Below are 55557 nucleotides of genomic sequence, written 5' to 3'. Positions count from 1 at the left end.
CCGGCCGCGAGGTCGACCTCCTTCTCGCCGTACTTGTTGGTGCGCTGCGCGGGGATCGCCCGGAGCTGCTCAAGGTGCTGGCTGAGGGATTCCGCGCGCTCCGCGACCTGCTCGACGTCCTGGCGGGGCAGGACGAGCACCGTGCACGCGGTGGCGGCACGGACCGTGTACTCCCAGATGGCGTCGGAGTCGAGCAGCGCCTGGTCGCCGAGGTAGGCGCCGTCGGCGAGGACGCCGAGGGACTCGTCCTCCCCGTAGGGACCGGTGCCGAGCTTCTCCACCCTGCCGTGCGCCAGCAGGAAGACCTCGTCGGTCTGGCTGCCGAACGAGGCGATCACGGACCCCGCCGTGAACTCCCGCTGCTGGCAGCGCTGAGCGAGCTCGGCGAGCACGTCCTCGTCCTCGTACGACCGCAAGGCCGGCAGTTCGCGCAGTTCGGCCGGGATGACCTCGACGCGGTCCCCGGTCTTCACGAACGTGACACGGCCGTCGCCGACGGCGTAGGTCAGACGGCGGTTCACCCGGTACGTGCCGCCCTGCACGTTCACCCATGGCAGCATGCGCAGCAGCCAGCGGGAGCTGATCTCCTGCATCTGGGGTGCGGACTTGGTCGTGGTGGCCAGGTTCCGCGCGGCCGCCGTGCCCAGACTCTGCTGCGGCTTGCCCTGCTCAGTGCGGACCTCTTCGCCTACCGACATAAGGAATTGCCCTCCCGGTCGTGCACCGGCGCCTGTCCGGCGCCCCGCATCGCGATCTCCGCGACCGAGCCTTCCATCACTGAGGGTGCCGGTGCTATTACCCGAAAGAGCGGGAATGGATCACGGCCCACTGGGCAAATAGAGGGACCTTGTCCAAGGTTGCCGTCGCTGTGGTTGGCCAAAACGACTCGTACGCCGTGCGATTCGAGGAGTCGCTTGGGGCTGTTTTCGGTAAAGCACCGATACGAGACGGCCGCGGTGGGCGGTCGGCGCACGGCGCGAAGGGGGCGGTCATGGCCTCACCCATGTCCGCGAGCAGATTCCTGGAGAGACTTCGGGCGGAGGGTGCGACCGTCGTCGAGGTCGGCGACTGGGAGCACCACAACCGCAACCACGTGGGGCCGTGGGGTCCCGTCCACGGCGTGATGATCCACCACACGGTGACCAAGGGCAGCGCGCACACCGTGGAGCTCTGCCGCAAGGGCTACGAGGGGCTGCCCGGGCCGCTGTGCCACGGCGTCATCACGAAGGACGGGCGGGTGCATCTGGTCGGCTACGGCCGTGCCAACCACGCCGGGCTCGGTGACGACGACGTCCTCCGCGCGGTCATCGCCGAAAGCGCGCTGCCGGCCGACAACGAGGCCAACACCGACGGCAACCGGCACTTCTACGGCTTCGAGTGCGAGAACCTGGGTGACGGACAGGACCCCTGGCCGGCGGCTCAGCTGGAGGCGATCGAGCGCGTGTCGGCGGCTGTGTGCCGTCATCACGGGTGGACGGAGCGGTCGGTGATCGGGCATCTGGAGTGGCAGCCCGGGAAGGTGGATCCCCGGGGGTTCACCATGGCTTCCATGCGGGCGCGGATCCGGGAGCGGTTGTCCTAGGGCGGGATTCCTGCGGCGGCCCGTCGCTGCCCCCGGCGGCCGGCCGGGCGACAATGGCCTGGTGAACCACCTCGACTTCGTGACCGATCTGCGGCCCCGGCTTCCCTCGCCGGTGCAGGAGGTCGTGGACGCGCGGTTCGGGCGGGGCGGTGTACGGCTGGTCCTGAAGCGGGACGATCTGATCCATCCGGAGTTGGTCGGCAACAAGTGGCGCAAGCTTGTGCCGAATCTGACGGCGGCGGGCGGGCGCACGGTGGTGACCTTCGGTGGCGCCTACTCCAACCATTTGCGTGCCACCGCCGCCGCGGGGCGGCTGCTGGGGCTGAGCACGGTTGGTGTGGTGCGGGGCCAGGAACTCGGTGAGCGGCGCCTCAATCCGTCGTTGGAGCGGTGTGTGGCCGACGGTATGCGGCTGCATTTCATCGACAGAGCGACTTATCGCCGCAAGGCCGAGCCGGAGACGTTGTCGGGCATTCTGCGCGCGGCGGGTGCGGAGGGGGCGTACGTCGTGCCGGAGGGCGGGAGCAATGCCCTTGCCGTACGGGGGTGCCGGGCGCTCGGGGAGGAGTTGCGGGGGCAGGCCGACGTGGTCGGCATCGCCTGTGGGACGGGCGGGACGCTGGCGGGGCTGGCCGCAGGGCTGGGGCCCGGGCAGCGCGCTCTGGGTGTGCCCGTGCTCAAGGGTGGCTTTCTGGGTGATGAGGTACGGGGGCTGCAGACGGAGGCGTTCGGAGGGCCGCGGGGTGATTGGCGGCTTGACGAGCGGTTCCACTTCGGGGGGTTTGCCCGTACGACTGCTGAGCTCGACGCCTTCGCCGAGGATTTCGAGGAGCGGCATGGGATGGCTGTCGAGCGTCTCTATGTCGCCAAGTTGCTGTATGGGCTTGTGGTGTTGGTGGAGGAGGGGGCCTTCGCCCGTGGGGCGACGGTGGCCGCCGTTGTCACCGGGGCTCCGTTCGGCGCTCAGCCTGCCTCGCGATAGGCCGCCGCCTCCTCCAGGTCCAGCCTGCGCAGCATGGTCCGCAGCATCTCGTCGTCGATGAAGCGGCCGTCCCGCAGTTTCACGAACACCTCTCGTTCGGTGCCGATCACCTCGCGGGACAGGCGGCGGTAGGTGTCGTCGACGGACTCGCCGGTGATGGGGTTGGCCTGGCCGAGGCGTTCCCAGACGGAGTTGCGGCGGCGTTCCAGGACGGCCCGCAGACGGTCTGCGAGGGCCTCGGGGAGGGCGTTGCGGTCGTCGGAGAGGAGTTCCTCCAGCCGTCGTTCGGCGGCGCGGGAGGCCTGCGCCTGGGCGTTGGCCTCCGCGAGAGTCTCGGCCTGGATGTCACGGCCGGGGAGTTTCAGCAGGCGGATCAGCGGCGGCAGGGTCACGCCCTGGACGACCAGCGTGCCGATGACCGTGGTGAAGGTCAGGAAGAGGATGAGGTTGCGCTCGGGGAACGGCTCGCCGCCGTGCATCGTGAGCGGGATCGAGAAGGCGATGGCCAGCGACACCACGCCTCGCATGCCGGCCCAGGAGACGACGAACGCGCCCTTCCAGGTCGGGTTCTCCTCGCGTTTCCGGATCCGCGCCGACAGTATGCGCGGAAGGAAGGTCGCCGGGTAGACCCACACGAAGCGCGAGGCGACGACCACCGCGAAGACGGCGAACGCGTACCAGGCGGCGCGGCTGCCCTCGTACTCGCCAAGGCCCTTGAGCACCACCGGCAGTTGCAGTCCGATCAGGGCGAACACCGCCGACTCCAGTACGAACGCGACCATCCTCCACACGGCCTCCTCCTGGAGCCGGGTGGCGAAGTCGACCTCCCACGCGCGGTGTCCCAGGTACAGGGCCACGACCACGACCGCCAGCACTCCGGAGGCGTGCACCTGCTCGGCCGCCGCGTACGCGACGAACGGGATCAGGAGCGAGAGGGTGTTCTGCAGCAGCGCCTCCTTCACGTGGGTGCGCAGCCAGTGGATCGGCACCATCAGCACCAGGCCCATGCCGATGCCGCCGAACGCCGCGAGCAGGAACTCGCCGATGCCGCCGGCCCAGGTGGCACCCTCACCGACGGCCGCAGCGAGCGCCACGCGATAGGCGGTGATCGCGGTGGCGTCGTTCACCAGGGACTCGCCCTGCAGGATCGTGGTGATCCGGGACGGCAGCCCCACCCGGCGCGCGACCGCCGTCGCGGCGACCGCGTCCGGCGGCGCCACCACCGCGCCCAGCACCAGCGCCGCGGTCAGCGGAAGACCCGGCACGACGAGATACGCGATCCAGCCGACGGCGAAGGTCGCGAACAGCACGTACCCGACCGACAGCAGCATCACGGGTCGCAACTGAGCCCGCAGATCGAGATACGAACTGTCCGTCGCCGCGCTGTGCAGCAGCGGGGGCAGCACCAGCGGCAGGACGACGTGCGGGTCGAGGGTGTACTCGGGGACGCCGGGCAGGTACGACACGAGGAGGCCGACGGCGACCAGCAGCAGCGGCGCCGGCACGGGCGCCCGCCGAGCGGCCGCGGCAACGGCGGCACTCCCGGCCACCAGCAACAGCAGTGGCATCACGTCCATACGCCTCGCCCACCCTCGCCCTCGTGCATCGTCGTCGCGGCCCGCCCTCGATTTTCCGCGCCGTCGTGCGCGCGGCCGTCGTAACCTGGCAATCATGAAACAGTGCACGCACGCCGACGCGCTGCCGCACCCGGAACCCGGCCCGCTCAACGAGACATGTCCCGAGTGTCTGGCAGAGGGCTGGCACCCGGTTCAGCTGCGGCTCTGCCTCACCTGCGGTCACGTCGGCTGCTGCGACTCGTCGCCGGGACGGCACGCCACGGAGCACCACAAGGAGTCCGGCCACCCGATCATGCGGACGTTCGAGCCCGGCGAACTCTGGCGCTGGTGCTTCGTCGACCACGTACTCGTGTGACGGGGACGTACGCTGGACAACCGAGGATCCGGACGGTTCGACCGTCTGACGCCTGGGTACGTCAAACCGGCGCGCGCTCTTCCCAATTGGGCCCGCAGACCCCCTAGCCACGGAGCGTATCCGTGTGTTTACTATGAGTGACAGCAAGGGGTTGGGGTCCTGGGGACAGGAAAGTTCAGAGCGCGATAGCGTCACCGCTGAACCACACATCGCGTTACCCCGGGGGGCGACCCTCGGCCCCGAGAAGCTTGTACCACCTTGGAGGTGAGGGTGTCCCAGATCGCAGGCGAGCCCGCGACCCAGGACTTCGTGGAAGTCCGGCTGCCGGCTGCGGGTGCCTACCTGTCGGTGCTGCGTACGGCGACTGCCGGCCTCGCGGCCCGTTTGGACTTCACCCTCGACGAGATCGAGGACCTGCGCATCGCGGTGGACGAGGCCTGCGCGATCCTGCTCCAGCAGGCCGTGCCCGGCTCGGTGCTCAGCTGTGTCTTCCGACTCGTCGACGACTCGCTCGAGGTCACCGTCTCGGCCCCGACCACGGACGGCCACGCCCCCTCCAGGGACACCTTCGCCTGGACCGTGCTCTCGGCCCTCGCGGGCAAGGTCTCCTCTGCCGTGGACGAGGACAAAACCGTTTCGATCAGCCTCTACAAACAGCGCGGCGCGGGACCCGGGCCGGCGTGAGGAACGGGGACGGGCCGGTGCGGGACGAAGAGCGCGGCACACGGGAGCTGCCGGACGGCGCTGCCCCCTGCTCGGACGGAGCCGAGAACCCGGGAGTGGGCCCGAGCGGTCAGAGCGGTTCCCGCCGCATGGCGGACGGCATCGACGGCATCCCCGAGCAGGCCCGGCCGCACCCGGAGGACAACTCCGCGGAGGCCGGCTTCCTGGCCGACGGACGGGATGACGAAGGCGCCGTGCAGGGCGCGCCTCCGGGCGGGCGGGCCGGGGTCTCCCCGGTCCGCGCGGGGGCGAGGGCTCGGGAGAGGGCAACGGGCGGGACGATGAGCGAGCACCAGCGAAACGCCGAGGACGAGGCGATGAGCGCGCACAGCGTGCAGGCCACGCAGCACCACCCTCAGGACCGCAGCGGAGCGCGCGCCATGTTCGTCGAGCTGCGCAAGCTGCAGGACGGCAGCCCGGAGTACGCGGACCTGCGCAACAAGCTGGTCCGTATGCACCTGCCGCTCGTCGAGCACCTCGCGCGCCGCTTCCGCAACCGCGGCGAGCCGCTCGACGACCTCACCCAGGTCGCCACCATCGGTCTGATCAAGTCGGTCGACCGGTTCGACCCGGAGCGTGGCGTCGAGTTCTCGACGTACGCGACCCCGACGGTCGTCGGCGAGATCAAGCGGCACTTCCGCGACAAGGGCTGGGCGGTGCGGGTGCCGCGGCGTCTCCAGGAGCTGCGCCTCGCCCTGACGACGGCCACGGCCGAGCTGTCCCAGCAGCACGGGCGCTCCCCGACCGTCCACGAACTCGCCGAGAAGCTGGCAATCTCGGAGGAGGAGGTCCTGGAGGGCCTGGAGTCCGCCAACGCGTACTCCACGCTGTCCCTGGACGTCCCCGACACGGACGACGAGTCCCCTGCGGTCGCGGACACCCTCGGCGCGGAGGACGAGGCACTGGAGGGCGTCGAGTACCGCGAGTCGCTGAAGCCGCTGCTCGAAGATCTCCCGCCCCGCGAGAAGCGGATCCTGCTGCTGCGCTTCTTCGGCAACATGACCCAGTCGCAGATCGCGCAGGAGGTCGGCATCTCCCAGATGCACGTGTCCCGCCTGCTGGCCCGCACGCTGGCGCAGCTGCGGGAGAAGCTGCTGGTGGAGGAGTAACGGCTCCCTGAGAGCCGTCGGCTACTTCTGATCCGGTGCGCTGCCGGGCCCCCGGATACCGAGGGCCTGGGTGGTCGCCGGGTTGATCAGGAACACGAGCGTGGCGATCGCGACCGCAGCGATCGCGATGCCCGCCGGGATCGCAATGCTGTCGGCCTGCAGCAGGCTGTAGGCCACCGGCAGCGCCATGATCTGTGTGATGACGGACGGCCCCCGGCTCCAGCTGCGCTGAGCGAACAGCCCTCGCGCGGCGAGCAGCGGCAGCAGGGCGAGGACGACCAGCGTCACGCCCAGGGTGACGGCCTGCTGCCGATCGTCCGGATCCCCGGTGAGTCCCAGCACCAGCACCCAGACACCCCCGACGGTCAGCGCCAGCCCTTCCAGCGCGGTCAGTACCGCGGCATACGTCAGCCGCCGCGGACGCGGACCGGCGGTTTCCGGGGTGGTGGGGGTCTGCTCCTTGGTCACCCTTGAAGGGTAGCCCTCCGCGATATCGCGTTCGGAGAGGGAGGCTCTTGCCCGGCGCCGGTCGGCATCAACCAGCCCATCAACCAGCCCGTCCGGCGTTTGAGGACGAGGCCCCTCAAGGGCTGAAGCGGGGGCCCGGGGGCGGCAGCCCACAGCGGGCCCCACAGCAACGCCGCCGCCAAAGAACCCGACGGCACCCAAACCCACGGCCAAGCCGATGGCAGTCCCCCGTGTCGAGACTCACGCCTCATCTCTTACTAGATCCCAACCTCGACCTGTGCCCGGTACCCCCCAGTAGGTACGCTGCCAGTCATGCGTGCACTTCTCGTGGTCAATCCGGCAGCAACCACCACAAGCGCACGTACGCGCGACGTCCTGATCCACGCGCTCGCCAGCGAGATGAAGCTGGAGGCCGTCACCACCGAGTACCGCGGCCACGCGCGTGACCTGGGCCGGCAGGCGGCGGAGAGCGACGACGTCGACCTGGTCGTCGCCCTCGGCGGCGACGGCACCGTGAACGAGGTCGTCAACGGACTGTTGCACAACGGCCCCGACCCGGACCGTCTCCCCCGCCTCGCCGTTGTCCCCGGCGGCTCCACCAACGTCTTCGCCCGTGCCCTCGGCCTGCCCAACGACGCCGTGGAGGCGACCGGCGCCCTGCTCGACGCCCTGCGCGAAGGCAGCGAACGTACGGTCGGAATGGGCATAGCGGCCGGCACCCCGGGCACGGAGGACGAAGCCGTACCCGACAGATGGTTCACCTTCTGTGCGGGCCTCGGCTTCGACGCCGGCGTCGTCGGCCGGGTCGAGCAGCAGCGCGAGCGCGGCAAAAGGTCCACGCACGCCCTTTATCTGCGCCAGGTGGTACGCCAGTTCCTGCACGAGCCCAACCGCCGGCACGGCACTATCACACTGGAGCGGCCGGGGCAGGATCCGGTGACCGATTTGGTGCTGTCCATAATCTGCAACACCGCTCCGTGGACGTATCTGGGCAATCGCCCGGTGTACGCGGCACCTAAGGCCTCGTTCGATACCGGCCTCGACGTGCTCGGTCTCAGCCGTATGTCCACGGTCGCGGTTGCCCGGTATGCAACCCAGTTGCTCACTTCGTCCCCCGAGCGCGGAGCCCATGGCAGGCATGCGGTCACGCTCCACGACCTGGACCAGTTCACCTTGCATTCGAAGGTCCCTTTGCCCCTTCAGATGGACGGCGACCACCTGGGGCTGCGTACGAGCGTGACGTTCACAGGCGTACGCCGTGCACTGCGTGTGATTGTGTGAGCGGAACGGGCTAAAGTCCTTTCACTCGAACGTTTAGGCCAGGATCCACCCCATGGAAGTACGGCTGTGACCTAGTCGACACCGAGGAATCAAAAAAAACTTTCCGGAAGGGGTTGTATCCGTCGCTGAGGTTTGCGAGTCTCTACGTGGCGATCGGGACGGCCCGCAAGACCGGCCTCCACTGATCACCGGAACCCCTCTTCAAATCACAGGACCTCGCCAGGGAACCTGGCGTTCGGCCCTTCACTTGTTGAGGGATTCGTGAAAGCGTTCACATTCACAAGCAAATCAGCACGTAATACCAAGGAGAGGTAGCAGCCATGGACTGGCGTCACAACGCCGTTTGCCGCGAGGAAGACCCCGAGCTCTTCTTCCCCATCGGCAACACCGGTCCTGCGCTGCTGCAGATCGAGGAAGCCAAGGCCGTCTGCCGTCGCTGCCCCGTTATGGATCAGTGTCTGCAGTGGGCGCTCGAGTCCGGCCAGGACTCCGGCGTCTGGGGTGGTCTCAGCGAGGACGAGCGTCGCGCCATGAAGCGCCGTGCCGCCCGCAACCGGGCCCGTCAGGCCTCCGCCTGACAACACCCGCCCCGCAAACAGCCTGAGCTTGGCGGCGCGTACAGCGAGTACGCATCTCCCGCCCCCGAGCCGCAGCGCGCAGTACCCCCGATGCGCTTAGCAACACAGAGCAGCAACGAGCACTGGCCCTGGACCGGATGGTCCAGGGCTCTTTGCTGTCCACCCCTACTCGCGCGGCCTACTTGTGCGCCTTACTTGCGCGGCCTACTTGTGCGCCCGAACCGGGATGTCCAGGATCACCCTGGTCCCCCGCTCCGGTGCCTGGACCATGTCGAACGTGCCGCCCAACTCGCCCTCCACCAGCGTCCGTACGATCTGCAGGCCGAGGTTGCCGGCGGTGTGCGGGTCGAAGCCCTCGGGGAGGCCCACGCCGTCGTCCTGGACCGTGACCAGAAGGCGGACCTGCTTCGTCGTACCGCCGCGGACGGCCGAGACCTCGACCGTGCCGGTGTCGCCCTCGCGGAAGCCGTGCTCCAGCGCGTTCTGGAGGATCTCGGTCAGGACCATCGACAGCGGGGTGGCGACCTCCGCGTCCAGGATGCCGAAGCGGCCGGTGCGCCGGCCGGCGACCTTGCCGGGTGAGATCTCGGCGACCATCGCCAGCACCCGGTCGGCGATGTCGTCGAACTCCACGCGCTCGTCGAGGTTCTGGGAGAGCGTCTCGTGCACGATCGCGATCGACCCGACCCGCCGTACCGCCTCTTCGAGGGCCTCGCGGCCGCGGTCGGACTCGATGCGGCGGGCCTGGAGGCGCAGCAGGGCCGCCACCGTCTGGAGGTTGTTCTTGACGCGGTGGTGGATCTCCCGGATGGTCGCGTCCTTGGTGATCAACTCGCGCTCGCGGCGGCGCAGTTCGGTGACGTCCCGGAGCAGCACCAGCGAACCGATGCGCGTGCCCTTGGGTTTGAGCGGGATCGAACGGAACTGGATCACACCGTCACCGGACTCGATCTCGAACTCGCGCGGTGCCCAGCCGCTGGCGACCTTGGCCAGCGCCTCGTCCACCGGTCCCTGCGTCGGGGCGAGTTCGGCGGTGGTCTTGCCGAGGTGATGGCCGACGAGGTCGGCGGCGAGGCCGAGGCGGTGGTAGGCCGACAGTGCGTTCGGGGAGGCGTACTGGACGATGCCGTCGGCGTCGACGCGGATCAGACCGTCGCCGACGCGGGGCGAGGCGTCCATGTCGACCTGCTGGTTGGCGAACGGGAACGATCCGGCCGCGATCATCTGCGCGAGATCCGAGGCACTCTGGAGGTACGTCAGCTCAAGGCGGCTCGGGGTGCGCACGGTCAGCAGGTTGGTGTTGCGCGCGATGACGCCGAGGACGCGCCCGTCACGTCGTACGGGAATCGACTCGACGCGGACCGGGACCTCCTCGCGCCACTCGGGGTCGCCCTCCCGCACGATCCGGCCCTCGTCGAGCGCGGCGTCCAGCATCGGACGGCGGCCGCGCGGGACGAGGTGGCCGACCATGTCGTCCTGGTACGAGGTCGGGCCGGTGTTGGGCCGCATCTGCGCCACGGAGACATAGCGGGTGCCGTCGCGGGTGGGGACCCACAGGACGAGGTCGGCGAAGGAGAGGTCGGAGAGCAGCTGCCACTCCGAGACCAGCAGGTGGAGCCACTCGAGGTCGGAGTCGTCGAGGGCCGTGTGCTGGCGTACGAGTTCGTTCATGGAGGGCACGTGGCCGAGCGTACCTGGCGGTACGGACATGGCTGGAAACCAGCCACTACGGGAGGCGATACGGCCCTGAAAACACCCGCGGGCCGCGGCGCCTGAGAGGGACCCTCAGCCCTCCCGGCACCGCAGCCCGGAGCAACATCGGCCGTGGGGTGTGCGGTCCCGGTCGGCCGAAGGATGAGGAGCCGGGGCAGTCAGGGCAGAGAGCTCCGGTTCCTCGGTCCGCCTTCCTGTGCGGGGAAGACGGAAGTCGGTGCGTTCTAGTACTACGCACTCCTTCGCATTGTGGACTAGACCACTCTGGTGTGTCCATGCGTTGGAGGGTGTTTGCTGTTGGCGCTTCTTCGCGGGCTCCGAACCAACTGGAGGACCAGCGGGACGCCCTACCATCCACCACGCAGCCTAACCCGTGTGGGTTCATGTGCGAGGCCAGTTGGCCATGGCAATTTCCGCAAGTGCCTCCAGTTCCTCCCGGCTCGCCCCGTCGCGCGCCTGTTGTGACATGCCCTGGATCATTGCGCCGGCGTGCCGGGCGAGGGCGGGGGCGTTGACGCCGGCGGGGAGGGCGCCGGTGGCGATGTCTGCTTCGATACGGCTGCGGATGGCACCGATAGTGGCGTTGCGCCGGTCGCGCAGCGAGTCGGCCACCTCCGGGGTCGTGCAGTTGATGGCCGCGTGGGCGATGAGGCAGCCCTGCGGATGGCCGGGATCCGTGTAGACGCCGGCGGCCTCTCGCAGGGTCCGCTCGACGGCCGCCCGGGAGGTGGGCTCCTCGGCGAGGGCGCGGTCCGCGAACGAGGCGTAGCGCGAGGTGTAGACGCGGACGACCTCATCGAAGAGCGAGCGCTTGTCGCCGAAGGCCGCGTACAGACTCGGGGCGCCGATGTCCATGGCGCGGGTGAGATCCGAGACGGACGTCGCCTCGTAACCGCGCTCCCAGAAGGCCAGGATCGCCTTCTCCAGGGCGGTTTCCCGGTCGAAGGAACGGGGCCGTCCGCGCGTCTTCGCCGTAGGCCGCGCCTCCGCCCCGGTCCCCGTCGTCGCCTCGCTGCTCACCATGGAGTGCATTTTATAGCGAGCACTAGAGAAACGGCGGCGGGCTGTTGTACGTTCTTTCTGTAGCGACCGCTAGGGAATTGCGAGGGGGGGCGTCGGCATGGGCGTGCTTGCGGGCAGGACGGCACTGGTCACGGGGGCGAGCAGGGGGATCGGACGAGCGATCGCCGAACGACTGGCACACGACGGGGCACGGGTCGCCGTGCACTACGGCAGTAACGAGGCGGCGGCGAAGGAGACGGTCGCTTCGATCGAGACGGCGGGCGGCAGCGCGTTCGCGGTTCGCGCCGAACTGGGCGTGCCCGGTGACGCCGAGACTCTCTGGGAGGCCTTCGACAGGCATGCGCTGGGCGTGGACATCCTGGTGAACAACGCGGGCATGGCCGTCTTCGCGACCATCGGGGAGACGGACGAGGAGGCGTACGACCGTACGCAGGCGGTCAACGCGAAGGCACCGTTCTTCATCGTCAAGCACGGTCTCGGACGCCTGCGCGACCACGGCCGGATCATCAATGTCACGGCCGCCACGGACTACGCCATCGCCCCCATAGCCGCCACCCACATGGCCAAGGGCGCGGTCACCACCCTGACCCGCTCACTCGCTGCCGAGTTGGCACCGCGCGGTATCACCGCCAACTCCGTCGGGCCCGGCTTCATCGACACGGACCTGACGAGCGCCGCACTCGCCGACCCCGGCATACGCGGGCACGCCGAGGCCGTCTCGGTCTTCAAACGCGTAGGTACGTCGTCCGACGTGGCCGACGTGGTGGCCTTCCTGGCGTCGGCCGACTCACGCTGGGTCACGGGGCAGCACATCGACGCGACCGGGGGCTCGCTGCTGAGCCTGCACTAGTCAGCGCGTCTCCGTCACCTTCGCCAGTGCCCGCGGCGCGTCCGGGTCCTGGCCTCGGGCGATGGTGACCTCGTAGGCCAGGAGCTGGAGCGGGAGGATCTCCAGGATCGGCTGGAGTTCCTCGGCGACGCCCTCGGTGGGCAGGACGAAACCGGCCGAGGCCTGCTCGACCTGGTGCCGGGCGCCGATGACGACCAGGTCGGCGCCACGGCCGCGGAGCCGGTCGAGGACGGGCTGGAGCACCTCGCCGCCCTTGCCGTCGGTGACGACCGCGATGACCGGCGAGACGTTGTCGACCATGGCGAGCGGGCCGTGCAGCAGGTCGGCGCCTGAGTAGGCGAGGGCCGGGATGTAGCTGGTCTCCATGAGCTTGAGGGCGGCTTCCTTGGCCGTGGGGTAGCCGTAGCCGCGGGAGGTGATCACCATGCGTTCGGCGAAGCGGTAGCGGGCGGCGAGGGTGCGCACCTCGTCCTGCCGGGCGAGCAGTTGCTCGGCGAGATCCGGCAGCGCCATGGCGGGGGTGCCGTCACCGCCGCGCAGACCTTCGACGAAGAGGTACAGGGCGAGAAGGGAGGCCGTATAGGTCTTGGTCGCGGGCAGGGCCCTCTCCGGTCCGGCCATGACGTCGAGGTGGTACTCGGAGACGGCGGCCAGCGGGGAGTCGGGGTTGTTGGTCACCGCGAGCGTGATCGCGCCGGCCTCGCGGGCGGCCCGGGTCGAGGCGACGAGGTCCGGGGAGCCGCCGGACTGGCTCACGGCGATGACCAGGACGTCGGTGAGGTCGGGACGTGCGCCGTAGGCGGTGGTGGTCGACATGGAGGTCAGGCCGCAGGGCAGGCCAAGGCGGATCTCCAGGAGGTACTTGGCGTAGAGCGCGGCGTGGTCGGAGGTGCCGCGGGCGGTGAGCAGGACTAAGCGGGGCGCGCGGGCGGCGATCTCCTGGGCGACGCGGCGGATGGCGGGGGCGCCCTGGGACAGGATCCGGCGCAGCACTGCGGGCTGTTCGGCCATCTCGCGGGCCATGATCCGGCCGGGGAGTTCGTTGTGAGGGGCGTGCGGGTCGGGAGGGTACGGGGTCGTGGTGGTCATGGGACCCTCCCTGCTCTCGCGCCCGCTGCCGGGCATGGCGCCTGTCGCTTCCGGCGGACAGTCTCCATTCCACTCCCCCACGGGCAATGACGCCTGCCCGACGGGGAGCCGAAATGTCCACGGGACTTGCGTTCACCTGGGCCCCGTAGCCTCGCTCTGTTAGATTGGTCTAAACCACATGCCCCTTCAGGGTGCCCTTCGAGTCCTACTTCAGATCGGCAGGCCCAGCGTGGAAGTTGTCATCGTTCCGGACGCCAAGGCGGGTGGCGAGCTGATAGCCGAGGCCATGGCCCAGCTACTGCGGCGCAAGCCCGACGCCCTGCTCGGCGTGGCCACCGGGTCGACGCCACTGCCCATCTACGCGGCGCTCTCGGCCAAGGTGCGCTCCGGCGCCGCCGATGCCTCGCGGGCGCGGATCGCGCAGCTCGACGAGTATGTGGGGCTGCCGGCCGAGCACCCGGAGTCGTACCGGTCGGTGCTGCGCCGTGAGGTGCTGGAGCCGCTCGGGATCGGGATGGACGCGTTCATGGGGCCGGACGGTACGGCCGAGGACGTGCCTGGGGCGTGCGAGGCGTATGACGCGGCGCTGGCCGAAGCGGGGGGTGTGGACCTGCAGTTGCTCGGGATCGGGACCGACGGGCACATCGGGTTCAACGAGCCGTGCTCCTCGCTTGCGTCGAGGACCCGGATCAAGACGCTGACGGAGCAGACCCGGGTCGACAACGCGCGGTTCTTCGACGGGGACATCGAGCAGGTGCCGCACCACGTCATCACCCAGGGGATCGGGACGATCCTGGAGGCGCGGCACCTGGTGCTGCTCGCCACCGGTGAGGGCAAGGCGGACGCGGTCGCCGCGACCGTCGAGGGGCCGATCGCGGCCGTGTGCCCGGCCTCGGCCCTGCAACTGCACCCGCACGCCACGGTCGTCGTCGACGACGCTGCCGCGTCCAAGCTGAAGCTGGCCGACTACTTCCGGCACACCTACGCCAACAAGCCCGAGTGGCAGGGGATTTAGGCGCCGCACGGGCCGGGCATGCGCGCGGCGGGCACCCGGGGACAGGGGACCCGCCGTGCGCTCGCCGGACATGCGTCAGGGCTAGAAGATGGCCGTCTCGTCCTCGGTCGGCTCGTCATCGGTCGGCTCGTCCTGAGCGGTGAGGCCGGCCACCCACAGCGGCATCAGCCAGTGGGCCGCGAGGACCGCGGCGAGGACGGGCGCCGCGTAGACGCGCAGGGCGTCGCCGTCTGCGGCGCCCGCCGTCAGCAGGCCGACCACGGCCGCGAGCAGCAGGCTGGTCATCGCGCGGTGGGCGCGGGCGAGCACACGCCTGCGTTCGGCCGACTGCCGCTCGTCGAGGGCGCGTTCGCGCAGTTCGAGCAGGCCCCGGGTGGCGCCGTTGATCACGCCTGTCGCCACCATCCACGGCAGCATCAGCACTGCCGCGGCGATGACGGCCCACATCGGCTCCGTCGACGAGAGGGAGAAGTACGTGGTCAGCGCCCCGATGGCCACGGTGAGTGCGACGTGCGCGGCGACGACCAGTCGGCGACGCGTGGTCGTGGCGTACAGCGGGCGTCCTCGGGGGTCGTTCATCAACCGCAGCATGCTCCGGTCGTAGCGCGTCAGCCGCGTCGTCGTCATGACTGTTTCCTCCCGTAGACCTCGTCCGTGAGCGGCCGGAACGGATCGAGGGAGAACAGCGCCTCGACCGGCAGTCCGAAGAACTTCGCGATCTTCAGTGCCAGGTCGAGGCTCGGGTTGTACTGCCCCCGCTCGATGTAGCCGATGGTCTGGTAGTGGGCTCCCACTGCCTCGGCCAGGCTCTGGCGCGACACCTTGCGTTCGGCACGCACCATCGCCAACCTGTTGTGCACCTGCTCGCTCATGTATAAGAAGTACTACATTCGGGAGTGGAGGTGCAACCACAGGCATCGAGCGGGACGGGGACGAGCGGGTCACGGGGACGCGTCGGCCTCGGGGGACTCACACCCCGGCGATGACCTCCGCTGCCGCACGCCCGCACACGCGGGCCGCACCGTGCGTGGCGATGTGCAGGGCGCCGCGGGCTTTGGCCTGGGGGACGCCCATTTCGACGACGACCGTGTCCGGGCGGGAGCGCAGCAGGGTGTCGAGGGCCGTTGCCATCCAGGGGTGGCGGTGCTCGTCGCGGACGACGGCCACCATGCGACGGCCGGCCGCTGCCTGCAGCGCCTCCAGCCCCGCCTCCTCCCCCGCGTAGCCGCCCGTCTGGGTGCCGGGGAGCAGTCGGGCCAGTTCGGCGGCGACGCCCCAGGGGGTCTCGTCGCCGACGGCGATGTTCGCGACGGGGGTGAACGCGGCGACGTAGGGCGCCTCGGTGAGCGGGGTGAAGCCCTCCGAGCCGGTCACCTTCAGTGCGCGCCGGGCGGCGACGAGGCCCACGTCCGGGCGCGCCTCACCCTCGGTACCGGGGACGCCGGCCGTCCAGCCGGCCAGCTCGCGGACCCGTTGCGCCGCCTCCGCCAGCCGTTCCTCGGGGAGTTCGCCGGCGCGCACCGCCGCGACCAGGGCGTCGCGCAGGCGGCGTACCGTCTCGTCGTCGGCGAGGCCGCCGCCCACGCAGATCGCGTCGGCGCCGGCCGCGATGGCGAGGACGCTGCCGCGTTCGATGCCGTAGGTGGCGGCGATGGCCTGCATCTCCATGCCGTCGGTGACGATCAGGCCGGTGTAGCCGAGTTCGCCGCGCAGCAGGTCGGTCAGGACGGGCCGGGACAGGGTTGCCGGGTGGTCGGGGTCCAGGGCCGGAACCAGGATGTGCGCGCTCATCATGGCCCTCGTGCCGGCGGCGATCGCCGCGCGGAACGGGGAGAGTTCCCGGTCGGCCAGGACCGAGGCCTCGGCGTCGATGCGGGGCATCGAGTGGTGGGAGTCGACCGCCGTGTCCCCGTGGCCGGGGAAGTGCTTGGCGCAGGCCGCCACGCCCGCGGACTGCAGGCCGGTGACGTAGGCCGCGGTGTGCCGGGCGACCAGGGCGGTGTCGGCGCCGAAGGAACGTACGCCGATGACCGGGTTCGAGGGGTTGGAGTTCACGTCGGCCGACGGGGCCCAGTTGAGGTTCACTCCGCAGGCTGCCAGGCGGCGGCCCATCTCGAAGGCCACCTCCCGCGTCAGCTCCACGTCGTCCACCGCGCCCAGCGCGTGGTTGCCCGGGAAGCTGGAACCGGTGCGCACCTCCAGCCGCGTCACATCACCCCCCTCCTCGTCGATCGCGACCAGGACGTCGTCGCGCTCGGCACGCAACTGGGCCGTCAGAGATGCCAGTTGCTCGGGCGAGGCGATGTTGCGGCCGAACAGGCCGACGGAGGCGAGGCCCTCGCCGAGGCGGCGCAGCAGCCAGTCGGGGGCGGTGGTGCCGGTGAATCCGGGCTGGAGGACGGTCAGGGCATCGCGCGTCAGTGTGTCGGTGCCGCTGGCGAAAGTCGTCATCGGGTGGCGTTATCCCTTCACGGCGCCGGCCGTCAGGCCGCTGACAGCCTTGCGCTGCAGGAAGACGAAGAGGATCAGGATCGGGATGGCGAAGAGGGAGGACGCAGCCATCGTCGCGCCCCAGTCGTTGCCGAAGGCGGTCTGGAAGCTGGACAGCCACAGTGGCAGGGTCTGCGCCTCGGCCTCCTTGTTCAGCACCAGGACCAGGGGGAATTCATTCCATGCGGTGATGAAGCCGAACAGGGACGTGGACATCAGGCCCGGCGCCAGCAGCGGCAGGATGACCTTGCGGAAGGCCTGGGCGCGGCTGCAGCCGTCGACCATCGCGGCCTCCTCCAGCTCCCTGGGGACCGCAGCGACGAAGCCGCGCAGGGTCAGGATGGTGAAGGGCAGGATCATCATCATGTAGAAGACCGTGAGCGGCAGGAGGCTGTTCAGCATCGACGCGTCCCGCACGATCATGTACATCGCGATGATCATGACCTCCCAGGGCGCCATCTGGGCCATCATGAAGCCGATGACGAACCCGCGCCGCCCCTTGAACCGCATCCGGGCCAGGGCGAAGGAGCCCGCCAGCGCGATGACCAGGGCGAAGCCGACCGCGCACAGGGTGACGATCAGTGAGTTGGTGACGTACGTCCAGAAGTGGTCGACGCCGGTCGCCCGCTCGAAGTGGTCGAAGGTGATGTCGGTCGGGAACCACACCGGGTTCTCCGAGATGATGTCGCCGGTCGGCTTGAAGGCCGTGGAGAACATCCAGTACACGGGGAAGACGAAGCCGATGAACAGGACGACGGCCGTGATGTTGGGCCACAGGCGGCCGAAGAGAGAGCGCTTCACAGCTCGTCCTCCTCTTGCTTGAGCACGATCCTGAGGTAGTACGCGGTCAGGCCGAGCAGGATCAGGATGGTCAGGACGGCGATCGCGGCGCCCATGCCGTAGTGCTGGTTGCCGACGCCCTCGATGTAGGCGTAGACGGGGAGGATCTCGGTGAGCCGGTCGGGGCCGCCGCCGTTGATGGTGAAGACCTGCACGAACGCCTTGAAGACCCAGATGATCTCCAGGAAGGTCGTGGCGTAGAGGAACGGCCGCAGGAAGGGCATGGTCACCGTGGTGAAGCTCTTCCAGGCACCCGCGCCGTCGAGCGCGGCGGCCTCGTACAGCTCGCCCGGGATGGTGGTCGTGGCCGCGTACAGGTTGATCGCGACGAACGGGATCGACATCCAGACGATCAGCAGGGTGACCACGAAGAACGTCGACATCTGGCTGCTGGTCCAGCTGTAGTCGGCCATGGAGTGCCAGCCCAGCTTGTCCAGCACCCAGTTGACGACACCGAAGCGCTGCGCGAACAGCCACTGGTAGACGGTGCTCGCGGCGACCACGGGCATCGCCCAGGCCAGCACGAGCCCGAGCAGCAGCATGACCCTCATCCGCTTGCCGAGGCGGGCGAGGAGCAGGCCGACCAGGGTGCCCACGACCATGATCAGGGCGACGTTGACCGCCGTGAACAGGATCGAGCGCAGGGCCACGCGCCAGAAGTCCTCGCCGGTGAGGACCTCCTTGTAGTTGTCGATGCCGTTCCACTCGGTGACGTGCTGGATCAGCTGCGCCATGTTGAGGTTCTGGAACGACAGCAGGACGTCCTTCACCAGCGGCCAGCCGAGCAGCAGCACGGTGGCCGCACAAGCCGGCAGCAGCAGGAGGTACGGGGTGAACGCACCGAGGCGGGACGCGGCTCGGGGCCGCGGCCCCGCGGATCCGCTCTCGGCTTTCCCGACTGCGTCCACCGGACCGGAAGGCGGCCGTTCGGTCTGCACGGTCATGCTCGCGATCTCTCTTCTCGGCCTGCATGTTTCGGCCTACGTCACTCGGCCTGCGTATCTGGGCCTGCGTACGTGGACCCGCGTACGGTCGCCGGGGCGGGGGGCGTCACGCGCATCCCCCACCCCGGCGCGACCCGGTGCCCCTACTGCTGCTGAGCCAGACGCTTGTTGAGCTCGTCCTCGACCTGCTTGGCCGCCTCGGCCGGCGACTTACCGTTCAGCACGGCGGTCATGTAGGTCTTGACGGGGTTGGGCGCGTTCTCCACGGCCGCCCACTCCGGGATCAGCGGCGTGGTGCCACCGCCCGCGGCGGCCGGCGCGGCGGCCTCGGCGACGGCGTTGCCCTTCAGGTTGCTCTGCAGGGACTCCTTGTTCGGGATGACGCCGTTCTGCTTGGCGAGCTCGCCCTCGTACTGGTCGGACAGGGCGATCTTCAGGAACTCCTTGGCGAGCTCCTGCTTCTTGCTGCCCGCGGCGACCGCGAGGTTGGAGCCACCGAGGAAGACACCCTCGGGCTTGTCGGCCGTGGCACCGGGGATGGTGAAGTAGCCGATGTCCTGCTCGATCTTCTTGTTGGCCGCGATCGCCGTACCGGCCTCCCAGCCCATGCCGATGAAGGCGCCGACGTTGCCCTTGGCGAACACCTCGGCCTGCTGCGGGGTCGCCTCGTCCTTGTCCTTGGGCGCCTTGGACAGCGCCTGGAACTTCTTGTACGTCTCCATGGCTGCGGCGACCTTCGGGTCGTCGAGGTTGGAGACGTACTTGTCGCCGTCCTTCTTCACCAGCTCGGCGCCCTCACCGATGGTCAGGCCGACGAAGTGGTACCAGTTCTGGCCCGGCAGGTAGATGGGCTCGGCGTCGGTCTTCTCGCCGATCTGCTTGAGGTCGGCGTAGAACTCGTCGCGGGTCTTGGGGGTGTCCTTGATGCCCGCCTCGGCCCAGACCTTCTTGTTGTAGAGGACGACGCGGTTGGCGAAGTACCACGGGGCGGCGTACTGCTTGCCGTCGTAGATGGAGGACTCGTTGAGGGACTCGGCCCAGTCGGTGCCGATCCCGGTCTTGAGGTCGGCGAGGTCGGCGAGGCCGCCGGTCTTGGCGTAGGCCGGGGTCTGGGTGTTGCCGATCTCGAAGACGTCCGGCGGGTTCTCCTCCGACAGGGCGGTGGTCAGCTTCTGCTGGATGCCGTTCCACTGCTGGATCTCGAACTTGACCTTGGCCTTGGTCTTCTTCTCGAAGGCGGCCTGGACGTCCTTCTGCCACTGGTCCGGGGACGAGCCGTCCATCACCCACACCGTGAGCGTCTCGCCCGCGTAACCGTCGGCCCCTGCCTTGTCCCCGCCGTCGCCGTTGTCGCCCCCGCACGCCGCCAGGGAGATCATCATGCCCGCGACACCGATCGCGGATATCAGCTTGCGCTTCACGCCACCCTCCTCAGGGATGCCACAAACCCCCCTGCCTCCCCGCACGAGCGTTGGGCCGGGACCTGGACCAATGGTGTAGACCAGTACGGGGAGCTTGGACCAGACCAGAAAGCGTGTCAAGGGGCATGGAATGGGGCCTGACCAGCCGTTATGCGACCTACATATGAAGGAACCTTTAAGTAAGAAGCCAGCGAAAACACCGATGCCGGAGTACTCTCGTCCGCTAGACCACTTGGCACTGTGGACTAGACCAAATCAGGCGGCGACGGTATATAGAAGGGATCACGATGTGACCCGCATCCGGAGCCGGGAAGGCGAAGCATGAGCACCGACGTCAGCAGTGCGGAGAACGAGAACGGCGCGACCGTCCGTACCGCCCGCGTGCCCAAGTACTACCGCCTGAAGAAGCACCTTCTCGACATGACGGAGACCCAGGCGCCCGGCACCCCCGTACCGCCCGAGCGCACGCTGGCCGCCGAGTTCGACACCTCCCGCACGACCGTGCGCCAGGCCCTGCAGGAACTGGTCGTCGAGGGTCGCCTGGAGCGCATCCAGGGCAAGGGCACGTTCGTCGCCAAGCCGAAGGTCTCGCAGGCCCTGCAACTCACCTCGTACACCGAGGACATGCGCGCCCAGGGCCTGGAGCCGACCTCCCAGCTGCTGGACATCGGCTACATCACCGCCGACGACCGCCTCGCCGGCCTCCTCGACATAACGGCCGGCGGCCGGGTGCTGCGCATCGAGCGGCTGCGCATGGCGAACGGCGAGCCGATGGCCATCGAGACGACCCACCTGAGCGCCAAGCGCTTCCCGGCCCTGCGCAGGTCCCTGGTCAAGTACACCTCCCTCTACACCGCGCTCGCCGAGGTCTACGACGTCCATCTCGCCGAGGCCGAGGAGACCATCGAGACCTCCCTGGCCACCCCGCGCGAGGCCGGCCTGCTCGGCACGGACGTGGGCCTGCCGATGCTGATGCTGTCCCGGCACTCGCTGGACCGGGACGGACAGCCGGTGGAGTGGGTACGGTCCGTCTATCGCGGGGACCGCTACAAGTTCGTGGCGAGGCTCAAGCGGCCTCAGGACTGAGCCCGCCCGGGAAGGTGAAGGGACCGCACGTGAGGGGCAGCACGTGAAGGGACGACAACTCCCGCACGCGGTGTAGCGCGTCTCCCCAACCTGCTCTACGTTCCTCCCGTCGCCGCATGGACGGGAGGAACACCCGGTGCGTACCGCGAATCCCCGAACCATCGTCATCTGGACCCTGGTCGCGCTGGTAGGTGCCGCCGGCTGGACCGTGCTGGCACTGTCCCGCGGCGAGGAGGTCTCCGCCGCCTGGATGGTCGCCGCCGCCCTCGGCACGTACGCCATCGCCTACCGCTTCTACGCCAAGTTCATCGCGTACAAGGTCCTCAAGGTCGACCGGACCAGGGCCACCCCGGCCGAACGCCTCAACAACGGCATCGACTTCCACCCCACCGACCGCCGTGTCCTGCTCGGCCACCACTTCGCGGCGATCGCGGGCGCCGGACCCCTGGTCGGCCCGGTCCTGGCCGCGCAGATGGGGTATCTCCCCGGCACGATCTGGATCATCGTCGGCGTCATCCTCGCGGGCGCGGTCCAGGACATGGTGGTGCTCTTCTTCTCCACTCGCCGCGACGGACGTTCGCTCGGCCAGATGGCGCGCGAGGAGATCGGCCCGTTCGGCGGCGCGGCCGCGCTGCTGGCCACCTTCGTCATCATGATCATCCTGCTCGGCGTGCTGGCCCTGGTGATCGTCAACGCCCTCGCGCAGTCCCCGTGGGGCACGTTCTCCATCGCGATGACGATCCCGATCGCCCTGCTGATGGGCTTCTACCTGCGGGTGCTGCGTCCCGGCCGGGTCGCCGAGGTCTCGCTGATCGGCGTCGCGCTGCTGCTGTTCGCCCTGATCGCGGGCCGCTGGGTGGCCGAGTCGTCGTGGGCCGACACCTTCACGCTCGCGCCCTCGACGCTGGTCGTCTGGATGGTGGCGTACGGCTTCATCGCCTCGATCCTGCCGGTGTGGATGCTGCTGGCGCCGCGCGACTACCTGTCGACCTTCATGAAGATCGGCACGATCTTCCTGCTCGCCCTCGGCGTCGTCATCGCCCTGCCGACGCTGAAGATGGACCCTGTGACGGACTTCGCCTCCCGCGGGGACGGCCCGGTCTTCGCGGGCTCGCTCTTCCCCTTCGTCTTCATCACCATCGCCTGCGGCGCGCTGTCCGGCTTCCACGCGCTGATCTCCTCCGGTACGACGCCGAAGATGATCCAGAAGGAGACGCAGGTCCGGATGATCGGGTACGGCTCCATGCTGATGGAGTCGTCGGTCGCCGTGATGGCGCTGGTGGCGGCAAGCATCATCGACCCCGGCCTGTACTTCGCGATGAACGCGCCCGCCGGCGTCATCGGCGACACGGTGCAGAACGCCTCGCAGGTCGTGGGGAGTTGGGGCTACCAGATATCCCCGGAGGCGCTCGCGCGGGCGGCGGAGAACGTCGAGGAATCGAGTCTGCTCTCCCGTACGGGCGGTGCGCCCACCCTCGCCATCGGCGTCTCGGAGATCTTCTCCGAGGTCACCGGCGGCGGCCTGCGTGCCTTCTGGTATCACTTCGCGATCATGTTCGAGGCGCTGTTCATCCTGACCGCCCTGGACGCCGGCACCCGCGTGGGCCGCTTCATGCTCCAGGACATGCTGGGCAACGTCCACCGGCCCTTCAGGAACATCAGCTGGAAGCCCGGCCTGCTCATCACCAGCGCCGTGGTGTGCGGCCTGTGGGGCTACTTCCTGTGGGTGGGCGTCCACGAGCCCCTCGGCGGCATCAACCAGCTCTTCCCGATCTTCGGCATCTCGAACCAACTGCTCGCGGCGGTCGCCCTCGCCGTCTGCACGACCCTGCTGGTGAAGTCGGGGCGCCTCAAGTGGGCCTGGATCACCGGGGTTCCGCTCGCCTGGGACGCGACGGTGACGCTGACCGCAAGCTGGCAGAAGGTCTTCTCCAGCGACCCGAAGGTCGGCTTCTTCAAGCAGCGCCAGGTGTTCCAGGACGCCATCGACCGCGGTGAGGTCCTGCCGCCGGCCAAGAGCATGGACGACATGCACACCGTGGTCACCAACTCCACGGTGGACGGCGTCCTCACCGCGGTCCTCGCGCTCCTGATCGTCGTCGTGATCGTCGACGCCACCCGCGTCTGCGTCCGGCACGTGCGCCGCCCGGCGCTGTCCACGCTCAGCGAGGCGCCGTACGTCGAGTCGAAGATCACGGCTCCGGCGGGGCTGTTCCCGACCAAGGAGGAGAAGGAGGAGGAACGCCGTGCGGTCGCTGAGGCGAGCAGTCAGTCTTCGGCGGGTGTTCAGTAGTGTGCGCTGGTACGTGCGAGAGTTGACCGACGAGTCGGCATATGACCGCTATGTCACCCACGTACGGCATGAGCACCCGGACGCGGAAGTGCCCTCCCGGCGCGACTTCGAGCGGATGCGGACGGACCGTCAGGAAGCAGATCCACGCCAGGGGTTCCGCTGCTGCTGAGCGCCCGGTCGGCGTGCACACCAACCCTCCACATCCGATATGCGGACAGGGTCTTCCGCTGTCGTTGCACCGTCACCTACATTGCCCGGGCGTTTCTCAGGTGATCAGTGAGGGGACGGAGCCGTCAGATGTCAGATGCCCCAGAAGTGAACAGAGAGCCGGTGGTGACACCCGTACGGGTCGTCATCGGCCTCTGTCTCGTCGCGCCCTTCGTGGCGATGTTGTGGGTCGGTTCGTACGCCAAGACCGATCCGGAGTTCGCCGGCATCCCGTTCTTCTACTGGTACCAGATGCTGTGGGTCCTGCTCTCCACGGTGCTGACCATGGTCGCGTACAAGCTGTGGCAGCGTGACCAGCGCGCCCGCGGCTCCCGGAAGGGCGGTGCGTCGCAGTGAACGACGGCGTGAACGGCGTCGCGCTCGGCGTCTTCATCTTCTTCTTCCTGGCCGTCACGGTCATGGGCTTCCTGGCCGCGCGCTGGCGCAAGGCCGAGAACGAGAACAGCCTCGACGAATGGGGCCTGGGCGGCCGGTCGTTCGGCACCTGGGTCACCTGGTTCCTGCTCGGCGGCGACCTGTACACGGCGTACACCTTCGTCGCCGTACCCGCGGCGATCTACGCGGCGGGCGCGGCCGGCTTCTTCGCCGTGCCGTACACGATCCTCGTGTACCCCCTGATCTTCACGTTCCTGCCCCGCCTGTGGTCGGTCTCCCACAAGCACGGCTATGTGACGACCTCGGACTTCGTGCGCGGTCGCTTCGGCTCGAAGAGCCTGTCGCTGGCGGTGGCCGTCACCGGCATCCTGGCGACGATGCCGTACATCGCGCTCCAGCTGGTCGGCATCCAGGCCGTGCTGGACGTGATGGGCGTCGGCGGCGGTGAGAACACCAACTGGTTCATCAAGGACCTGCCGCTGCTCATCGCGTTCGGTGTGCTGGCCGCGTACACCTACTCCTCGGGCCTGCGCGCGCCCGCGCTGATCGCGTTCGTGAAGGACACGCTGATCTACATCGTCATCGCGGTGGCGATCATCTACATCCCGATCAAGCTCGGCGGCTTCGACGAGATCTTCGCCAAGGCGGGCGAGGCGTACAGCCAGACCAACCCGGCCACGGGCGCGCCGCGCGGTTCGCTGGTCCCGGCCGAGGCGGGGCAGTGGACGTACGCCACGCTGGCGCTGGGCTCCGCGCTCGCGCTGTTCATGTACCCGCACTCGATCACCGCGACGCTGTCCTCGCGCAGCCGTGAGGTGATCCGCCGCAACACCACGATCCTGCCGCTGTACTCCCTGATGCTGGGCCTGCTGGCGCTGCTGGGCTTCATGGCGATCGCGGCCGGCATCAAGGTGCAGAACGGCCAGCTGGCGATTCCGCAGCTGTTCGAGACGATGTTCCCCGCCTGGTTCGCGGGCGTCGCCTTCGCGGCGATCGGCATCGGTGCGCTGGTGCCGGCGGCGATCATGTCGATCGCGGCTGCGAACCTCTTCACCCGCAACATCTACAAGGACTTCATCAAGCCGGACGCGACGCCCGCACAGGAGACCAAGGTCTCCAAGATCGTGTCCCTGCTGGTGAAGGTGGGCGCGCTGGTCTTCGTCCTCACCATGGACAAGACGGTCGCCATCAACTTCCAGCTGCTGGGCGGCATCTGGATCCTGCAGACCTTCCCGGCCCTGGTCGGCGGCCTGTTCACACGCTGGTTCCACCGCTGGGCCCTGCTGGCCGGCTGGGCCGTCGGCATGATCTACGGCACGGTTGCCGCGTACGGCGTCGCTTCCCCGACCCAGAAGCACTTCGGCGGTTCGGCGAAGGAGATCCCGGGCATCGGCGAGATCGGCTACATCGGCCTCACGGCGTTCGTGCTGAACGTGGTGGTGACGGTGGTCCTGACCTTCGTCCTGAAGGCCGCCAAGGCCCCCGAGGGCATCGACGAGACGAAGCCGGAGGACTACACGGCGGACGCGGGCGACCCGGGCGTCCAGGTCGAGCTGCCGCCGGCCACGGCGGGGACGAGCCACTGACCCAGTAGGCAGAAGGCCGGGCGTACCGCACTAGCTGCGCGTGCGCCCGGCCATTTGCTGCCAGAAACCGTCGAGTTCGCGCACCCGCATGCTGACCCAGTGCGGTGTCTTCCTGCGCAGGCCCCTGGGAAGACATCGGCGTACTCGCCCCGCCAAAAGGCCTTGCTGCTGGCGGCAGAACGGCTCCCGGATCTCCCCGCGCGGCACACAGCCCCGGGGCGGGTAGGGGCAGAGCTGGAACTTGCAGTCGGGCGGACAGGTCGTCCCCGGCGCGGGCGGGTCCGCCATGCCGGCCCGCAGGTCGGGCCGCAGCGGGCGGCGATCGCTGCGGATGCACGGCGGGAGTGACGACGTCCCCGGCTGCTCCGCGCGGATCATCCGCTCCTCGACCTCGTCCGGATGCCCGTCCCGTTCGATGAGGTTCAGCAACACCAGCACGTCGGCGACCAGGCACTGGGCGCGCGCGTCGAGGGTGCTCCAGCCGACCGAGGGCGGGATCCACAGGTTGTGCTTGCTGTAGTGCCGGGGGTTGCCGGTGCGCGCGCCGATGTTGTCGGCGACGCCCTTCTCGTCGATCCAGAGGAAACGCTCGGGTTGCCCGGTCTCCAGGGTGAGGGCCACCAGGTCCCCCGCCTCGGCGACGAACGGATGCAGGGGCCGCGGGGGCGACGCACCGTTCGCCTCGGGATGCCCGGGTGCCCGGTTCGCCGTGCCGGCCATCGACAGCCAGCGCTCCACGGTCTGCACGGGGGTCGCTCCGCCCAGCGCCCGTGGCGGCTCGCGCCCGTCGTCGTGCCCGTCCCCGCCCGGCGTCGCGTGCCGCTCCCGCTCGTGGAGCCGACGGTGTCGGGAAGCCTCCACAGGCACAGCGCCTGGAGCAGCATGAGCTGCGCGTACCAGCACCGGGACTGCTGGAGCACGGTCTCCGCCTGCCGGATCAGGTCCGCGCGACCCCCCTGGTAGGCCCGCGGATGCCGGATCCGGCGGTTGGCCGCGTACTTGAAGCCCTGGGCCAGCGCGGCCTCCAGGGCGAGCGGCAGATCGGGGGCGCCGCCGGTCGCCTTCGGGTCCAGATGGCGCAGCCACTTGGTGAGGCGTTCGCGGGCCTCGTCACGGTGTGCCTCGTCGACGGAGCCCAGCAGCATGGGGATCATCCAGGCACGCATCACGAACTCCCGGAACAGAACGACCCGTTTCCTGCGGTACTCCTCATTGAGCTCGCGCCGGTCCTGCTGCAGCCGCCCGATGCGCTCGGTCCTGGCCCGTGAGGGCGCGCCCGTCGCCCGCGCCCGCGCCATGCGCTCGGCCCACTGCTCGTACTCACCGCGTTTCCAGGCCTTCAGCTCGCCGAGCCGGTCGCTGTACTCCTGCCCGGGGTCGGTGTTCAGCCCGATCCGCCCGCGGACCACGGCGAAGGCCGGATTGCCGCCGCTGCCGAACTCCTGGGCGACGGCCAGGCGTATCGAGCAGGAGGGTTCCTTCACACCGATCTGGACGAGCTGTTCGTAGAGCGGGGTGGTGTCGATCCGGTCGGAGACGCTGCGCAGGGCGGCTCCGAGTTGCCTGAGCAGCCTCAGTTTGGCGTCGTCGAGCCTGCGCCGGTCGCCCTTGAAACCGGTCCAGGTCCCGCGCACTTCGTCCAGGATGTCGCCCAGCAGCCGTGGAGAGTCCTCCACGCTCTCGATCTCCACGGCGGCCGCGTAGAGATCGAGCGCCTTCGGATCGTCGGTGCGGCGTTCCGCGGCCTTGCAGAGCCGGTGGGCCAGGGTGCGCCCGCGCACCCGTGACCGTCGAAGCCGTTCCTCGACCTCCTTCGTCACCTCGGCCCGTACGCCTTCCCGGCGGGCCCTGACCCGCGCCGCCCGGCGGCGCGACAACAGCACCAGGGCCATGAGCTGTTCGCGGCTGGGTCCGGGTGGCTGGAGCACCTGCTCGACGCGCTCGCCGGCTCCCCGCTCGCCCGGCTGCCACAGCACCCGGTAGCCGAAGTAGGCCTGGATGATGCTGTGCGGGAAACGGACCTTGCGCTCGAAGCCCTCCGCCAGGCCGAGCTTGTCCGCGTTGCGCGCGATCCGGGCGAGGGCGGCGCGGCACTGGTCCATGTTGCCGCCGCGCAGCCGCCTCCTCTCGTCCGGGCCGATCCGCCCGGCACAGCACGTCCCAGATCTGCCGCCGGTGCCACTCGCAGAAGACGTTCCCGCGCCTGCCGTACCGGTCGAAGGCGAAGCACTCCCGGAACCCCCGCAACCCGGCGGCCCTCGGCGAGATCACCGCCCAGGCCGGCCTCCAGGACGGCGATCCACGAACCCCGGGCTTCGTCCGCATGCCCGAGCGGGACCGGAGCCCGATCCCGCACCTCGCCGACATCACGCTCCTCACCCACAAGTTGACGCTCTGAAACCAGCACGACACAACATCTGGGGGTGGCGTGGCGGGTGAGCACAAGATGTATGCTCATGCTCGCTGTCGCCGCAGGGGAATCCGGTGCGAATCCGGAACTGTCCCGCAACGGTGTACTTGTGCATGTCTGTTCCAGGACCGGCGTGCGCAGGAGTCAGTCCGAGGACCTGCCGACAGCGCGCCCGGCCACCCGGCCGGTGCGCCCGACGTCCGGGCCTCGCGGAATGGGCCGGTGGACGCGACGCCGTGTGCGCTCGTGTGCTGCCCCCTGCCCTCGCCGAGGCCCCCGTGCCGAGCGAGGGAGAGCCCCCACGTGACCATCGCGCCCGCAGATCCGGCCTCAGCCGTTCCTACCGTCCTCACGGACGAGGACGCTCCGGGAACCGCCCACCCGTCTCCCACCGCCACCCTCAACGGAGGCCCTGCGGGCCACGGTGCCGATCTGCTGCGGATCCTGACCGAGCTGACCGCCGACCTCCCCGACGCCGACCCCGGCCGGGTCGCCGCCGCCGCGCTGCGCGGCCGGTCCGCGTTCGCGGACGAGGCGGAGCTGCGCGAGCTGGCCACCGAGGCGGCGGCCGGCCTGATCTCCGAGGACCCCGCCTACAGCAGGCTCGCCGCCCGGCTGCTGACCCTCTCCATCGCCGCCGAAGCCGCCTCGCAGGGCGTCACGTCCTTCACCGGGTCGGTCGCGGTCGGGCACCGCGAGGGCCTGATCGCCGACCGGACCGCCGAGTTCGTGCGCCTGCACGCGGCCCGCCTCGACGCGCTGGTCGACACGGACGGCGACGACCGTTTCGGCTACTTCGGGCTGCGCACCCTGCACAGCCGCTACCTCCTGCGGCACCCCATCACCCGCAAGGTCGTCGAGACGCCCCAGCACTTCATGCTGCGCGTCGCCGCCGGTCTCGCCGAGGACGACACCGCCCGGTCGGTGGACGAAGTCGCCGCGCTCTACGGGCTCATGAGCCGCCTCGACTACCTCCCCTCCTCCCCCACCCTCTTCAACTCCGGCACCCGGCACCCCCAGATGTCGTCCTGCTACCTCCTCGACTCCCCCAAGGACGAGCTGGACTCCATCTACGACCGCTACCACCAGGTCGCCCGCCTCTCGAAGCACGCCGGCGGCATCGGCCTGTCGTACTCCCGCATCCGCTCCCGGGGTTCGCTGATCCGCGGCACCAACGGGCACTCCAACGGCATCGTCCCGTTCCTGAAGACCCTCGACGCCTCGGTCGCCGCGGTGAACCAGGGCGGCCGGCGCAAGGGGGCCGCCGCGGTCTACCTGGAGACCTGGCACTCCGACATCGAGGAGTTCCTGGAGCTGCGGGACAACACCGGTGAGGACGCCCGCCGTACGCACAACCTGAACCTCGCGCACTGGATCCCGGACGAGTTCATGCGCCGGGTCAACGCCGACGAGTCGTGGTCGCTGTTCTCGCCGTCGGACGTGCCGGATCTCGTCGACCTGTGGGGCGAGGAGTTCGACGCGGCGTACCGCAAGGCGGAGGCGGCCGGGCTCGCGAAGAAGACCATCCCGGCCCGTGACCTGTACGGCCGCATGATGCGTACCCTCGCGCAGACCGGCAACGGCTGGATGACCTTCAAGGACGCCGCCAACCGCACCGCCAACCAGACGGCCCTGCCGGGCCATGTCGTGCACTCCTCCAACCTCTGCACGGAGATCCTGGAGGTCACGGACGACGGGGAGACGGCGGTCTGCAACCTGGGGTCGGTCAACCTCGGCGCCTTCGTGAACACGATGACCGGCGACATCGACTGGGAGCGGCTGGACGCGACCGTCCGCACGGCCGTCACGTTCCTCGACCGGGTCGTCGACATCAACTTCTACCCGACCGAGCAGGCGGGTCGGTCGAACGCGAAATGGCGGCCGGTCGGACTCGGCGCGATGGGCCTGCAGGACGTCTTCTTCAAACTGCGCCTGCCCTTCGACTCGGCCGAGGCGAAAGCCCTGTCCACCCGGATCGCCGAGCGCATCATGCTCGCCGCCTACGAGGCCTCCACCGACCTCGCCGAGCGCAACGGCCCGCTGCCGGCCTGGGAGAAGACCCGTACCGCCAGGGGTGTTCTGCACCCCGACCACTACGACGTCGAGCTGACCTGGCCGGAGCGCTGGGCGGCCCTGCGCAGCCGTATCGCCACGACCGGCATGCGCAACTCCCTGCTCCTCGCCATCGCGCCCACCGCGACCATCGCGTCGATCGCCGGTGTCTACGAGTGCATCGAGCCGCAGGTCTCCAACCTGTTCAAGCGCGAGACGCTCTCCGGCGAGTTCCTCCAGGTCAACTCCTACCTGGTCAACGAGCTCAAGGAGCTCGGCGTCTGGGACGCCCGCACCCGTGAGGCGCTGCGTGAGGCGAACGGCTCGGTGCAGGAGTTCGCCTGGATCCCCGAGGACGTACGGCGGCTCTACCGCACGGCGTGGGAGATCCCGCAGCGCGGCCTGATCGACATGGCGGCACAGCGGACCCCGTTCCTCGACCAGGCACAGTCGCTGAACCTGTTCCTGGAGACGCCGACCATCGGCAAGCTCTCCTCGATGTACGCGTACGCCTGGAAGTCGGGTCTGAAGACGACGTACTACCTGCGCTCGCGCCCGGCGACCCGCATCGCCCGCGCCGCCCAGGGTCAGGCCGCCCAGCCCGAGAAGACCATCCCCGTCCAGCAGGTCGCCGAGCCCGACGCCGTCGCCTGCTCCCTGGAAAACCCCGAGTCCTGCGAGGCCTGCCAGTAATGACCACCCGTAACGCCAACCTTCTCGACCCGGGCTTCGAGCTGACCCTGCGCCCCATGCGTTACCCGGACTTCTACGAGCGCTACCGCGACGCGATCAAGAACACCTGGACCGTCGAGGAGGTCGACCTCCACTCGGACGTCGCCGACCTGGCGAAGCTCTCCGAGGGCGAGCAGCACATGATCGGCCGGCTGGTCGCGTTCTTCGCGACGGGCGACTCGATCGTGGCGAACAACCTGGTGCTCACGCTCTACAAGCACATCAACTCCCCCGAGGCGCGCCTGTACCTGAGCAGGCAGCTCTTCGAGGAGGCCGTGCACGTCCAGTTCTACTTGACGCTGCTCGACACCTATCTCCCCGACCCGGCGGACCGGGCGGCGGCCTTCGACGCCGTCGAGAACATCCCGTCCATCCGCGAGAAGGCCGAGTTCTGCTTCAAGTGGATCAACGAGGTCGAGAAGCTGGAACGCCTGGAGACCAAGGCCGACCGGCGTCGCTTCCTGCTGAACCTGATCTGCTTCGCCGCGTGCATCGAGGGCCTGTTCTTCTACGGCGCCTTCGCGTACGTCTACTGGTTCCGCAGCCGGGGCCTGCTGCACGGCCTCGCCACCGGCACCAACTGGGTGTTCCGCGACGAGACGATGCACATGAGCTTCGCCTTCGATGTGGTCGACACCGTCCGCAAGGAGGAGCCGGAGCTGTTCGACGACCAGCTCCAGGAGCAGGTCACCGACATGTTGAGGGAGGCCGTCGAGGCCGAGCTCCAGTTCGGGCGCGACCTGTGCGGTGACGGCCTCCCGGGCATGAACACCGAGTCGATGCGGCAGTACCTGGAGTGTGTCGCCGACCAGCGTCTGACGCGTCTCGGCTTCGCTCCGGTGTACGGCTCCGAGAACCCCTTCTCCTTCATGGAGCTCCAGGGCGTTCAGGAGTTGACCAACTTCTTCGAGCGGCGTCCCTCGGCGTACCAGGTGGCGGTGGAGGGCACCGTCGACCTGGACGAGGACTTCTGAGCCTCGGTCCTGTCGCGTTCCTGGGCCTCCCTGATCTGACGGTCGATGCGCCGGTCGCGCGCCGCGCCGATCAGTGACGGGAGGGCCAGGACGACGAACATCCCGAGGACGACGATCATGGCGAGCAGTGTCTGTGTCTGGTCTGCATTCATGACACCACTGTCGCGCCGGACACTCCTTACGAACAGTGGCAGGACTGCCGCACGCCCTCGATTTACTGCCACCTTCGAGGCACACTGGCAGCATGCTGAAAAACGTCGCCGCCGTCCTCCTCGACGGTGTACATCTCTTTGAAATGGGCGTCGTCTGCGAGGTGTTCGGCATCGACCGCAGCGACGAGGGGCTGCCCACCTACGATTTCGCCGTCGTCTCGGCGGAGGGACCGACACTGGGCACCCATGTCGGCGGACTCACCGTCTCCACGCCGTACGGTCTGGAGCGGCTGGAGGAGGCCGACCTGATCGCGGTACCGGCCGGCCGCGAGTACGTCACCCGTGACTATCCGCCCGAGCTGCTGGACGCCCTGGTCAGGGCCGTCGACCGGGGTGCGCGGGTGCTCAGCGTGTGCTCCGGCGTCTTCGCGCTGGGCGCCGCGGGACTGCTCGACGGGCGCCGGTGCAGTGTGCACTGGCGGCATGCCGGGGAGCTGTCCCTCCGGCATCCGCGGGCGATCGTCGAGCCCGACGTGCTGTACGTCGACGAGGGTCCGGTGATCACCAGCGCCGGCACCGCCGCCGGTATCGACGCCTGTCTGCACATCGTGCGGCAGGAGCAGGGGCCCGAGGTCGCCAACAAGATCGCCCGGCGCATGGTCGTGCCGCCGCACCGGGACGGCGGACAGGCCCAGTACATCGAGCGCCCGCTGCCCCGCTCCCACTGCGACACGGTCGGCGAGGTGCTGGCGTGGATGGAACGGCACCTCGACGAGGACGTCACCGTCGAGCAGCTCGCCGAGCGCGCGCTGATGTCCCCGCGCACCTTCGCCCGCCGCTTCCAGCAGGAGACCGGCACGACTCCCTACCGCTGGATCCTGCGCCAACGCGTGCTGCTGGCGCAGGAGTTGCTGGAGGCGACGGACGAGACGGTGGACGCGATCGCGAGTCGAACAGGGTTCGGAACCGCGGCCGCACTGCGCCACCAGTTCGTACGTGCCCTGGGGACGACCCCGAACGCCTACCGAAGGACGTTCCAGGGGCCGAGCGCGGCGTGAGCCGTCCCCGGCGGCACCGGTGCCCCGGCTCCACTAGTCCCTCGGCACCGGCCTCAGGAGCAGCTTGTGCGGGCGGAGCGTGATGCCCACACGGGTCGCGTCGTTCGAACCGGACACCTGCTCGAAACGGTACTTCGTGGCCAGCGCCGCCGTGATCAGCGTCAGCTGCGCCATCGAGAAGTGGTCGCTCGGGCACTTGCGGTTGCCCACGCTGAACGGGCTCATGGCGTACTTGGGCACGTCCTTGACGCGGTCCGGAAGCCAGCGGTCCGGGTCGAACTCAAGGTTGTCCGCGTACGACTTCTCGTCGCGCTGTATCGCGTAGGGGCTGTAGATGATGTCGGCCCCGGCCGGAATGCGATAGCCACCAAGTGACGTATCGGTCACCGCCCGTCGCGTCAGAATCCAGACCGCGGGGCGCAAACGCATCGCCTCCACGACGACATTGTTCGTGTGCCTGAGGCTGCGGACGTCCTCGAATGCCACGGGCCGTCCGCCGGTGACGGATTCGACCTCCGCGCACACCTTGTCCGCCTGTTCCGGATGTTCCGCGAGCACATGCAGGAGCCACATGATCGTGGAGGCCACGGTTTCGCTGCCGGGCGTGACAATCGCGACGACCTGGTCGTGGATCTCCTGTTCCCCGATGGGGTCGCCATTCTCGTCCTTCGCCTCCAGCAATGCCGTCAGCAAATCGTCCGGCTTTTGACCGGATGCCCGCCGCTCGGCGACGATCTCGTCGACGAGGAGATGCAAATCGGCCAGCGCGCGGTTGAATTCGCGGTTGGGCGGGAGAGGCAGCTTGTACAGCGGCCCGAGCGGGATCACCATCCGCCGGTACATGCCCCGGAAGACCGTGGCGAGCGCGTTGCACAGCCGCTCGGCCCGCTCGTCCATGTAGTCGCCGCGCAGCAGGCAGCGGGCGGCGATGCGCACGGCGATCCGGAACGACTCGGAGGTGCAGTCGACGGTCTCGCCGGCCTTCCAGCGCTCGGCCAGTCCATGCGCCTCCTCCTCCATGATCGGCCCGTAGGCGGGGATCGCGTCGAGCCGGAAGGCGGGCTGGATGGTGCGCCGCTGACGCCGGTGCCGTGGGCCGTTCGCGGTGGCCACGCCCTCCTTGCCGAGCAGGCCTTCCAGGGACTCCCACAGCGGACCGTCGATCTTGAAGTCGGGGCTCAGCGCCAGCGCGCCGGTGAGGTCCGGCGTCGTGACGGCGTACACCGTCTTCGGGCCGAGCCTGAGGCGCACGACGTCGCCGTGCCTGCGCAGCGCTGCCATGAACGCCAGCGGATCTCGGGCCAGCTTCCAGCCATGGCCGAGAAGCGGAACTCCGCCGCCCGCAAGGGGCGGCTCACGCAGTTCCGAAGCCGCACGGGGCTGGGCTTCGGGACGGACGGACTCGACGGTCATTTCTCACCTACCGCTTCGTTGTTGACGTACGGGGGCGTGGACCGGTCGTCCCAGCTGTCGACCATGTACCGGCCGGACTCGTGGTGGAACCAGTAGACCGAGCTGAACCAGTTGCGCATATTGCAGACGCAGGCACGCACGGCGGCGCTTATTTCCTTTCCCGACACCGTGCCGTCGGCCAGGGAGTCGGCGAATTCCAGAGCCTCACGCTCGGCCACCTGGAAATCGGATATGGACCCCTCGACCCGACTCCTGACTTCTGTCACCGCTTCTTCCAGAGTCAGTCCTTCGTGTTTGACGAGGCTGATTCCGAGGTTGTGCACCTCGTCGCCCGCGATTTCTTTGGGAAGCGAGCAGAGGTCGTTGTACCAGGCGGCAAATTCCTGGCTGAGTAACGCCGCCCGCCGATATGCCGGGTGCTTCCGAACGGCATCCGGCAGTTCCAGCCCCGCGGCCGGCTCAAGCAGGTCGGTCCAGATCCAGTGCGCGAAGGTGAGCCGACGCAAGGCCAGGTATTCCTCGACCGGGGGGATAATTCCTTGGGTGCGGTTGCGGAATTCCCGGTCGTACGCCTCGATCACCGTGTGGAAGTGCCGGGCGAACCGGGCGTTCCAGGTGCCGGGCAGGAACGAGTACAGCCGCACCATGCTGTCCGCGAACGCCGCGACCAGCGGGTCCTCGTGGTGCAGATGGTCCTCGGGTGAGTCGAGCGCCGCGTGCAGACGGAACCGCAGCCGTCGCCAGGCCGCCGGGCGGCGGTGGACGATGTCACGGTCGTGCCGGTCGTCCCAGACGAAGAACCACGCGCTGTAGTCGGCTATCGCCTGGAGTACGTCCTCGGGGGCGCCAATGTAGTACCCCGCCATGAGGTCGGTGTAGCACAGTCCGTCGGCATATTCCTCGACCTTGTCGGCCGGCATCAGCCGCTTTTCGAGCAGCCAGGTACGGGTCTTCTCCTGGAGCCTGGGCCAATACGGATGGAGTTGCCTGGGAAACGCTGATTCGATCACCGGAAGAGAGAGTGCTGGTGGAACCGGGACCGCCGTCGGTGTCGATGTGGTGCTGTGTGAGAAAGCATGCACGAACAAACCCCTCTCAGCCGCCAGTTGTGTAGTTGTGCACGCCCCCTCCCGCTGTACCGGGCGTGCGCCGTTGCGTATCCCCGCACTTCCATTCAGCACCACAACTGACCGATCTGGGAACGGATTTGCTTCATTCACTACCCCAGGGTGCCGAGAATCTCCCCCTATGTGACTGAATTTGGATCACTGATCGCATGTATGGGATCGAACGTGCGACGGACATGCGAACGGCGCCTGGTCAGGGAGGTGAACCTGAACAGGCGCCGTACGCAGAGGACTTGTGGGGCCTAGGGGCAGGCCTCAGTCGTTCGTGACCACGGCGTAGCGGGGCTCGTTCTCGGCCATCTGCCGCAGCGCGTCCTTGCGCTCGCGCTTGGAGAGACGGTCGATGTAGAGGTACCCGTACAGGTGGTCGGTCTCGTGCTGCAAACACCGAGCGAAGTAGCCGGTGCCGCGCACCCTGATCGGGTTGCCCTTCTCGTCCTGGCCGGTGACCTCGGCGTAGTCGGGCCGGGCGAGCGGCGCGTACGCGGTCGGCACCGACAGGCAGCCCTCGTTGCTGTCGTCCAGGCGGCGCTGCTCGGCGGGCAGCTCGACGAGCTTCGGGTTGCACACGACACCGACGTGCCGCTTGCCCTCGTCGTCCATGCAGTCGTAGACGAAGACCTTCGAGTCGACGCCGATCTGGTTGGCGGCGAGGCCGACACCCTCGGCGGTGCGCTGCGAGGCGAACATGTCCGCGACCAGCTGGTCCAGCTCGGCGCCGAACTCGGTGACGTCCTTGCACTCCTTGTGCAGCACCGGGTTCCCCACGACGGTGATCGGCCGCGACGTGCCGCGCTCACGCCAGGCGTTCTCGCGCTCCTCCGTGTCCTCGGTGTCGACGACGAAACCCTCGTCATCCACGGGGAGCACGCCCGCGTGCTGCTGCTCGGTGTCCTGCTGGGCCATGACCGACGTATGCCTTCCTCGGAAAAACGGGGGGTGTATCGCTGATACAGGGTACGGCGAACGCACCCCGACAGGGGCGCGGGACTGTCGGTCGGCGGCTCCGCCGCGGGGCGCGAGCAACCACGACGAAGCCGCGGTCGGTGCCGGTCCTAACAGACCTCTTCGAGATCCCGCCAATCCCTGGAATCCGGGCTGTCGGCAACCCATCCGTCCAGCAACCCCCGCACCAGGGCGGCCGGGGCGGCCACGCCACACTCCCGCTCCGGCACCCACAGCTGTCCGTCGGTCCGGTGCCCCAGCGGACCGGGGTGACCCGGCTCACTGTGGTCGTGCGGATCGAGATGCTCCCCGTCGCCCTCGTCCGACGGCATCCGCGACTCGGAGCACATCCGGCACAGCAGCCGCACCGAGGAGGACCAGTCCTCCGCGGCGAACCCGGCGTCCGCGGCGAGCTGCTCCAGCGCGTCCCGGTCGGCCTCGGTGGCGGCCTCCAGGAGGACCACCCAGGTGGGCACCGGCGAGGGCGCCCACAGCTCGATCTCGTCGAAGACGGGGTAGGCGTGCCCGGCGGACGTGGTCCGCTCGCCGTGCGGCACCCCGTCGTGCAGCACGACCTCGCCCCAGCGCCGCCCCGAGGACGGCAGCGGGATCGACAGCACCTCGATCCGGGCGGGGTCCAGCCGCCGCCCCCACACGACCTCGGCCTCCCCTTCCGGGGACAGCCGTACGGCCGCGCTGCCCAGGTCCATCCCGAGCGGCTCGCCGGAGTCGGTCGCACTGCCCGGCACCCGCAGCCCGTAGGCCTGCCAGGCCCGCCGGGCCAGCGGCCAGTCCTGCAGGGCGGTGGCCGCGATGCCGACGTTCCACCAGTCGGGCGCCCCGGTCTCCCGGTCGAGCAGCGCCACCGCCCGCAGCCCGGCAGCCCGGGCCTGCTCCCAGTCGTGCCGGAACTTGTGCAGCAGCGCGAGGTTGAACCAGGACTCCGAAAGCCAGGGCTCCAGATCGGCGGCACGTGTCAACAGCGCGCCCGCATCCTCGTACCGGCCGTCGCCGATGAGCGTGAACGCCCGGTCGGTGGCCTGCCGCCAGGAGGCGGAGGGCCGGTGCCGTCCCTTGCCGAAGATCCTCACGATTCCCGCCTGCCAGTTCCGTGGAGTGGGCTGGCTAGTGCTCGCCCCCGGACACACTCTCATTCGCATCCAACCACGTACGGCTGGAAGGGCGCTCATTACCCATGGGTTACCCAGCCACAGGGGGTGTAAGACAGTCTCTCGACAGCACCCGTGCGAGCGACCCCACCACCTCCGGCGCATAGTCACCGGCGGTGCCCAGCCGCAGTTCCTCCAGCGCCTTCAGCGGCCCGCCGGGCCCTGCCTCCCGCGCCTTCTCCTCGTAGGCGTTGACCGCCCGCACGATCCGCGCGGCGACGGGCTGCTCCGGGCAGGGGTCGGCGAGTCGCTCCACGACCATCGCCACCTGCGGGTTCACCCCCGTCTGCCGTACGACGGCCCCGCCGAGCAGCGCGATCCGCCGCTGTTCCTCGGCGGGCAGCCCCGCGGTGGCCCCGGCCGGCACCGGGTCGACGAGGCTGAGCTGTCCGATGTCGTGCATGAGGGCGGCGTACTCCAGCACGGTGAGCTCGGCCTCGGACAGGCCGAGGTCCCGCCCCACCTCCCGGCTGAGCGCGGCGACCCGGCGGGCGTGCCCGGCCGGTGTGTACCCGGCGATCTCGGTGGCCCTGGCCAGGGAGGCGATGGTCTGCCGGTAGGTGGCCCGGACGGCGGCGTAGCGGCGCAGGGACATCTGGGTGAGCAGCAGCGGGAGCGAGAAGACGGGCAGCGCCCACAGCCCGGCGACGGCGACCGCGAGCGCCATCACGGCGCCCGTCGCGCAGACGGCCGAACCGATCCCGAGGGTCGCCCGCAGCTCGTCCCGCAGCAACGGCCCGAACGGCCACCGGGTGCGGGAGTGGGCCAGCGCTGCGGCGAGCAGGGCGTCGCACAGGGCGGTGAGAGTGAGGATCGCGAGCAGGACGAGGGCGTAGGCGGTGCCCCAGCCGTGGAACGTGCCCTGGTTGTACAGGGGTTGGAAGCAGACGGCGGCGAAGCCGACGGTGAGCACGCGCCGGGCCAGGTGGTCGAGCACGGGCCGGCCGCGGGCGATGTGCGGCACGCTGCCGAGGAGCGAGGCGGCCAGGACGACGCTGAGGACCTGCGCGACGCCGTGCTCGGTGGGCCAACCGCCGTTCGCCCCCAGCAGTGCGTACGACAGCGCGGCGGCGGCCCCGAGCGGTGCGGCCTCCCGGCCCTCCGCCGCCGTCCACCGGGTGAGCTCACCCAGGGCGACGAGAACCCCGAAGGCGAGCACCGTGCCGCGTTCGTCGAGGCCGCTCCACAGGGTGGTGAGCAGGCACACGGTGGCGAGGAGGGCGGCACAGGCATGGACGAGACCGAGCAGGAGGCGTGGTCTCGGGGCGCTCATCGGTGTGCCCCCGGCGCACTGGCGACCGGCGGGCGCGGAGGGCCCCCGGAGGCTTCGTCGGCGGTCACGGCGGGATGCCATCCGTGCCGGCCCACGGCCCTGACGAAGGCGGTGACCATGCGGGGGTCGAACTGCGAGCCGGCGCACTTCTCCAGCTCCCGCAGCGCGACGGGCACCGGCCGGGCCCGCGAGTACGACCGGTTGGACGTCATCGCGTCGAAGGCGTCCGCGACCGCCACCACCCGTGCCGGCTCCGGGATCTGGCTCCCCATCAGCCCGTAGGGGTACCCGCTGCCGTCCAGTCGCTCATGGTGATGCAGTACGGCGGCCCGGGCCTCGCCGAGGAAGGAGATCCCGCGGACCATCTCATGCCCGTACTCGGGGTGCAGTTCGATGATCCGCCGCTCCTCGGGCGTGAGCGGCCCGTCCTTGCGCAGCAGCCGCGTGGGCACTCCGAGCTTCCCGACGTCGTGCAGGATCCCGGCGAAGCGGAGCACCTCGACGCGTTCGTCGGCCATGCCCAGCTCGCGCGCGATCATCATCGAGGCCTGCCCGACGCGCTCGCTGTGGCCGCGGGTGTAGCCGTCCTTGATGTCGACGGCCTGGACGAGCGCCCTGATGGTCGCCTGGTGGGCCGCGCGTTCCCGGTGGTACTGGGCGAACATCCACCACGACACGCACATCGGCAGCAGCACGAGCAGGGCGGCGACAGGGCCGTACGGGCTGCGCCACAGCACGGCCATCATCAGCCCGGCCAGTCCGTGCACGGCGATCGGCGCAAGGGACCGCAGGAACAGCCCGCGCCAGGCCCGCCGTGCGGGCACGCGGTCGGCGAGCGTCAGGATCCCGCCGTCGAGCGCGGTCAGGACCAGGCAGAACGCCAGCACCGCGGCTCCGGCGGGCGCGAGCGCGTACGGGAAGTCGGACGCCTGTACGGCGTCGTGCTCACCGAGCGCCCAGTGCACCCGGGCGGCCACCCACACCGCGATCACGAGCTGCGCCGCCCGCCACACCCGTCGCAGCAGGTGCGGTCGGCCGGCGACCGAGGCGATCAGCGCCCCCGGCACCGCGACCAGTGCGGCGGCGGAGGGCGGCAGCAGGAAGGCCCCGGCGAGAAGCACGGGATAGAACGAACCGGACAGCCGCGCGCCCCCGGCATAGAGCGCGGCGAGCAGCACCGGCGCCCACCAGGGGGTGCGCGTCGATGGCAGCGTGTGCAAGCAGAACAGGGCGCCGAGGGCGACACAGACGACGTAGCCACGTACTCGTGTGGGTGTCGCCTCCATAACGCCCCTCCCCGGCAACGCGCTTCAAGCACGGCACCCTAGGGCGGGCAGGGGAGGTCCGCAGTCTTATGACAGCGGGATTAGCACGTTCGAGTGACGGCCGTGCGTTCAGGATTCCTGCGGCGTCGCCGTCACGTCGTGGTCGGGCACGGCCTGACCCGAGCGGATCAGGTCGATCCGTCCCATGACCTTGGCGCGCAGGTCCGTCGGCACGTCGTCATGCCCGCAGCAGCGCTTGACGAGCTTCTTCACGGCCTCTTCGAGGCCGTACTTCTCGAGGCACGGCGAGCACTCGCGGAAGTGCTGCTTGAACTTGTCGCGATCGACGTCCGGCATCTCACTGTCGAGGAACTCGTAGAGATGATCGAGTACCTCACTGCAGTCCGTCTCGTGCGGCTCTCCGCAGCTCATGAGCCCGAGCCTTTCGCTTCGTTCGACTCTCCGGCACCGGCCGGGACGAGCCCGCGCTCACGGGCGTAGTCCTCGAGCATGCCGCGCAGTTGACGGCGGCCCCGGTGCAGCCGGGACATCACCGTACCGATGGGTGTCCCCATGATGTCCGCGATCTCCTTGTACGCAAAGCCCTCTACGTCGGCGAGGTACACGGCGATGCGGAATTCCTCGGGGATCGCCTGGAGCGCTTCCTTCACGTCCGAGTCCGGCAGGTGGTCGAGCGCCTGCGACTCCGCGGAGCGCAAGCCCGTCGACATGTGCGACTCGGCGCGGGCGAGCTGCCAGTCCTCGATCTCCTCGGCCGCGGAGCGCTGGGGTTCGCGCTGCTTCTTGCGGTACGAGTTGATGAACGTGTTGGTGAGGATCCGGTACAGCCACGCCTTCAGGTTGGTGCCCTCGCGGAACTGGTGGAAGGACGCGTACGCCTTCGCGTACGTCTCCTGCACCAGGTCCTCGGCGTCGGCAGGGTTGCGCGTCATGCGCAGCGCGGCCGAGTACATCTGGTCGAGGAATTCGAGCGCGTCCCGCTCGAAGCGCGCGCTGCGCTCGGCGGTCGACTCCGCGGACGTGTCCCCGCTCGTGCCCTGGCCCTCGGGCTGCTCCGCCTGGCCGTTGTCGGTCCCTGCGTCGGTACCGGGAACCGGACCCACCTCCTCAAGATTCCGGGCAGGACCGAATCCGGACCCACCTGAATCGGAGGATAGACGACCTGCCGTACCTGCCGCCCCTCGAATAGGAGCGGTCCTGGCCGCATGCAGCACCGTCCACTCCAGGTCAGCTCGGCTGCCGGCGGTCGGGCAGAAGGTCGAACCCATGCGGCGGACTTCCTCTCCTACGACGTGAGCGCTGCTGGTTCAGCACCGCTGTCCGCCACAACAGAGGCCGGGGCCCCGACATTCCCGAGTCTTTACCCGAGTGACCCGACCCACTTCACGACCGCGTCCGTGACAATCGCCACGGCCTCGTCCTGATCGAGGGGCGCGCGCTTGGGCACGGCGAACCCGTGATCGCCGTACGGCACCTCGACCAGCTCGAAGTCGCCGGCGGGGAATTCCTCCGGCTTGCCGAACGGATCGTTCCCGCCCTGGACGACCAGGGTCGGCACCCCGGCCCCGAGCAGCTCGTCGGCACGGGACTTCTCCGGCTTGCCCGGCGGGTGCAGGGGGAAGCTCAGCGCGAGGACGGCGTGGGCGCCCAGTTCCGTGGCGGTACGGCAGGCGACGCGTGCACCGGCGCTGCGCCCACCGGAGACCACGGGCAGCCCGAGCGCGGCGAGCGCCGGCCACAGGCCCCGCCAACCGACGTCCAGGGTCTTGGGCGCCGGCGCCACCTTCTTGCCGGCCACCCGCCAGGGCTGCTCCACGAGGGCGACGGTCACGCCGTGGGCCGGGAGGACCTGGGCGAGCGCCACGAGGTCGCGCGCCCCGATGCCGCCACCGGCGCCGTGGCTCACCGCCAGCACCAGCCGGGCCTTCTTCGCGGGGTGCCAGGTGATGCGGGCGTCCCCGGCGTCCGTACCAATGGTCTCGGTCGTCACGTCGGACTCGGTCGTCACGTCATCGGTCGTCACATCAGAAGAGTGTGCCCTCTTCGGGCCCCTCCAGCTCCTTCAGCAGCTCCGGGCCGTTGTTGCGGACGTTGCTGACCATCGTGGAGACGGGGTAGGCGCGCATCAGCCCGGCGGGCGGCGGGTCGAGCAGCGTCCGCAGCTCCTCCGGGTGCGTCCGGGCCGGGTCGAGCCAGGCGTCCCAGCGGTCCGGCGTCAGCATCAGCGGCATCCGGGGGTGGATGTCGGCCAGCGCGGACGGCCCCTCCGCGGGCGCCACCGCCAGCGGGGTCGTCTCCGCCTCGGTCGTGATCACGGAGCAGGTCACCCACCAGGCCTGCGGGTGCTCGTCGGGCAGCGTCCGGTCCCGCCAGAACTCGTACAGCCCGGCCATCGCGAACACCGTCCCATCGGCGGGCAGCACGAAGTACGGCTGCTTGCGCGGCCGTTTCCGCTTCCCCTCGACCTCCAGGTCCCGCTCCTGCGTGCCGGTGACCCACTCGTAGTAGCCGTCGGCGGGGATGATGCAGCGCCGGGAGCTGAAGGCCCGCCGGTACGACGGCTTCTCGTGCACGGTCTCCGCACGCGCGTTGATCATCTTGAACGCGCTCTCGGGGGTCTTGGACCAGCTGGGCACCAGGCCCCACTTGAGCTTGCGCAGCTGCCGAACCGGCCGGGGGTCGCCCGCGTCTTTCAAGGGACGGTCGAGGACGACGTGAACTTCTTTGGTCGGAGCCACGTTGTAGTCCGCATCGAGGGTCTCCTCAGGCTCCCACTTCTCGATCTCAAAGATTCCTGCGAGATCCTCGGGCCCACGACTAGCCGCATACCGTCCGCACATACGTGCCACACTGCCAGGCCCACCCGCCGCCCGACCACCGCCCCTCAAGGACGGCGCTACGCGCCGCCGCCTTTGACTCGCCCACAGAGAGCCACCGCCTTACATGGACAGCACCGCATCCGCCTCGCTCGCCTCCCTCTGGGACGAGGTCTCCGGTACTCAGCCCGACCCCGATCTGTGGGTGGTGACCGCCGCCCTGGTCGTCGCGCTGGCCGTCGTCGTCCCGCACCCGCTGTGGCGTCTCTCACGCAACGCCATCACCATCGCCCACGAGGGCGGCCACGGCCTGATCGCGCTGCTGACCGGCCGGACACTGACCGGCATACGCCTGCACTCCGACACCAGCGGCCTCACCGTCAGCCGCGGCAAGCCGCACGGCCTCGGCATGATCCTCACCGCGGCCGCGGGCTACACCGCTCCCCCGCTGCTGGGCCTCGGCGGCGCCGCCCTGCTGGGCGCGGGCCGGATCACGCTTCTGCTGTGGCTGGCGACGGCCCTGCTGGTGGCGATGCTCGTGATGATCCGGAACGCGTACGGGGCGCTGACGGTGTTCGTCACGGGCGGCACCTTCGTGCTGGTCTCGTGGCTCACGGGGCCTCAGGTGCAGGCTGCGTTCGCGTACGTGGTGGTGTGGTTCCTGCTGGTGGGCGGGGTGCGCCCGGCGTTCGAGCTGCAGGCGAAGAGGGCCCGGGGCGGGGCGGGGGACTCGGATGCGGATCAGCTGTCGCGGTTGACGCATGTGCCGGCGGGGTTGTGGTTCTTCCTGTTCCACGCGGTGTCGTTGTGCTCGCTCATAGGCGGCGGTCGCTGGCTGCTGGGGGTCTGACAGCCGGCCTTCAGGGGCGCGGGCCTGTGCCGATGTGCGCTCCGCCGCGTGGGCGCGACCAGCCCCAACGGCGCCGCACCCGAACAACGGCTTGCACAACCCCCTCCTTATAAAGTGAACCCATGGCCCAAAACCCCGCCGCCCCCACCGCCCTATGGCCCGCCCCGCACGCAAGCGGAGCCGTCGACGCGACGGTCCACGTGCCGGGGTCCAAGTCGGTCACCAACCGCGCCCTCGTCCTCGCCGCCCTGGCGAGCGAGCCCGGCTGGCTGCGCCGCCCCCTGCGTTCCCGCGACACCCTGCTGATGGCAGGCGCGCTGCGGGCGATGGGCGTCGGCATCGAGGAGGGCGTGGGCCCCGAGGGCACCGGCGAGGCCTGGCGGGTGCTCCCGGCGGGCCTGCGCGGCCCGGCCACGGTCGACGTGGGCAACGCCGGCACGGTGATGCGCTTCCTGCCGCCGGTCGCCGCGCTGGCCGACGGCCCCATCCGCTTCGACGGCGACCCCAGGTCGTACGAGCGTCCCCTGCACGGCGTGATCGACGCCCTGCGCGTCCTCGGTGCCCGGATCGACGACGACGGGCGGGGCGCGCTGCCCCTCACGGTGCACGGCGGGGGTGCGCTGGAGGGCGGCCCGGTGGAGATCGACGCCTCGTCGTCCTCCCAGTTCGTCTCGGCGCTGCTGCTCTCCGGCCCGCGCTTCAACCAGGGCGTGGAGGTCCGGCACACCGGCTCCTCCCTCCCCTCCATGCCGCACATCCGCATGACCGTCGACATGCTGCGCGCGGTCGGCGCCCAGGTCGACACCCCGGAGTCGGGCGGAGAGGCGAACGTCTGGCGGGTCACGCCGGGCGCCCTGCTCGGCCGTGACCTGACCATCGAGCCGGATCTGTCCAACGCCCAGCCGTTCCTGGCGGCGGCGCTGGTGACCGGCGGCAAGGTCCTCGTCCCGGACTGGCCGAACCGGACCACCCAGCCCGGTGACCGGCTGCGCGAGATCTTCACCGAGATGGGCGGTTCCTGCGAACTCAACGAGTACGGGCTGGTGTTCACCGGTTCGGGTGCCGTTCACGGCATCGACGTGGACCTGAGCGAGGTCGGCGAGCTCACCCCGGGCATCGCCGCGGTCGCGGCCCTCGCGGACTCCCCGTCCACGCTGCGCGGCGTCGCGCATCTGCGGCTGCACGAGACGGACCGCCTGGCCGCGCTGACCAAGGAGATCAACGAACTCGGCGGCGACGTCACCGAGACCGCCGACGGTCTGCACATCCGCCCGCGCCGTCTGCACGGCGGGGTCTTCCACACCTACGAGGACCACCGCATGGCGACGGCCGGCGCGATCATCGGCCTCGGGGTCGAGGGCGTACGGATCGAGAACGTGGCGACGACGGCGAAGACCCTCCCGGACTTCCCCGAACTGTGGACCGGGATGCTCGGGGCGTAGGGACAACGCTATGCGCCGCTACGGCAAGCACACCGACGAGGACGACATCCGCACCCGTCCCGGCCGTCGCAACACCCGGCCCCGTACGAACATCCGCCCCAAGCACGAGGACGCCGCCGAGGGCATGGTCCTCACCGTCGACCGGGGCCGTCTGACCGTCCTCGTGGACGACCGGATCGTGATGGCCATGAAGGCCCGCGAACTGGGCCGCAAGGCTGCGGTCGTCGGTGACCGGGTGGCGCTGGTCGGCGATCTGACCGGCAAGAAGGACACCCTCGCGCGGATCGTACGCATCGAGAAGCGGACCTCCGTGCTGCGGCGGACGGCCGACGACGACGATCCCTTCGAGCGCGTGGTCGTGGCCAACGCCGACCAACTCGCCATCGTCACCGCCCTCGCCGACCCCGAGCCGCGGCCGCGGCTGATCGACCGCTGTCTGGTGGCGGCGTTCGACGGCGGCCTGGAGCCGCTGCTGGTGATGACGAAGTCGGACCTGGCTCCGCCGGCCAAACTCCTTGAGCTGTACGGCGACCTGGACATCCCGTACGTCGTCACCAGCCGCGACGAGCTGGAGAACGGCGGCGCGGCGGACCGCGTACGGGAGCAACTGGGCGGCAGGGTCACGGCGTTCGTCGGTCACTCGGGTGTCGGCAAGACGACGCTGGTGAACGCGCTGGTGCCGGAGGAACGCCGACGCTCGACAGGGCATGTGAACGCGGTGACGGGCCGGGGCCGGCACACGACGACGTCCGCGCTGGCGCTGCCGCTGGCGGAGGTGGACGGCTGGGTGATCGACACCCCCGGCGTCCGCTCCTTCGGCCTGGCTCATGTCGACCCGTCCCGGGTGATCAACGCGTTTCCCGACCTGCAACCGGGAACCGAGGGCTGCCCGCGTGCGTGCAGTCATGACGAACCGGACTGTGCGCTGGACGACTGGGTGGCTCAGGGGCACGCCGATCCGGCACGGCTGTACTCGCTGCGGCGGCTGCTGGCGACGCGCGAATCCACGGAGGATGACTGAGAGGTCGACGGAGGAAGGCGACTGACCTCCGCGTTGTTTGTCTCCCTGTAGGGCTGGTAAGGGCATAATCGCACCGAGCCGGAACCAAGCCTGACCAAAGCCTGACGAACCTGACGAAGCGGTCACAGAACGTGGGGATACGGGAGGACAGCACATGGCGTGGCTGCTGGTCATCGTGGCGGGGCTGCTCGAAACCGGGTTCGCCGTCTGCCTGAAGCTGTCGCACGGCTTCAGCCGCCTGTGGCCGACGGTCGCGTTCTGCATCTTCGCCCTCGGCAGTTTCGGACTGCTGACGCTGGCGCTGAGGAAGCTGGACGTGGGGCCGGCGTACGCGGTGTGGACGGGAATCGGGGCGGCGGGTACGGCGGTCTACGGGATGATCTTCCTCGGCGACATCGTGTCGACGCTGAAGATCGTGTCGATCAGCTTCGTGATCGTGGGCGTCGTCGGCCTGCAGCTGTCGGGTTCGGCGCACTGAGCCACGTTTCCTACGGCGGCCCGCCCGCCAACTGCCGGTGCAGCGCGCTGCGTACGAGATCGGCGACTCCGCCCTCGCCGGGTGGCGCTGCGACGCAGGAAAGGGCCAGCCTGACGACGAGTTCGCAGGAGCGGGCGAGGTCGGCGGTGTCGGACTTGTCGACACCGGGCCCGCTGAGGACCGCCACGGCCCGGTCGCGCACCATGCCCACGAAGTCGCCGGGTGACGGGAGCGGCCCGTCGGCCCGTCGCTGGGCCGGTACGGCGGAGGAGGACGGGACCGCGGACAGGGTGGGCGAGGGCAGCCGCTCGCTCCAGCAGCCGGTGAGCATGGCGCGGACGAGGGCGTTGTCGCGGGCGAGGCCGACGGTCCACTCCGCGGTGGCGGTGAGGCGGTCGCGGGCGTCGCTGTGGGTGGCGAGGGCGCGTTCGATGCCGGCGAGGTATCCGTCGGCCTCTCTCCTCACGAGTGCGCGGGCCAGGCCTTCCTTGCTCCCGAACTCGTTGTACAGCGTCTGCCGGGACACGCCGGCCGCGGCGGCCACGTCCACCATCCGCACGGCGGACCACGGCCTGCGCGCCAGCGCCGTGTAAGCGGCGTCCAGCAGGGATTCCCGCGCTGCAGGCATCATCGCCTCCCTGGGACGAGCGGCTCTGCGCCCAGATTTGACGCGCACAGCGGCACTGTCAAGGGTTCGCGAAGGCACGCGGGGGCGCCATTCAGCCGGGGCGCGCGGGCTTCCGTCGGGTCCCGGGTGCCGGGGAACTTGATCCACGGGGCCTGTAGCCCCACCCCGACCACGACAGATAGCGTTGATTCCATGCCGGACTACCTCGACGATCTCCGCCTCGCCCACGTCCTCGCGGACGCCGCCGACGCCGCCACCATGGACCGCTTCAAGGCGCTCGACCTCAAGGTCGAGACCAAGCCGGACATGACCCCGGTGAGCGAGGCCGACAAGGCCGCCGAGGACCTCATCCGCGGGCAGCTCCAGCGAGCCCGCCCGAGAGACGCGATCCTCGGAGAGGAGCGCGGCGTCGAGGGCACCGGCCCCCGACGCTGGGTGATCGACCCGATCGACGGCACCAAGAACTACGTACGCGGCGTCCCGGTCTGGGCCACCCTCATCTCCCTGACGGAGGCCTCGGAGGGCGGCTACCAGCCGGTCGTGGGCCTCGTCTCCGCCCCCGCCCTCGGCCGCCGCTGGTGGGCCGCCAAGGGGCACGGCGCATTCACGGGCCGCAGCCTCTCCTCCGCGTCCCGCCTGCGCGTCTCCAGCGTCTCCAAGCTGTCGGACGCCTCGTTCGCGTACTCCTCGCTCAGCGGCTGGGAGGAGCAGGGGCGCCTCGACGGCTTCCTCGACCTCACGCGCGAGGTGTGGCGCACGCGCGCGTACGGCGACTTCTGGCCGTACATGATGGTCGCGGAGGGCTCGGTGGACCTGTGCGCAGAGCCCGAGCTGTCCCTGTGGGACATGGCCGCCACCGCGATCGTCGTGACGGAGGCGGGCGGCACCTTCACCGGCCTCGACGGCCGACCCGGCCCCCACAGCGGCAACGCGGCCGCCTCGAACGGCCTGATGCACGACGAGCTCCTCGGGTACCTCAACGAGCGCTACTGAGCGCCCCCTTGTTGACCCCCTCTTTACCTGTCACTCTGAGAGTCCCCCCACTTGTGAATTTGTGAAGCAATGAACAAACGGTGCGGGGGCACTTCAGGAGGTGGCTCCATCCATGCTCGTACGTGACGCCATGAGCACCGTGGTCCTCACCATCGGCCCCACTCACACCCTTCGCCAGGCCGCCGCGCTGATGTCCGCTCGTCGGATCGGCGCGGCCGTGGTCCACGACCCCGATGCCGGCGGTATCGGCATCCTTACCGAACGCGACATCCTCAACTCCGTCGGCCTGGGACAGGACCCGGACGCCGAGCGCGCCCACGACCACACCACCAACAACGTCGTGTTCGCCGCCCCGTCATGGACCCTGGAGGAGGCGGCCCGCGCCATGGCGCACGGCGGCTTCCGGCATCTGATCGTCCTCGATCACGAGGAGCCCGTGGGCATCGTCTCGGTCCGCGACATCATCCGCTGCTGGGCACCCGTACGGCAGCACGTGCCCGCCTAGAACGCCGGACGGGCCGGGCCCCCGGAGGAACCCGGCCCGCCGGCCGCGGCAAGCGATCCAGTGCTGGTCGGTGTTTCAGCCGCGCAGGGCCTGGACCGCGGCCTCCAGCCGCTTGCCGAAGTCCTCGTCGGCCCGACGGAAGTTGCCGATCACCCGCTCGGCGATGTCCTCGCGCGAGACCTGCGCGATGGCACCCGTCAGGTTGGCGATCAGGCGTTCCTTCTCGTCGTCCGACATCAGGCGGTAGAGGTTGCCCGCCTGCACGAAGTCGTCGTCCTCGGCGTGCACGGGCGCCTCGTGGTCGCCCGTGCCGGCCGTGAAGCCGGCGAACGGCTGCCACAGCGGACGGCCCGTCTGCGCCGGGCCGCCGAAGCTGTTCGGCTCGTAGTTCTTCGCGCCGCCGTGGCGGCCGTCGTACAGGAAGCCGTCGCGGGAGTTGGTGCGCGCCTCGGTGGCGTGCGGGCGGTTCACCGGCAGGTGGTCGGCGTTGATGCCGACGCGGTAACGGTGGGCGTCGCCGTAGGCGAAGAGGCGGCCCTGGAGCATCTTGTCCGGTGACGGGCCGATGCCCGGCACGAAGTGGGCGGGGCTGAAGATCGACTGCTCGACCTCGGCGAAGACGTTGCGCGGGTTCCGGTTGAGCTCCAGCCGGCCGATCTCGATCGGCGGGTAGTCCTCGTGCGGCCACACCTTGGTGAGGTCGAACGGGTTGAAGCGGTACGTCGCCGCGTCCGCCGCCGGCATGATCTGCACCTGCACGGTCCAGCTCGGGAACTCGCCGCGCTCGATGGCCTGACGCAGATCGCGCTGATGGGAGTCGGGGTCCTCGCCGGCGAGCCTGTTGGCCTCGGCCTGGGTGAGGTTCCTGATCCCCTGGTCGGTCTTGAAGTGGTACTTGACCCAGAAGACCTCGCCGGCCTCGTTGTTCCACTGGTAGGTGTGCGAGCCGTAGCCGTTCATGTGGCGGTACGACGCCGGGATGCCACGGTCGCCGAACAGCCAGGTCACCTGGTGCGTGGACTCGGGGGACAGGCTCCAGAAGTCCCAGACGTTGTCCGCCTCCTGGCTCCCCGTGTACGGGTCGCGCTTCTGGGTGTGGATGAAGTCCGGGAACTTGATGGCGTCCTTGATGAAGAACACCGGGGTGTTGTTGCCGACGAGGTCGTAGTTGCCCTCCTCGGTGTAGAACTTCAGCGCCCAGCCGCGCGGGTCGCGCACGGCGTCCGCCGCGCCCAGGCTGCCGGCCACCGTCGAGAAGCGCAGGAACGTCTCCGTCTGCTTGCCGACCTTGGAGAGAAAGGCGGCGCGCGTGTACGGGGTGACATCGGCGGTCACCGTGAAGGTGCCGTAGGCGCCGGCGCCGCGGGCGTGCACCACGCGCTCCGGGATGCGCTCTCGGTTGAAGTGGGCGAGCTTCTCCAGCAGGAGCTGGTCCTGGACGAGGACCGGGCCGCCGACGCCCGCGGTCTCGCTGTTCTGGTTGTCGGCGACCGGAGCACCGGCCTCCGTCGTGAGCGGTCCCTGGGTCACGTGCGCCTCCTGCGTTGGTACGAGCGACTCCGGCCACTCCTGTCCCATGGGCCAAAGTCGATCCCGATCCTATTTTGGACTTTGTCTAAGTCAAGCCAAGCTCCAAAGTCACATCCATTCGGAAGCTGGTCATCCTGCTGTTAAGGTGTTCTGCATGAGTGACCTTCTGGAACGGCTGCGCGGACGCGGATGGCGGATGACCGCGCAGCGGCGTGTCGTGGCCGAGGTACTCGCCGGCGATCACGTCCACCTGACGGCCGACGAGGTGCACGCCCGGGCCGTCGCCAAGCTGCCCGAGATCTCCCGGGCGACCGTCTACAACACGCTGGGCGAGCTGGTCACCCTCGGCGAGGTGCTCGAGGTCTCCACCGACAAGCGCGCGAAGCGGTACGACCCGAACGCCCACCGGCCCCACCACCACCTGGTCTGCGCCCAGTGCGGCTCCATCCGGGACGTCCACCCGACGGGCAACCCGATGGCCGACCTCCCCGACTCCGAGCGCTTCGGCTTCACGGTGTCGGACGTCGAGGTGACGTACCGCGGCGTCTGCCCGAACTGCGCGAAGGCCTAACCGGCCACCCTCCCCGAGCCCCGGCGCCCGTGAGCGCCGGGGCTTCGTGCTGCCCGGGTGCGGGCGGGCGGGGTTCCGGAATCTGACGGCCCGTCATATGGTCAACGGCACCCACACGCCCGTACCGCACTCCGCAAGGAGACAGAAGTGGGAGAGCCGTACCCCAAACTCAGAGCGCACGACCTGACCCGTACCTTCGGCCGAACCCCCCACACCGTCCACGCCCTCGGCCCCCTCGATCTGACCGTCGCCCCCGGCGAGTTCGTCTGTGTCGTCGGCCCCTCCGGCTGCGGCAAATCCACGCTGTTGCGCATCGCCGCCGGCCTGCTCCGCCCGAGCACGGGCACCCTGGAGATCCGTACATCCAGCAGCCGCCCGGCCGCCATGATCTTCCAGGACTACGGCATCTACGACTGGAAGTCGGTCCGCGCGAACGTCCGCTTCGGCCTGGACATCCAGCGCGTCCCGCGGCGCGAGGCGGACGTCCGCGCCGACGACTGGCTGGCCCGCATGGGCCTGTCGGACTTCGCGGCCGCGTACCCGGCCACCCTCTCCGGCGGGATGCGCCAGCGCGTGGCGATCGCCCGGGCGCTGGCCGTGGAGCCCGAACTGCTGCTGATGGACGAGCCGTTCGCGGCGCTCGACGCCCAGCTGCGCACGATCCTCCAGGACGAACTCCTGGACATCACCCAGTCTCTGCGAACCACCACGCTCTTCATCACCCACAGCCTGGAGGAGGCGATCGTCCTCGGCGACCGGGTCCTGGTCATGTCCGCCCGCCCGGGCCGGATCATCGCCGAACACCGCCCGCCGTTCGCACGCCCGCGCACCGGCGACATCCGCGCCACCCCCGAGTTCACGGCACTGAAGAGCGAGCTGTGGGACCTGCTGCGCAAGGAGGCGGCACCGGCATGACGACACTCGCGAAGCCGCCCGCCGAGTCGGTCCTGGTCCGCCGCCCCGGCCCGCAGGAACTGCACCCCGCACGAACCCACCGCCGCAGGCGCGCACTGGAGCTGTCCCTGGCGCTCGCCGTCCCCCTCGCCCTCCTCCTGCTGTGGCAACTGGCCGCGGCGCAAGCCTGGATCGACGACCGCGTCTACCCGGCCCCCTCCACGATCCTCGCCGACGGCTGGGACCGAGCGGCGGACGGCGACCTGTGGCCGGACGTATGGGCCACGCTGAAGCGCGTCCTCGCGGGATACACGGCCGGCACGGCGGCGGGCTACGCCCTGGGCCTGCTGATGGGTTCCCTGTCTCTGATACGTGCGGCCCTGGAACCGCTCCTGGACGCCCTGTACGTCGTACCGAAGCTGGCCCTGCTCCCCGTCTTCCTGAACATGTTCGGCCTGGGCGAGGGTCCGCAGGTGGCCCTGGTGGCGGCCACGGTGTTCTTCTTCGTCTGGATCTCCACGATGTCCGCGGTGATGTCCATCCCCGCCGGCCACCGCGACGCGGGCCAGGTCTTCGGCGCCTCGCAATGGCAGATGTTCCGCCACGTCCTGCTGCCCGCTTCCCTCCCGTCCGTCCTGGTGGGCGCGCGTATCGCGGCGGGTGTGGCGGTCCTGGTCATCGTCGCGTCGGAGCAGATCGCCGCGACGAACGGCCTGGGCCATCTGATCTTCGATTCACGCGCGCTGTTCCAGAACGACGTGATGTTCGTCGGCATCGTCTGCGTCGCGATCCTCGGGGTCCTCTTCTCCGAACTGATCCGCTTCGCCGGCCGCCTGCTCACCCCCTGGGCACCGAGGGACCGAGGAAGGGGCCAGTCATGAAGCGGAGGACCACGCAACGATACGGCGCCGTCATGGCCGCCGCGGCACTGCTGGCGTCGGCGGCCTGCTCGTCCCCGTACGAGTCGGACTCCTCCTCGAACGCGGGCGGCGGGCAACGCACCATCCGCCCGGTGGAAGGCTGCGGCGACAAGGCCTGGACGGACCCGAAGGACCTCACCCCGACCCGAACCCCGGCCCGCTGTCTCCCCGGCGCCCCTCCCCCACAGCCCGTGCCCGAGTCCCGCAAGCTGACGATCGCGACGGGCACGCTGAGCGCCGAGTACGTGGCTCCCCTGCAAGTCGCCCTTGACAAGGGGGAGTTCAAGAAGGAAGGCCTGGACGTCACGCTGAAGGTCCTGCCGACTCCGGACGCGCTCCCGCTCCTGGCCAAGGGCGACATCGACGCCCTGTGGGCGGCCCCGGAGGCGGCGGTCATGAACGGCATCAAGGGCGGCTTCGACATCAAGTGGGTCGCGGGGAACTTCTCACCCGACCCGAAGTCGAAGAGCGGTCTGTGGGTGCGCCTGAAGGAGGGCGAGAGCGCGAGCCGCGTCGCCATGGCCGGCCGCAGGCTGGGCACGATGATCGGCAAGGGCTCGGTCATCGCGTACCCCATGGAGAAGGCCCTGGAGCAGCACGGCGGCGGCCTCGCCGACATCCAGTACCAGCAGCTGGGCTCGGCCGACGTCCTCACGGCCCTGGAGAACGGCGGCGTCGACTCGGCCTGGCTCCTGGACCCGGTCTGGCGCAAGGTGGACGGCCGGCAGGGCTACGCCTTCCTCGGCGGTCAGCCGCCGGGCGAACCACTGGGCGGCATGCTGTACGGCCCCACGCTGCTCCAGGACGACGTGGACGCGGGAGTCGCCCTGATCCGGGCCTACATCCGCACGGTGAACACGTACTTCGCGTCGGACTACAAACAGGATGCGACCTTCGTCACCTACCTCGCCGGAATCCTGAAGTCGGACGCGTCCATCCTGCGCTCCACCCCACCACTGCGCATGGACTGGGAGATCCGCGCCCGGACGACGACCCGCCTGCAGTCGGCATACAAGGCCCAGGGAGTGGTGGAGGGAGACGCCCTCCCGGAGTCCCGAACGGTGAACCGCACCCTGTACGAGGAGGCGGTGGGCCACACGCCCTGACACGCCCCGGGAAACACCTGGGGCCGGGACCCTTTCGGATCCCGGCCCCAGGCCTTCAGTAGCGGGGACAGGATTTGAACCTGCGACCTCTGGGTTATGAGCCCAGCGAGCTACCGAGCTGCTCCACCCCGCGTCGGTGAACTGAACATTACGTCAAGCATGCGGACAGAGGCAAATCGCTGGTCGAGGCGACTGCCTCGGCCCAGGCATCCAGCCCGTCCGGTGTTTGAGGACGAGGCCCGTCCAGGGCGGAAGCGGGGGTCTGGGGGCGGCAGCCCCCAGGTACGGGACGGGTAGGGGCGGCGGGGGCGAACCCTTCCCCGGGGCAACCCTGACTCCGGGTACCGAGAAACTCACCCCGCTCCAGCCCAGCCCAGCCGACCAAGCTCAGCGCAGCGTCACGCCGAGAGCTCCTCCCGCAGAGCGTCCCGCAGCCGAGCCGCCCGCTCCGCAACCTCCCGAGGCCCGAGCGTCACGGCCCGATCAGCCCACCGCTTTCCCTCCGCCAGCTCGCCACGACGCGCGTAGACCAGAGCGAGCCGCAAAGCCGACCGCCCGTGCCCGGCGTCAGCCGCTCGCGTCCACCACACCGCCGCCTCCGGCTCACTCCCCTCCCGGGCCAGCAGCAGCCCCAGATTGAAGGCACCGTTCCGAGACCCGGCCTCCGCGGCAGCCCGGTACCACCGAGCCGCCTCCACCACATCGCCCCGGGCCGCGGCGAGCATCCCCACTCGCACCTGCGCCCGCCGATGCCCCTGGGAGGCCGCCCGCTCGTACCACTCCTCGCACTCGGTCTTCTCGTGCGCCGGCTCCCCCAGCTCATGCTCGGGCTCCGGTGGACGCCGAGCGTCCAGCACGGTCGCCAGCCGGTACGCGGCTTCCGCGCTGCCGCCCCCGGCCGCACAGCGCAGATGCCGCTCGGCCGCGAACTCGTCCCCGTCCCGCAGCCGCGCGATCCCGACCTGCAGCGCCGCCTCCGTGTGACCGGCGGCAGCGGCACGCTCGTACCACCGCAGCGCGGCCCGCTCCTCGCCCCGCCCGGCGTGCAGGATCCCCAGGTTGAACGCGGCGTCCACGCTGCCCGCCTCCGCGGCCTTGGAGAACCACGGCTCGGCGCCCGTCGCGTCCCCGCCCTGGAGCAGCAGGATCGCCAGCGCGTTCGCCGCCTCGCGGTGCCCGGCGTATGCCGCCCGCCGGTACCACTGCTCGGCCTGCGAGGTCCGCCCCTGCTCGGCGCAGAGCAGCCCGAGGTTGTACGCGCCATTGACATCGCCCGCGTCCATCGCGGCCCGGTACCACCGCTCGGCGGTCTGCGTCTGGCCGCGCTCGGCGTGCAGCGCGCCCAGCGCGTTCGCCGCGTTGCCGTCGCCGTCCTGGGCGGCCCGCAGCCACCACACGGCGGCGCTCTCGGTGTCCCCCGCGTCCCGCAGCAGGAACCCGAGCGCGCAGGCGGCCCGCGCCTCCCCGTCCTTGGCGGACGTCAGATACCAGCGCCCGGCTTCCTTGAGCTCCCCGCGCTTCTCCAGGATCGCCCCGAGGTGCAGCGCGGCCCGGCGGTGCCCGCGCGCGGCGGCCTGCCGGTACCACTGCTCGGCCTCCGCCAC

The 55557-nt window shown here is 69.8% G+C and carries 55 protein-coding genes, 1 tRNA gene and 1 riboswitch (2 of these 57 running past the window's edge); of the genes, 27 read left to right on the top strand and 29 right to left on the bottom strand.

The annotated features are described in order from the left end of the window. On the bottom strand, nt 1-698 hold the 5' portion of the coding sequence (locus tag ACZ7L5_RS21515; RefSeq protein WP_363035350.1) for a family 2B encapsulin nanocompartment shell protein. It extends 709 nt beyond the left edge of the window; the window shows 698 of its 1407 coding nt (coding positions 1-698); the start codon lies at nt 696-698; its stop codon lies off the left edge, out of view. 293 nt (nt 699-991) lie between these two features. Between ACZ7L5_RS21515 and ACZ7L5_RS21510 the strand changes: the two genes are divergently transcribed. Both ACZ7L5_RS21510 and ACZ7L5_RS21505 read left to right on the top strand, forming a co-directional pair. After that, a complete protein-coding gene (locus ACZ7L5_RS21510; RefSeq protein WP_328879382.1) occupies nt 992-1582 on the top strand; it encodes an N-acetylmuramoyl-L-alanine amidase in 591 nt (196 codons plus the stop codon). A 61-nt stretch (nt 1583-1643) separates the two neighbouring features. Then, nucleotides 1644-2564, top strand: coding sequence for a 1-aminocyclopropane-1-carboxylate deaminase/D-cysteine desulfhydrase (locus ACZ7L5_RS21505; RefSeq protein WP_471518359.1), 921 nt, complete (start codon nt 1644-1646; stop codon nt 2562-2564). On the opposite strand, the gene ACZ7L5_RS21500 is transcribed toward ACZ7L5_RS21505, so the two are convergent. Beyond that, complete coding sequence (locus ACZ7L5_RS21500; protein WP_471518358.1) at nt 2546-4141, bottom strand: Na+/H+ antiporter; 1596 nt, start codon at nt 4139-4141, stop codon at nt 2546-2548. The two genes, ACZ7L5_RS21505 and ACZ7L5_RS21500, sit on opposite strands and share 19 nt — an antisense overlap. A gap of 94 nt (nt 4142-4235) precedes the next feature. On the opposite strand from ACZ7L5_RS21500, the gene ACZ7L5_RS21495 reads away from it, so the two are divergent. The 3 genes from ACZ7L5_RS21495 (at nt 4236) to ACZ7L5_RS21485 (ending at nt 6328) form a co-directional block, all read left to right on the top strand. Then, nucleotides 4236-4496: a UBP-type zinc finger domain-containing protein gene (locus ACZ7L5_RS21495; protein ID WP_328879385.1), complete on the top strand. Its 261-nt coding sequence runs from the start codon at nt 4236-4238 to the stop codon at nt 4494-4496. A gap of 270 nt (nt 4497-4766) precedes the next feature. Continuing rightward, the gene (locus tag ACZ7L5_RS21490; RefSeq protein WP_004925829.1) at nt 4767-5180 is read left to right on the top strand and encodes an ATP-binding protein; all 414 of its coding nucleotides are present in this window, start codon (nt 4767-4769) and stop codon (nt 5178-5180) included. A gap of 17 nt (nt 5181-5197) precedes the next feature. Next, nucleotides 5198-6328, top strand: a complete 1131-nt coding sequence (locus ACZ7L5_RS21485) for an RNA polymerase sigma factor SigF (protein WP_471518478.1) — start codon at nt 5198-5200, stop codon at nt 6326-6328. A 21-nt stretch (nt 6329-6349) separates the two neighbouring features. Here the strand turns inward: ACZ7L5_RS21485 and ACZ7L5_RS21480 are convergent, their stop codons facing one another. Next, entirely contained in the window at nt 6350-6796 is a 447-nt protein-coding gene (locus tag ACZ7L5_RS21480) for a hypothetical protein (RefSeq protein ID WP_471518357.1), read from the bottom strand. A 312-nt stretch (nt 6797-7108) separates the two neighbouring features. Between ACZ7L5_RS21480 and ACZ7L5_RS21475 the strand changes: the two genes are divergently transcribed. Together ACZ7L5_RS21475 and ACZ7L5_RS21470 are read left to right on the top strand one after the other, a co-directional pair. Beyond that, a complete protein-coding gene (locus ACZ7L5_RS21475; protein WP_471518356.1) occupies nt 7109-8077 on the top strand; it encodes a diacylglycerol/lipid kinase family protein in 969 nt (322 codons plus the stop codon). 320 nt (nt 8078-8397) lie between these two features. Beyond that, on the top strand, nt 8398-8655 hold the full coding sequence (locus ACZ7L5_RS21470; protein WP_006142322.1) for a WhiB family transcriptional regulator: 258 nt from the start codon (nt 8398-8400) through the stop codon (nt 8653-8655). Nucleotides 8656-8859: 204 nt separating this feature from the next. Here ACZ7L5_RS21470 and ACZ7L5_RS21465 read toward each other — a convergent pair whose 3' ends face one another. Further along, on the bottom strand, nt 8860-10335 hold the full coding sequence (locus tag ACZ7L5_RS21465) for a sensor histidine kinase (RefSeq protein ID WP_471518355.1): 1476 nt from the start codon (nt 10333-10335) through the stop codon (nt 8860-8862). A gap of 414 nt (nt 10336-10749) precedes the next feature. Then, nucleotides 10750-11391, bottom strand: a complete 642-nt coding sequence (locus tag ACZ7L5_RS21460; RefSeq protein ID WP_471518354.1) for a TetR/AcrR family transcriptional regulator — start codon at nt 11389-11391, stop codon at nt 10750-10752. 97 nt (nt 11392-11488) lie between these two features. On the opposite strand from ACZ7L5_RS21460, the gene ACZ7L5_RS21455 reads away from it, so the two are divergent. Further along, complete coding sequence (locus ACZ7L5_RS21455) at nt 11489-12241, top strand: SDR family oxidoreductase (protein ID WP_471518353.1); 753 nt, start codon at nt 11489-11491, stop codon at nt 12239-12241. Here ACZ7L5_RS21455 and ACZ7L5_RS21450 read toward each other — a convergent pair whose 3' ends face one another. Next, nucleotides 12242-13330, bottom strand: a complete 1089-nt coding sequence (locus ACZ7L5_RS21450; protein WP_471518352.1) for an SIS domain-containing protein — start codon at nt 13328-13330, stop codon at nt 12242-12244. Nucleotides 13331-13559: 229 nt separating this feature from the next. On the opposite strand from ACZ7L5_RS21450, the gene nagB reads away from it, so the two are divergent. Then, the gene (nagB, locus tag ACZ7L5_RS21445; RefSeq protein WP_471518351.1) at nt 13560-14345 is read left to right on the top strand and encodes a glucosamine-6-phosphate deaminase; all 786 of its coding nucleotides are present in this window, start codon (nt 13560-13562) and stop codon (nt 14343-14345) included. 81 nt (nt 14346-14426) lie between these two features. On the opposite strand, the gene ACZ7L5_RS21440 is transcribed toward nagB, so the two are convergent. The 6 genes from ACZ7L5_RS21440 to ACZ7L5_RS21415 form a co-directional block, all read right to left on the bottom strand. Next, on the bottom strand, nt 14427-14972 hold the full coding sequence (locus ACZ7L5_RS21440) for a hypothetical protein (RefSeq protein ID WP_471518350.1): 546 nt from the start codon (nt 14970-14972) through the stop codon (nt 14427-14429). After that, the gene (locus ACZ7L5_RS21435) at nt 14969-15217 is read right to left on the bottom strand and encodes a helix-turn-helix transcriptional regulator (RefSeq protein ID WP_328423586.1); all 249 of its coding nucleotides are present in this window, start codon (nt 15215-15217) and stop codon (nt 14969-14971) included. The genes ACZ7L5_RS21440 and ACZ7L5_RS21435 overlap by 4 nt, the downstream gene beginning before the upstream one ends. A gap of 97 nt (nt 15218-15314) precedes the next feature. Then, the gene (locus tag ACZ7L5_RS21430) at nt 15315-16796 is read right to left on the bottom strand and encodes a glycoside hydrolase family 3 protein (protein ID WP_471518349.1); all 1482 of its coding nucleotides are present in this window, start codon (nt 16794-16796) and stop codon (nt 15315-15317) included. Between the two features lie 9 nt (nt 16797-16805). Then, nucleotides 16806-17636, bottom strand: coding sequence for a carbohydrate ABC transporter permease (locus ACZ7L5_RS21425; RefSeq protein WP_471518348.1), 831 nt, complete (start codon nt 17634-17636; stop codon nt 16806-16808). After that, on the bottom strand, nt 17633-18619 hold the full coding sequence (locus ACZ7L5_RS21420) for a carbohydrate ABC transporter permease (RefSeq protein ID WP_363035324.1): 987 nt from the start codon (nt 18617-18619) through the stop codon (nt 17633-17635). The genes ACZ7L5_RS21425 and ACZ7L5_RS21420 overlap by 4 nt, the downstream gene beginning before the upstream one ends. 143 nt (nt 18620-18762) lie before the next feature. After that, a complete protein-coding gene (locus ACZ7L5_RS21415) occupies nt 18763-20040 on the bottom strand; it encodes an extracellular solute-binding protein (RefSeq protein WP_471518347.1) in 1278 nt (425 codons plus the stop codon). 321 nt (nt 20041-20361) lie between these two features. On the opposite strand from ACZ7L5_RS21415, the gene ACZ7L5_RS21410 reads away from it, so the two are divergent. The 5 genes from ACZ7L5_RS21410 (at nt 20362) to mctP (ending at nt 25608) form a co-directional block, all read left to right on the top strand. Further along, nucleotides 20362-21126, top strand: a complete 765-nt coding sequence (locus ACZ7L5_RS21410) for a GntR family transcriptional regulator (protein ID WP_471518346.1) — start codon at nt 20362-20364, stop codon at nt 21124-21126. Between the two features lie 136 nt (nt 21127-21262). Continuing rightward, nucleotides 21263-23419 (top strand): carbon starvation CstA family protein, encoded by a 2157-nt coding sequence (locus ACZ7L5_RS21405; protein ID WP_363035320.1) that lies wholly within the window; start codon nt 21263-21265, stop codon nt 23417-23419. Then, a complete protein-coding gene (locus ACZ7L5_RS21400) occupies nt 23409-23588 on the top strand; it encodes a YbdD/YjiX family protein (RefSeq protein ID WP_328879400.1) in 180 nt (59 codons plus the stop codon). The genes ACZ7L5_RS21405 and ACZ7L5_RS21400 overlap by 11 nt, the downstream gene beginning before the upstream one ends. Nucleotides 23589-23716: 128 nt before the next feature. Continuing rightward, nucleotides 23717-23983 (top strand): DUF3311 domain-containing protein, encoded by a 267-nt coding sequence (locus ACZ7L5_RS21395; protein ID WP_363035318.1) that lies wholly within the window; start codon nt 23717-23719, stop codon nt 23981-23983. Continuing rightward, complete coding sequence (gene mctP, locus ACZ7L5_RS21390) at nt 23980-25608, top strand: monocarboxylate uptake permease MctP (RefSeq protein WP_328879402.1); 1629 nt, start codon at nt 23980-23982, stop codon at nt 25606-25608. The genes ACZ7L5_RS21395 and mctP overlap by 4 nt, the downstream gene beginning before the upstream one ends. Nucleotides 25609-25638: 30 nt before the next feature. Here the strand turns inward: mctP and ACZ7L5_RS21385 are convergent, their stop codons facing one another. Further along, a complete protein-coding gene (locus ACZ7L5_RS21385; RefSeq protein WP_471518345.1) occupies nt 25639-26046 on the bottom strand; it encodes a hypothetical protein in 408 nt (135 codons plus the stop codon). Further along, nucleotides 26031-27710 (bottom strand): hypothetical protein, encoded by a 1680-nt coding sequence (locus ACZ7L5_RS21380; protein WP_471518344.1) that lies wholly within the window; start codon nt 27708-27710, stop codon nt 26031-26033. Before ACZ7L5_RS21380 ends, ACZ7L5_RS21385 begins: the two co-directional genes overlap by 16 nt. A gap of 348 nt (nt 27711-28058) precedes the next feature. Further along, a riboswitch (cobalamin riboswitch) is annotated at nt 28059-28197 on the top strand. A 124-nt stretch (nt 28198-28321) separates the two neighbouring features. Between ACZ7L5_RS21380 and ACZ7L5_RS21375 the strand changes: the two genes are divergently transcribed. Together ACZ7L5_RS21375 and ACZ7L5_RS21370 are read left to right on the top strand one after the other, a co-directional pair. Beyond that, the gene (locus ACZ7L5_RS21375) at nt 28322-30763 is read left to right on the top strand and encodes a ribonucleoside-diphosphate reductase subunit alpha (RefSeq protein WP_471518343.1); all 2442 of its coding nucleotides are present in this window, start codon (nt 28322-28324) and stop codon (nt 30761-30763) included. Next, nucleotides 30763-31776, top strand: a complete 1014-nt coding sequence (locus ACZ7L5_RS21370; RefSeq protein WP_328879405.1) for a ribonucleotide-diphosphate reductase subunit beta — start codon at nt 30763-30765, stop codon at nt 31774-31776. The genes ACZ7L5_RS21375 and ACZ7L5_RS21370 overlap by 1 nt, the downstream gene beginning before the upstream one ends. On the opposite strand, the gene ACZ7L5_RS21365 is transcribed toward ACZ7L5_RS21370, so the two are convergent. Beyond that, on the bottom strand, nt 31689-31928 hold the full coding sequence (locus ACZ7L5_RS21365; RefSeq protein ID WP_328879406.1) for a hypothetical protein: 240 nt from the start codon (nt 31926-31928) through the stop codon (nt 31689-31691). The genes ACZ7L5_RS21370 and ACZ7L5_RS21365 overlap by 88 nt on opposite strands. Before the next feature lie 92 nt (nt 31929-32020). On the opposite strand from ACZ7L5_RS21365, the gene ACZ7L5_RS21360 reads away from it, so the two are divergent. Then, nucleotides 32021-32986, top strand: a complete 966-nt coding sequence (locus ACZ7L5_RS21360; RefSeq protein WP_362380619.1) for a GlxA family transcriptional regulator — start codon at nt 32021-32023, stop codon at nt 32984-32986. 33 nt (nt 32987-33019) lie between these two features. Here the strand turns inward: ACZ7L5_RS21360 and ACZ7L5_RS21355 are convergent, their stop codons facing one another. The 10 genes from ACZ7L5_RS21355 to ACZ7L5_RS21310 all read right to left on the bottom strand — a co-directional run bounded on the left by ACZ7L5_RS21355 (nt 33020) and on the right by ACZ7L5_RS21310 (nt 43039). Continuing rightward, nucleotides 33020-34399 (bottom strand): bifunctional albaflavenone monooxygenase/terpene synthase, encoded by a 1380-nt coding sequence (locus ACZ7L5_RS21355; RefSeq protein ID WP_471518342.1) that lies wholly within the window; start codon nt 34397-34399, stop codon nt 33020-33022. Next, nucleotides 34396-35481, bottom strand: a complete 1086-nt coding sequence (cyc1, locus tag ACZ7L5_RS21350; protein WP_471518341.1) for an epi-isozizaene synthase — start codon at nt 35479-35481, stop codon at nt 34396-34398. Before cyc1 ends, ACZ7L5_RS21355 begins: the two co-directional genes overlap by 4 nt. A gap of 300 nt (nt 35482-35781) precedes the next feature. Continuing rightward, nucleotides 35782-36432 (bottom strand): peptide deformylase, encoded by a 651-nt coding sequence (def, locus tag ACZ7L5_RS21345; protein WP_471518340.1) that lies wholly within the window; start codon nt 36430-36432, stop codon nt 35782-35784. Nucleotides 36433-36581: 149 nt separating this feature from the next. Beyond that, nucleotides 36582-37562 (bottom strand): tetratricopeptide repeat protein, encoded by a 981-nt coding sequence (locus ACZ7L5_RS21340; protein WP_471518339.1) that lies wholly within the window; start codon nt 37560-37562, stop codon nt 36582-36584. Nucleotides 37563-37671: 109 nt separating this feature from the next. After that, entirely contained in the window at nt 37672-38913 is a 1242-nt protein-coding gene (locus ACZ7L5_RS21335; protein WP_471518338.1) for an HD-GYP domain-containing protein, read from the bottom strand. Further along, nucleotides 38910-40199: an HD-GYP domain-containing protein gene (locus ACZ7L5_RS21330; RefSeq protein ID WP_471518337.1), complete on the bottom strand. Its 1290-nt coding sequence runs from the start codon at nt 40197-40199 to the stop codon at nt 38910-38912. The genes ACZ7L5_RS21335 and ACZ7L5_RS21330 overlap by 4 nt, the downstream gene beginning before the upstream one ends. A gap of 108 nt (nt 40200-40307) precedes the next feature. Further along, on the bottom strand, nt 40308-40610 hold the full coding sequence (gene rsrA / locus ACZ7L5_RS21325) for a mycothiol system anti-sigma-R factor (protein WP_328879414.1): 303 nt from the start codon (nt 40608-40610) through the stop codon (nt 40308-40310). Next, nucleotides 40607-41302: an RNA polymerase sigma factor SigR gene (gene sigR, locus ACZ7L5_RS21320; RefSeq protein WP_328879415.1), complete on the bottom strand. Its 696-nt coding sequence runs from the start codon at nt 41300-41302 to the stop codon at nt 40607-40609. Before sigR ends, rsrA begins: the two co-directional genes overlap by 4 nt. 257 nt (nt 41303-41559) lie before the next feature. After that, nucleotides 41560-42189 carry an alpha/beta hydrolase family protein gene (locus tag ACZ7L5_RS21315; protein ID WP_471518477.1) on the bottom strand — a complete coding sequence of 210 codons (630 nt, stop codon included), beginning with the start codon at nt 42187-42189 and terminating at the stop codon, nt 41560-41562. Nucleotides 42190-42223: 34 nt separating this feature from the next. Then, nucleotides 42224-43039, bottom strand: coding sequence for an SOS response-associated peptidase (locus ACZ7L5_RS21310; RefSeq protein ID WP_471518336.1), 816 nt, complete (start codon nt 43037-43039; stop codon nt 42224-42226). 103 nt (nt 43040-43142) lie between these two features. On the opposite strand from ACZ7L5_RS21310, the gene ACZ7L5_RS21305 reads away from it, so the two are divergent. From ACZ7L5_RS21305 to ACZ7L5_RS21290, 4 genes are all read left to right on the top strand, one after another. Continuing rightward, nucleotides 43143-43865, top strand: a complete 723-nt coding sequence (locus tag ACZ7L5_RS21305) for a M50 family metallopeptidase (RefSeq protein ID WP_391393357.1) — start codon at nt 43143-43145, stop codon at nt 43863-43865. 122 nt (nt 43866-43987) lie between these two features. Further along, nucleotides 43988-45307, top strand: coding sequence for a 3-phosphoshikimate 1-carboxyvinyltransferase (aroA, locus tag ACZ7L5_RS21300; protein ID WP_471518335.1), 1320 nt, complete (start codon nt 43988-43990; stop codon nt 45305-45307). A 10-nt stretch (nt 45308-45317) separates the two neighbouring features. Beyond that, a complete protein-coding gene (gene rsgA, locus ACZ7L5_RS21295) occupies nt 45318-46328 on the top strand; it encodes a ribosome small subunit-dependent GTPase A (RefSeq protein WP_328879420.1) in 1011 nt (336 codons plus the stop codon). A 154-nt stretch (nt 46329-46482) separates the two neighbouring features. After that, a complete protein-coding gene (locus tag ACZ7L5_RS21290) occupies nt 46483-46806 on the top strand; it encodes a DMT family transporter (RefSeq protein ID WP_471518334.1) in 324 nt (107 codons plus the stop codon). 10 nt (nt 46807-46816) lie between these two features. On the opposite strand, the gene ACZ7L5_RS21285 is transcribed toward ACZ7L5_RS21290, so the two are convergent. Further along, nucleotides 46817-47437, bottom strand: a complete 621-nt coding sequence (locus tag ACZ7L5_RS21285) for a TetR/AcrR family transcriptional regulator (protein ID WP_471518333.1) — start codon at nt 47435-47437, stop codon at nt 46817-46819. A 189-nt stretch (nt 47438-47626) separates the two neighbouring features. On the opposite strand from ACZ7L5_RS21285, the gene hisN reads away from it, so the two are divergent. Then, the gene (gene hisN / locus ACZ7L5_RS21280) at nt 47627-48427 is read left to right on the top strand and encodes a histidinol-phosphatase (RefSeq protein WP_328879422.1); all 801 of its coding nucleotides are present in this window, start codon (nt 47627-47629) and stop codon (nt 48425-48427) included. A gap of 112 nt (nt 48428-48539) precedes the next feature. Further along, the gene (locus ACZ7L5_RS21275; RefSeq protein ID WP_328879423.1) at nt 48540-48932 is read left to right on the top strand and encodes a CBS domain-containing protein; all 393 of its coding nucleotides are present in this window, start codon (nt 48540-48542) and stop codon (nt 48930-48932) included. A 75-nt stretch (nt 48933-49007) separates the two neighbouring features. On the opposite strand, the gene ACZ7L5_RS21270 is transcribed toward ACZ7L5_RS21275, so the two are convergent. After that, nucleotides 49008-50510 (bottom strand): catalase, encoded by a 1503-nt coding sequence (locus ACZ7L5_RS21270; protein ID WP_471518332.1) that lies wholly within the window; start codon nt 50508-50510, stop codon nt 49008-49010. A 106-nt stretch (nt 50511-50616) separates the two neighbouring features. Between ACZ7L5_RS21270 and ACZ7L5_RS21265 the strand changes: the two genes are divergently transcribed. The 4 genes from ACZ7L5_RS21265 (at nt 50617) to ACZ7L5_RS21250 (ending at nt 53953) form a co-directional block, all read left to right on the top strand. Next, entirely contained in the window at nt 50617-51033 is a 417-nt protein-coding gene (locus tag ACZ7L5_RS21265) for a Fur family transcriptional regulator (protein WP_190069503.1), read from the top strand. A 147-nt stretch (nt 51034-51180) separates the two neighbouring features. After that, nucleotides 51181-51948, top strand: coding sequence for an ABC transporter ATP-binding protein (locus ACZ7L5_RS21260; RefSeq protein ID WP_471518331.1), 768 nt, complete (start codon nt 51181-51183; stop codon nt 51946-51948). Continuing rightward, nucleotides 51945-52808, top strand: a complete 864-nt coding sequence (locus tag ACZ7L5_RS21255) for an ABC transporter permease (RefSeq protein ID WP_471518330.1) — start codon at nt 51945-51947, stop codon at nt 52806-52808. The genes ACZ7L5_RS21260 and ACZ7L5_RS21255 overlap by 4 nt, the downstream gene beginning before the upstream one ends. Beyond that, nucleotides 52805-53953 carry an ABC transporter substrate-binding protein gene (locus tag ACZ7L5_RS21250; RefSeq protein WP_471518329.1) on the top strand — a complete coding sequence of 383 codons (1149 nt, stop codon included), beginning with the start codon at nt 52805-52807 and terminating at the stop codon, nt 53951-53953. The genes ACZ7L5_RS21255 and ACZ7L5_RS21250 overlap by 4 nt, the downstream gene beginning before the upstream one ends. Before the next feature lie 59 nt (nt 53954-54012). On the opposite strand, the gene ACZ7L5_RS21245 is transcribed toward ACZ7L5_RS21250, so the two are convergent. Then, nucleotides 54013-54086, bottom strand: a tRNA-Met gene (locus tag ACZ7L5_RS21245). Between the two features lie 265 nt (nt 54087-54351). Continuing rightward, nucleotides 54352-55557 carry the 3' portion of a tetratricopeptide repeat protein gene (locus tag ACZ7L5_RS21240; protein ID WP_471518328.1) on the bottom strand. Its footprint extends 726 nt past the window's final position, so 1206 of the gene's 1932 nt are visible here — the last part of the coding sequence; its start codon lies beyond the right edge, outside the window; its stop codon occupies nt 54352-54354.

The sequence above is a fragment of the Streptomyces sp. NPDC107528 genome, assembly GCF_055639295.1.
Note: the sequence above shows the minus strand (reverse complement) of the source record. Positions and strands in the feature narration are given on the sequence as shown.

What these genes read in the sequence shown, in the direction of transcription:
- ACZ7L5_RS21510 (WP_328879382.1), top strand. Translation starts at nt 992, where the DNA reads ATGGCCTCACCCATGTCCGCGAGCAGATTCCTGGAGAGACTTCGGGCG.
- ACZ7L5_RS21500 (WP_471518358.1), bottom strand. Translation starts at nt 4,141, where the DNA reads ATGGACGTGATGCCACTGCTGTTGCTGGTGGCCGGGAGTGCCGCCGTT.
- ACZ7L5_RS21495 (WP_328879385.1), top strand. Translation starts at nt 4,236, where the DNA reads ATGAAACAGTGCACGCACGCCGACGCGCTGCCGCACCCGGAACCCGGC.
- ACZ7L5_RS21475 (WP_471518356.1), top strand. Translation starts at nt 7,109, where the DNA reads ATGCGTGCACTTCTCGTGGTCAATCCGGCAGCAACCACCACAAGCGCA.
- ACZ7L5_RS21470 (WP_006142322.1), top strand. Translation starts at nt 8,398, where the DNA reads ATGGACTGGCGTCACAACGCCGTTTGCCGCGAGGAAGACCCCGAGCTC.
- ACZ7L5_RS21460 (WP_471518354.1), bottom strand. Translation starts at nt 11,391, where the DNA reads ATGGTGAGCAGCGAGGCGACGACGGGGACCGGGGCGGAGGCGCGGCCT.
- ACZ7L5_RS21455 (WP_471518353.1), top strand. Translation starts at nt 11,489, where the DNA reads ATGGGCGTGCTTGCGGGCAGGACGGCACTGGTCACGGGGGCGAGCAGG.
- ACZ7L5_RS21450 (WP_471518352.1), bottom strand. Translation starts at nt 13,330, where the DNA reads ATGACCACCACGACCCCGTACCCTCCCGACCCGCACGCCCCTCACAAC.
- ACZ7L5_RS21440 (WP_471518350.1), bottom strand. Translation starts at nt 14,972, where the DNA reads ATGACGACGACGCGGCTGACGCGCTACGACCGGAGCATGCTGCGGTTG.
- ACZ7L5_RS21435 (WP_328423586.1), bottom strand. Translation starts at nt 15,217, where the DNA reads ATGAGCGAGCAGGTGCACAACAGGTTGGCGATGGTGCGTGCCGAACGC.
- ACZ7L5_RS21430 (WP_471518349.1), bottom strand. Translation starts at nt 16,796, where the DNA reads ATGACGACTTTCGCCAGCGGCACCGACACACTGACGCGCGATGCCCTG.
- ACZ7L5_RS21420 (WP_363035324.1), bottom strand. Translation starts at nt 18,619, where the DNA reads ATGACCGTGCAGACCGAACGGCCGCCTTCCGGTCCGGTGGACGCAGTC.
- ACZ7L5_RS21410 (WP_471518346.1), top strand. Translation starts at nt 20,362, where the DNA reads ATGAGCACCGACGTCAGCAGTGCGGAGAACGAGAACGGCGCGACCGTC.
- ACZ7L5_RS21395 (WP_363035318.1), top strand. Translation starts at nt 23,717, where the DNA reads ATGTCAGATGCCCCAGAAGTGAACAGAGAGCCGGTGGTGACACCCGTA.
- ACZ7L5_RS21380 (WP_471518344.1), bottom strand. Translation starts at nt 27,710, where the DNA reads ATGGACCAGTGCCGCGCCGCCCTCGCCCGGATCGCGCGCAACGCGGAC.
- ACZ7L5_RS21370 (WP_328879405.1), top strand. Translation starts at nt 30,763, where the DNA reads ATGACCACCCGTAACGCCAACCTTCTCGACCCGGGCTTCGAGCTGACC.
- ACZ7L5_RS21365 (WP_328879406.1), bottom strand. Translation starts at nt 31,928, where the DNA reads ATGAATGCAGACCAGACACAGACACTGCTCGCCATGATCGTCGTCCTC.
- ACZ7L5_RS21360 (WP_362380619.1), top strand. Translation starts at nt 32,021, where the DNA reads ATGCTGAAAAACGTCGCCGCCGTCCTCCTCGACGGTGTACATCTCTTT.
- ACZ7L5_RS21355 (WP_471518342.1), bottom strand. Translation starts at nt 34,399, where the DNA reads ATGACCGTCGAGTCCGTCCGTCCCGAAGCCCAGCCCCGTGCGGCTTCG.
- def (WP_471518340.1), bottom strand. Translation starts at nt 36,432, where the DNA reads ATGGCCCAGCAGGACACCGAGCAGCAGCACGCGGGCGTGCTCCCCGTG.
- ACZ7L5_RS21335 (WP_471518338.1), bottom strand. Translation starts at nt 38,913, where the DNA reads ATGAGCGCCCCGAGACCACGCCTCCTGCTCGGTCTCGTCCATGCCTGT.
- ACZ7L5_RS21330 (WP_471518337.1), bottom strand. Translation starts at nt 40,199, where the DNA reads ATGGAGGCGACACCCACACGAGTACGTGGCTACGTCGTCTGTGTCGCC.
- rsrA (WP_328879414.1), bottom strand. Translation starts at nt 40,610, where the DNA reads ATGAGCTGCGGAGAGCCGCACGAGACGGACTGCAGTGAGGTACTCGAT.
- ACZ7L5_RS21310 (WP_471518336.1), bottom strand. Translation starts at nt 43,039, where the DNA reads ATGTGCGGACGGTATGCGGCTAGTCGTGGGCCCGAGGATCTCGCAGGA.
- ACZ7L5_RS21305 (WP_391393357.1), top strand. Translation starts at nt 43,143, where the DNA reads ATGGACAGCACCGCATCCGCCTCGCTCGCCTCCCTCTGGGACGAGGTC.
- aroA (WP_471518335.1), top strand. Translation starts at nt 43,988, where the DNA reads ATGGCCCAAAACCCCGCCGCCCCCACCGCCCTATGGCCCGCCCCGCAC.
- rsgA (WP_328879420.1), top strand. Translation starts at nt 45,318, where the DNA reads ATGCGCCGCTACGGCAAGCACACCGACGAGGACGACATCCGCACCCGT.
- ACZ7L5_RS21290 (WP_471518334.1), top strand. Translation starts at nt 46,483, where the DNA reads ATGGCGTGGCTGCTGGTCATCGTGGCGGGGCTGCTCGAAACCGGGTTC.
- ACZ7L5_RS21285 (WP_471518333.1), bottom strand. Translation starts at nt 47,437, where the DNA reads ATGATGCCTGCAGCGCGGGAATCCCTGCTGGACGCCGCTTACACGGCG.
- hisN (WP_328879422.1), top strand. Translation starts at nt 47,627, where the DNA reads ATGCCGGACTACCTCGACGATCTCCGCCTCGCCCACGTCCTCGCGGAC.
- ACZ7L5_RS21275 (WP_328879423.1), top strand. Translation starts at nt 48,540, where the DNA reads ATGCTCGTACGTGACGCCATGAGCACCGTGGTCCTCACCATCGGCCCC.
- ACZ7L5_RS21270 (WP_471518332.1), bottom strand. Translation starts at nt 50,510, where the DNA reads ATGGGACAGGAGTGGCCGGAGTCGCTCGTACCAACGCAGGAGGCGCAC.
- ACZ7L5_RS21265 (WP_190069503.1), top strand. Translation starts at nt 50,617, where the DNA reads ATGAGTGACCTTCTGGAACGGCTGCGCGGACGCGGATGGCGGATGACC.
- ACZ7L5_RS21255 (WP_471518330.1), top strand. Translation starts at nt 51,945, where the DNA reads ATGACGACACTCGCGAAGCCGCCCGCCGAGTCGGTCCTGGTCCGCCGC.
- ACZ7L5_RS21250 (WP_471518329.1), top strand. Translation starts at nt 52,805, where the DNA reads ATGAAGCGGAGGACCACGCAACGATACGGCGCCGTCATGGCCGCCGCG.